Below are 46,221 nucleotides of genomic sequence, written 5' to 3'. Positions count from 1 at the left end.
CCGCTAATCCCTTCAAAGTTTCCGATTCACACGGTCTATACCTTTTGGTTAATCCAGGCGGTTCACGTCTCTGGTATCTCAAATATCGTATCAATGGCAAAGAGTCTCGCCTCAGTTTAGGCACTTATCCCGATGTATCGCTGACCGATGCCCGGCAACAGCGCGACGGCATCCGCAAACTGCTGGCTCTAAATATCAACCCGGCGCAGCAACGAGCCGCTGAAAAGGCAGCGCGTTCACCAGCAAAGAGTTTCAAGACCGTTGCGCTGAGTTGGCATAAAAGCAACAGAACCTGGTCGGAGAACCATGCCGCTCGCCTGCTTGCCAGCCTGAACAATCATGTTTTTCCGGCGATCGGTAATCAGCCGATAACGGAACTGAAAACCCGACACTTCACTGCCCTGCTGAAAGGTATTGAGGGAAAAGGCCCGCTGGAGGTGGCGTAAGCATACCGGTTTTAGTCCCACACACATTTTGAGATTCCCGGGTTTTCCACCATTAACCGGTACTCTTCCGGCGTCAGGTTATTCAAGGATGCATGGGGACGCTCGTTGTTATATTCATACAGCCAGCGCGCCGTGATTTCCCTTGCTTCATTAAGTGTCCTAAACAGATAAAAACCCGTCCGATAAAATGTGAGAAAAAATCCTGCTTAAAGGCCTTGTCCATTATTGCGGAAGTGGCTCACCTTTATTTTCCGGTAAAAAATCGGAGCAGTATTTAGCATATGCATCCTTATGGGGTATTACCGTAGGAACGATCACCATCTCCATAGGAGGTAGCTTTAGAGTGTCAATAAAAATATTATATATTTAACAACCACCTATTTATTGAATATCACTAATAAATTGCAATTATAACTCCAAGGTTAATTTTTTATTTTGTCGCCATTAAGAGTATTTTTTTCGCATCCTCAAGAAGATCAGGTATTGATTGATAACTTGCATGTATTAAATGTATAGAATCATTAATTGTTGACACACCTATATTCTGCTCACCTTTGGTGCCAATTAATATATTTGGCCCCCATATTGATTCTATTTTCAACTCACCCAAGTTTTTCGTGAATGGAAGCACGCCAAGGTTTGATATCATCAAATCAGGAGCACATATTTCGCGATCGAAATATATCATTTTTTCTAAACCATGGTTGTTCATGTAAGGTTCAAGCAAGTCAACCAAAGCAGTCATGCCAGACTTTTCTCGATAATAGCTTAAGTCGTCTGTTATCGATCTGGATATATCCCAGAACATATCTGGTTCAGCTGTATGGTAGCTATAGGTTGGAAATAATGCTAAAAAGCAGAGACCATAATCCAGTCGGGAATATTTTCTAGCATCAATTGGAGTACAAATCCTTACTGGCCTTTCATCCCACCCGGGGGACTTATATAAAGAGCAAGCAACGGCGGCAGATAATGCCCCGTGAACCGTTGTCCTTTCCTGTTTTGCTCGCTTTCTTATCAGGGTTGAAAACTCGGGCGAAAGACGTTCACGAGTAATTTTTAGTTTTGCTAAACTCCGCTCAGTATAGGGTACAGGCTTACTGGTAAAAGATGGTTTTTTTATATCTCCAATAGGGTCTATGTTTGGAGAGCATAAATCTTCAATTGAGGGGAGTAACGTTAAGTCTGGTTGTGCATTTCCTGCCAGGCGCTGTAATACGTCATAAATGAAATAGGCTAAAGACCTCCCATCCGCAATGGCATGATGAGACGTCAAGATGATTACGCAACGTTCTTCACTGTAAAGAAGGGCAGCCTTCAACAAAGCCGTATCACTTATATTGAGTGGAGTGAAAAACTCTCTTTGAATCTCTTCTTCAATAAATGATGTTTTATTTAAACGTGAAACTCGTAATGGAATCTCAACAGTGTGGTTATGGAAAAAATACAGCCGACCATCATTGCTAGTATCTACGTACGCATTTATTAATGGATGTCTTGACTGAACATCTTTTAGAGCTTTTGACCAACCGTCTATCGTGGTACAGCCGGACACTTCTGCTGTAACACTGAAATTTTTGGGGCTTACAGCATCGATCTGCCAAGCCCAACTTTCAAGAGCGCCTAGTGCCCTTATAACGGTTTTTTTCTTCATCTTGGCTAAAAATCCTGTTTGTCATTTTCATTTAATAATGAATACCGCAGCCTTTATATAATTTACAGAGGTTATATTTACGACTGTTTTATAAAAGGCATACTTAATCTATAGTCGATGAAATAACCTGGATCAATCCCTTCTTGGTTGAAATTTTCGGCGGCGCCTCCAATTAGTAGAACATGTATTTATCGATAAAAGCGCCAATGACTTTTTCATGAAGCTCGACGGAGCGCGAAAAGCAGATGGTTCTGCAAGCCAACCGTTTGACTCGGGTTCTCAGTAGGAGTGCCAGTAATTCGCGGCAGGTTTCATCGGTTCGCGGACCAAAAGTGTAAGCCAGTACAACGCCGATCTTAGTGTTGTATGCGTACCATAGCCAGTGCTGGCGGGCTTTACTGCCGATAAAACTCTATTGCTCATCGAGTTCGCAGATAAGTGCCACGTCAGCATGAGCGACCGGCGAGGTGGTCAAATTTGGGGTCAAGTTGGTTCGATGACGAAGTGGCCCCCAACTGTTTCTTAACGACTCAAAAATCCGCAACTTAAAATCATCCGCTAAACCCTTCAAAGTTTCCGATTCTCACGGCCTGTACTTTTTGGTCAACCTCGGCGGTTCACCTCTGCTATTTCACATTGCCTACAATCGGTTACGCCGGGTTACACTCTTCAGTCGTTCCCGGCAGATAATACTTTCCACCGGGCGCAGGCTGCGTGCCGCCGGGGCAGCCATTCATTCCTGGTTTGCCATCTTTGCCGGGCAAACCCGCGCCGCCGTTCTGATTGCCGGAAGCATGGCTCTGTTGATCGACGCCAGCCCCGTTTTTATGGCCAGCCACGCCCTGCCCCGCAGCCAGCATCAAACAACAACCGGCCAAGACCAAATGGGCTAACGCCGCGCCTGTTCTCATAACCGTTTTCTCCTTCGTTTCGCGACTCGCGATCGGTCGCTTAACCTGATGAAATTTTTACATTTACGCCTATGTTTTCATACGCTTTTTATCGCTGCGAGTCAAAATTGCGGCGCGCCAGGCGCTCATTTCCGTGTTTTCCCGCCGGCGCTTACGCGCGCGGCTTATCGTGGGAGGGGAATTCGGCTACGGAGGAAATTGATGCGCGGCTCAGGCCGACGCTCGTTCGGACAGGTATTTATGGCGGCTGAATGCGGGAAGCCGGCCGCCCGGGGAAGCGGCCTTTGCTCTATTTAGCCAGCACCGTCTGGACGGCGGTCGCCAATTCGTTAATTTCGAATTTCGCCACATAGGCATCCGCCCCCACCTTGCGAACGTGATCTTCGTTGGCGCTGCCGGAGAGCGAGGAGTGGATAATCACGGGGATATTTTTCAGGAAATCGTCGTGCTTGATATTCCGCGTCAGGGTAAAGCCATCCATCTCGGGCATTTCCAGGTCGGTGAGCACAAAGGCGATTTTATCCGCAATCGGCCGGCCTTCAGCCTGAGCCTCTTGCGCCATCGCCTTTATTTTTTTCCACGCTTCCAGCCCGGTTACATGCATCATCGCCGGGATGGACATCATATTCAGCCCCTGTTCGAGCAGCGAACGCGCGACTTTGGAGTCTTCGGCGACAATGGCGACCGCGCCCGGCCTTATGGGAAATCGCTTCGTTTCCATATTATCGATATGCACATCGCGATCCACGGGGATGATGTCATGCAAAATCTGCTCGACATCCAGAACCAAAGCCAGGCGGTTGCTATCTTTATCATTATCCAGGCGCGCGATGCTGGTGATATGGCGGCTGCTGACGCCCGCTTCGGCGGTCAGCACCTGTCCCCAGTCAAGACGAACGATATCGTCGACGGATTCGACGGCGAATGCCTGGGTGCTGCGCGCATATTCCGTCACCAGCAGAATATTAAGGCCGGTGGCGGGAACGCAGCCGGCGACGGCGGGAAGATCGATGACCGGAATGATCTGTCCGCGGATATTCACCATCCCAAGCATAGGAGAAGACATGCCCGCCGCCTTGGTTAACGCCGGCATAGGCACGATCTCACGCAGTTTGAACACATTGATGCCGAACAGCTCGGATTTTTCTTCATGCAACGTGTTTCCCAAGCGGAACAATAATAATTCAAACTTGTTAGCCGACGTGAGATTTGTTCTTTCATCAATTTCTTTTTGGAAATTATCCATGCTTGCCTCAATACGAATAATAATGATGGGCCTAAACAACATTTATGATGCGCGCGAATAAGGCCCAACATCGCCTTTTCACACTGTGCGCGATTAACTGCGCGCGTTAAATCACTCTTGCTGACGCCTCACTTTCAGAGAGAGAAAATAGCGGTTTCACTTTACCTATTTTCGTCATCATGGATTTAAAGTTTAGTGAAATATCGTGTAGAGAAGATTAATTGGCATAGAGCTGATGGATAATCGCGCAATAGCCGTCCGCCGCACGCGTAAGCTGTTCGATTTCAATATACTCGTCAATCACATGGGCCAGGTTCTCGCGCGACGGGCCGAATCCGATCGTCGCAATCTCCGCCTCTCCGGCGTAGTGACTGCCGTTGGTGCAAAACGAATAGGTCGACACCTTCGGCGGGCGCCCCATTTGCGTCAGCGCGGTCAGCGCAGCTGCGACCAACGGCTCCTGTCGGTCCGTTATCCAGCCGGGAAAGAAACGTTTACCCGCGATGATATTATTGGTGTAACAGGTTTCCTGCCCCTCAGCGTACGAAACCCGTGCCTGAAACTGCGGATCTTCGGCGCCAAGCCTTGCTATCAATGCACGTAACGGCGCGAGTACGCTCTCTTCCGTTTCACCCACCAGTAAACGGCGGTCAGCCGTCGCCCGGCAATAATCGGGGACGACCGACGCGCCGGGATAAGGCGAAGACTTGATGTCGGTGATTTCCAGAATCCCCTTCCCTAATACCGGGTGTTCCGGCACGACCAGGTCTGATAAACGGTTAATCAGTTTGCTCATGTGGTACACCGCGTTAATCCCTTTATGGGGATTGGCCGAATGCGCCGGCTTGCCGAAAGTTTCGAAAACAATCTCCGCCCGCCCGCGCTGCCCGACGTTGATATTCAACTCTGACGCCTCGCCGATAATCACCTGGTCGGGACGGTAGCGCGCGCTTATCGCCCGTGCCGCAACCCCTTCGAAACACTCTTCATGTACCACGCAGGCGACATAAATCGCGCCGCGAAAATTCCGCTGATGATCCTCGGCGAAGAAACCGACTGCGGCGATCATGGCGGCGACGGCCCCTTTCATATCCGAGGTGCCGCGGCCGTAGATTTTCCCGTCGCGGATCGCCGCGCCCCACGGCGCCTGCGCCCATTGGCTTTCATCCACCGGCACCGTATCGATATGTCCGTCAAGCAGCAGCACTTTCCCCGGCTGGTTGCCGATGATACCGCCAATGATATTGCCGAAATCATCAACGTGAATCTCATCAAACTGGAAGTGCTCCATGATGCGGCGGACCTCATCAACCACCGACGATTCCTGGCCGGAATAGCTCTTTTGCCGAACCAAAGACTGGCAATATTCAATAACTTGCCGATGACGTTTCTCTGTTAACATGGCTGGTATTCCCCGAAATAAATATATTGACTCTTTTTGCGGCGACTCGTCTGGCGAGCGCTTATTACGCCGCGTTTATGCACTTAATCCCGCAAAGCTGGGCTCTTTGCCGCCCCAGACCACATCGAGATAATGTTGCGGATCGGTATCGCCTTCTGTGCTGATAAGCAGAACTCTGGCGCTATCGTTCAACGCTAGCTGTTCGCGCAGTTCGGCAAGCTCGGGCGAACGCATAATTAACGCCAGCGCTCCTGCGGTGACCGCGCCGGATTCGCCGGAAATGACCTGGCGATCGCCGGACAGCGGATGCCCGAGCATACGCATACCGTGCGCCGCGACGTAGTCGGGACAGGAGAGGAAGCTGTGGGAGTAGTCGCGCAGCATGCCCCATCCCAGTTGATTGGCCTCGCCGCAGGCCAGTCCCGCCATGATAGTTTGCAGTTTTCCATCCACTACCACCGCGCTGCCGGATTGCCCTTTGGCCGAACGGCGCAGGCAATCCGCCTGGTCGGATTCCACCACGATCACGCGCGGAGCCTGCGCGCCCCAAATTTCGCTAAAAACGCCCTGCACCATGCCGGCAAAAGCGCCGACGCCGGCCTGGACAAAAACGTGCGTCGGCAGGTTCTGCCGTAGCCGATCGCAGGCTTCCAGCAACAGCGTACTGTAGCCCTGCATAATCCAGCGCGGCACATCCTCGTAGCCTTCCCAGGCGGTATCCTGCAACACCACCCAGCCGCCTTCGGCAGCGCGTTGCGCCGTCATTCTTACCGCTTCGTCATAGTTCATATCGACGATAGACGCCTCGGCCCCTTCGCGGCGAATAGCCGCCAGCCGTTGCTCAGACGATCCCCTCGGCATGTAGATCACCGCTTTTTGTCCGAGCTGGCGCGCCATCCATGCCACGCCGCGGCCGTGGTTACCGTCCGTGGTGGTGGCAAAAGTAACGGGAGGAATGCGCCGTTTCACCTCATCGCTCACCATCACCGGGAATGGCAGCGTGCTCAGCGGCTGGCCCAGTGCGCCGGCGACATATTTCGCCATGGCGAAGGAGGCGCCCAGCACCTTGAATGCATTCAGGCCGAAACGCCATGATTCATCCTTAACAAAGATCGATCCCAATCCCAGGTGAGCCGCCAACCGCGTCAATTCCACCAGCGGCGTTTCCTGATAACCGGGAATAGTGTGATGGAACTGGCGCGCCTCTTCCAGCGCCTCTCGTCGGAAATCGGCGGTGCTGGCGGTGGGATGACGGGAAAAATCCGTATCATTAATAAAATACTGCATAGAGTTGCTCATAACGCGGTATAAGTCCGTAATCAATGTAGTGAAAACAGCCAGCGAGCGATGGCGGAGAATTCCCGCCGGCAAGATGCGCTGACTGAGAGAAAATTCGGTTAATCGGCGTGTCGATAAACTCGGCGCAGGAAATTTTTGGTGCGCTCCTGCTGCGGCGCGCTAAATAGCTGCTCCGGTCGGCCCTGTTCCACAACAACGCCATGATCCATAAATAGCACCCGATCCCCTACTTCGCGGGCAAAAGCCATTTCATGGGTGACCACCAGCATGGTCATCCCCTCATCGGCCAGCCCCTTCATCACCGACAACACTTCATCGACCAGCTCCGGGTCGAGCGCGGAAGTCGGCTCATCAAACAGCATAATTCTGGGGTTCATCGCCAGCGATCGGGCAATCGCGGCGCGCTGTTGCTGCCCGCCGGAAAGCTCGCGCGGATAGCTTTCGGTTTTTTGCCGCAACCCGACCCGTTCCAATAACTGAAGCGCCAGAGTCCGGACCTGGTCGCGCGGCATTTTTTTGACAATCATCGGTGCGGCCATCACGTTTTCCAGCACCGTTTTATGCGGGAACAGGTTAAAACGCTGAAAAACCATGCCTACGTTCATCCGCAGATAGCGGAGATCGGATTTATCATGCACTTCGTTGCTATCGAAAATAATATTCCCGCTCTGAATGGTTTCCAGATGGTTGATGCAGCGCAACACCGTGCTCTTGCCGGAGCCGCTCGGGCCGATAATCACCACCTTTTCGCCGGGCTTGACCATCAGATGAAAGTTTTTTAATACCTCAACCTCGCCGAAGCGTTTACAGACATTGTGCATTTCAAGGATATAGCCGCTCATGATCTCGCCATCCTTTTTTCCAGCCAGGCTGCAATCAGCATGAAAAACGTATTCATGATGAGATAAAGCGCGGCAACCGTGGTGTAAACTTCAAACGATCGGAACGTTGCCGAGTTAATCCGGTCAGCGACATGAAACAGTTCGGCGATCGTGACCAGCGAAACAATGGATGAATTTTTCAACGTCATAATGAACTGGTTCACCAACGCGGGAACACAGAACTTGATGGCCTGCGGGGCAATGATATGGAACATGGACTGCCCTCCGTTCATCCCCAATGACGCCGCTGCTTCCGCCTGCCCCTTATCCACCGACTGTATGCCGCCACGGATAATTTCCGTAATGTAGGCGCCGGCATTAATTCCCAGCCCGAGAATGCCGGCTTCCATACTTCCCATCGGCAAGCCGATGGTCGCCAAACCAAAATACAGAATAAATAACTGCACCAGGAATGGCGTACCGCGCACGACCCAAACATAGAGAAATGCAGGCCAGCGCAATAGCGGATTACGAGATAAACGGCAAAGCGCACCGACAACACCTGATGCCATTCCCAGCAGGAGCGCGCAGGCTGATACCTGAAGCGTCACCACGCAACCATCCAACAGCAGTGGCAACTTACTCAGAACCACACCATAGTTAAGATCGATGCTCATCATTTAAACCGCCTTATGATTACTTACCGATGATCCATTTGTTGTACAGCGCGTCCAGCTCGTTGCTTGCCCGCATTTCATTGATGACGCTATTCACCAGTGAAACCAACTGAGTATCGCCTTTCTTGATCGCAATCCCCAGAGAGGCCTCGGTAAAGGGTTTTCCGACCACTTTGACGTTATCAAAAACTTTGTTCAGCTCCATTTGATTCAGCAGATCGTTGATGCCGGCATCGATCCGTCCGGACGTTAAGTCCAGAGTCTGCGCGCTGGTGTCCTGATAGGCTTTTATGGTAAACGGCGTGGTCGCACTCAGCGTCCGGGCCACCTGCTCGCTGGTGGCTCCCGCTTTGGCGCCGACGGTTAACCCTTTCAGATCTTCCGGACGGGTAATGGCGTTATTGCTTTTCTTCACCACCAGCACCATGCCGGTTTTTAAATAGGGTTCAGAAAAATCGACCACCTTTTTACGCTCATCGTTGATATACATAGCGGCAATAACAATATCCGCATGACCGCTTTGTACCGACGGGATCAGCGAGGTAAACTGCATATCTTTCACCGTCAGCTTAACCCCTAATTTCTCTGCGATTTTTTTGGCGATATCAATGTCATAACCCACCATCTGATTATTATCGTCATAATATTCAAACGGACGATAATTCCCAGTGGCGACAATCAACTCGCCGCGCGCTTTTATTTTACTGATGCTGGAATCATCAGCCTGCGCTACCGTACACACGCCGACGCTCAACAATATGCTCATAGCAAAAAAACATTTTTTCAAAAATATATTCATGATTTACCTCGTCAGTAAAAAACAATAAAGCCCCTGGTGCTGGAAAAATTCAGCAGATATCTATTTAATAAAATAATTTTATAGCAATGCATTTAATTAATTATCATTTAGCCGCGATCGATTCGGCATTGGCCATTGGCATCAAGCGTCTCTCCTTTATATTGGGTAATAGGACCATAAGCAGCGGGCTGCCGGTGAACATCAAAATTAAAGGTCGTCTTTTTATATTTTTGGCAAAAATCCAAATCACAATGCGCAATCGCCACTTCATCACCTTTAGTAATACAGGATGCGACAATTTCTCCCGAAGGCGCGACAATGCAGCTCCCGCCGATCTGTTCGATCCCTTCCTCACAACCGGCTTTGGCTACCCCCACAACCCAGGTGCCATTCTGGTAGGCTCCCGCCTGTAGAGAGAGCTGATTATGAAATAGCGATAAATCATCGTGTTCCGGCGCGGGCGCGTTGTGTACCGGGGTGTTATAACCAATAAGCACCATCTCCACGCCCTGCAATCCCATCACCCGGTAGGTTTCGGCCCAGCGCCGGTCATTACAGATCGCCATGCCGAAAATACCGTCAAACGCCGAATAAACGTCAAAGCGATTGCCCGGTTCGAAATAGCGTTTCTCCAGATGCTGGAACGCCCGCCAGGGCTCATTTTCACGGTGTCCGGGCAAATGAACCTTGTGATACTTGCCAATAATCCGGCCGCGCTTATCCACCAGGATAGCGGTGTTGTAATGTTTAACCTGCCCGTCTTCGAACGCTAATTCCGCATAGCCAAGATAAAAACCGATTCCCATCGACTTGGCCAAATCAAATAGCGGCTGCGTAGCCAGGTTCGGCATGGCGGTTTCAAACCACTCATCAATAATATTCTGCTCTTCAATATACCAACGGGGAAAAAACGTGGTTAACGCCAGTTCGGGATAAACAATAATATCCGCGCCCAGGCTTTTCGCCTCGCGCATCATTTTCATCAGACGCGCGACAACATCTTCTCTGCTGTCTGTTCTATTAACCGGCCCTAATTGACCCATAGCCACATTGACATAGCGGGGCATAATTTACTCTCCTGTATTTCAAACCTGCTCATCATTATTAATAAATAAATCACCGGTCATTTGATGTATTCTTTCGATTTCCTGCATTCTTTCGCGCGCTTTTTGCGGATGCTGTAATACCAGTTCGCCCGCAATAAAATTAATCATACTGACGCCGACCGAATAAGAATCGAAAATAGTTCGGCTGGTGGTATGACAGGCCAATACCACGTCCACCTGCGCATTAAGCGAGGAGATCAATCTTTCGCATAAACAGATAATTTTGATGTTTCTGCTTCTGGCGACCTTAACGATTTTATCCAGCATGTTGACGCGTCTGGGGAAATCCACCACCAGCATGACATCGTCTTCGTGCAGATCGGCCAGATTATCGACAAAGCGCCCGGCGCTGTCGTTGACCAAACGAGCGTCATGGCAGATGTTGGAAAAGATCGACAGCGCATAATAAGCCGAGATATAGCTGTTCCTGAATCCGGTGATCCAGATCCGGCGAGCGCCGCCCAACAGTTCCACCGCATTGGCCAGGTTATCGGCGAACACGCTGTCCAACGCGCTATCGAAGTTTTTCTTATCCGTTTCCACGTGCGCTAGCAGACGTTCGTAAGTATTCTCCACGCCCGGCGCCGTATTCTCAAGGTGGGTAAGCGGCGATTTACCGGTGATCATCGCGGGTCGGAACGTGCTGCGAAAATGGTTAAAATCGGTAAAGCCAAGATGGCGAAAACAGCGTGCCGCCGTCGATTTCGACACCTCCGCCAGCGTAGCCAACTCGGTTGCGCTATAGCTGGCGAGGTTATGCTGATAGCGCAGCAGCACCTTAACGAATTTTTTCTCAGCCGGGGAAAGCGTCGGATGAATCTGGCGGATCAAATCCTGTAGTTCGCCGATGGCTTCCAGCGCATTGTTATCCACATAGCTGGACGGGGTCGTTAGCTTTTTTGGCACCGTTGTTTCCTATAGAATCATGTCATGAAACACATGAACCATAAAAAGCAATTAGCGGGCCACATCAAAAAAATAGAATTCAATATATTGATAAATAAATTCTTTTATTTTTTATGTGAATAAATTGGCCGGTATTCACCCGCGCATTGCCCTACAATAATGCAGCGGTCGCACCATCAGGAAGCACAAAAATCCATGACGCCATAATGGAGAGTGACACGCAGGGACGTGTCACCCCCGCCGCTGACGCGGGGATGACAGGCGGATAGCCACGGAGATGACGGAATGGATTACAGCGTATGCTCGGTGCGGGCGATGATATCGTCCTGCGTATCGGGCGACAGCGCGGTGAAAAACGCCGAGTATCCCGCGACGCGCACCACCAGGTCGCGGTATTGATCCGGATGTTTTTTCGCCTCGATCAGCGTCTCACGCGAAACGATATTGTACTGAATATGCCAGCCTTTATGCGCTTCGAAGAAGGTGCGCAGCAGCGCCATCAGCTTACGGCGATCGTTGAGGTTATCCAGCGTCGACGGGTTGAGTTTCTGATTCAGCAGCACGCCGCCCAGAATGGCGCCGGTGGGTAATTTGCCGACGGAGCTGATAACCGCCGTCGGCCCCAGGTGGTCGGTGCCGGACGCCGGGCTCGCCCCTTCGGCCAGCGGCGCGCGGGCCTTGCGCCCGTCCGGCGTCGCCATGGTCGCGGCGCCGAACGGCACGTTGGCGGAGATCGACGACGTGCCCGCATAGTAGTCGCCGCCGATCGGCCCGCGGCCGTAGCGCGGATTGTGATAACGCCGTAGCTCATCGATATAGGTTTGGTAGGCGCGCACCAGCAGCTCATCCACGCTATCATCGTCATTGCCGTATTTCGGCGCCTGATTCATCAACCGCTGGCGCAGCTGCTCATTGGTCACGCCGGCAAAGTCGCTCGCCAGCGCCTGCGCCAGCTGCTGCTGCGTGATAATTCCCTGTTCAAAGAGCAGTTTTTTCACCGCGGCCAGGCTGTTGCCCAGGTTGGCGATGCCCACCTGCAGGCCGGAAACCCAATCATATATCGCGCCCCCCTGCTTAATGCTTTTCGCCCGTTCGATGCAGTCATCCACCAGCGCCGAGCACAGAATATCGTGCGCATTCTCTTCGAGAACCGTATCGACCACATACTCGATCTCGATCGATTTACGCGTGTAATAGCGAATTTGCCGGTCCCACGCGCGCATCACCTGCTCAAAGTTCTCGAAGCCGCCCTGCGACAGACGCTGCAGCTGCGGCAGGAAAACCTTGCCGCTGGTGGCGTCGCATCCGCCTTCAAGCGCCGCCAGCATCACGCGCGCGAAGTTGATGAAGCTCATGCCGGTGCAGCGGTAGCCCCACTTGCCGCCGACCGCGGTTTCGATACAGCCGATCGCGGCGTATTGATAGGCGTCTTGCGCCTCAACGCCCAGACGGATGAAGGCGGGAATCACGATCTCATCGTTGTTGAAAGCCGGCATGCCGAAACCGCAGCGGATCACCTGCACGCAGGCGTCGAGGAAATCGTCGCTGATGCCGGCATGATAACGCACGCTCAGGTTGGGCTGGGTTGAGCGCAGGCGGCCGCAGGACTCCAGAATGGCGTAGGAGAGCGGATTAACCGCATCCACCGGCCGGCCGTCGATCAGGTTTTGCCCGCCGATGGTGACGTTTTGATAAAGCGGGCTGCCGGCGGAGGCTTTCGAGTGCGACCCGGAGCGGATCTTATTGACCTCCAGCAGCTTGAGCCAGCAGCTCTGCAACATCTCAATGGCGCTCTCCCGCGTCAGCGTCTGCTGCAGCTCCACATCGCGGCGGTAATAGGGATACAGATATTGATCCATCCGCCCGAAGGAAACCGAGTGGCCGTTGGATTCAATCTGCAGCGCCAGCTGAATGAAATAGCACAGCTGAAGCGCCTGATAGAAGGTTTGCGGCGGCCGATGCGCAATCAGAACGCAGTTTTCCGCGATCTGCCGCAGCTCCGCGCGCCGCGCGTCGCGCGTTTCCGCCGCGGCCATCTCTCTTGCCAGTTCGGCGTAGCGGGCGATATGCCGGCTTAACGCCGCCAAAACGATATCGATGGCTTTCAGAAACTGTTCGCCGTGCAAATCATCCAGCACCGTCAGATTGATGCGCGAACGGCGCTCGGCCACTTTCGCGCGCAAGCCGTCCAGGCCGTTTTCCAGCAGCAGCGGAAAATTCACCGCCAGATGCGCGTCGCCGGAGGTCATATTGCCTTCCGCTTTGATGATGCCGCTCGCCAGCAGCGCCTTCTGTTCGTCGGTAAACATGCCGTAACAGCGGTCCTGCACCGTCTGCCCGCGCCACCACGGGCAAACCTGATGCAGCACGCGCTTGTTCTCTTCGCTGACCGAAAACCCCGCGCCGGGGCGGTCGGCCAGGTCGTCGATTTCCTTTTCAATCCAGCCGACGGTATATTCCGGGAAAATCGGCGCGGCGCGCACTTCGCCGGCCTGATTGCCGATAATCAGCTCATCATGTTTGATCCAGATGGTGCGGTTGGCCAGATGGTCGGCCAGCGCCAGCGCCCGGCGCACCGGGATCGGCTTGTCCATATTTTGCTGATAGGCGCGGGTATAGTCCCGAGCGCGCTCCGTGCATACCGGTGGTTTCACAATATGAATCAACGCATTTTTATGCGCCTTGATACGCTCGCTCAACGTGGTCAGATTCAGGGTGGTCATGGTTCTATCCTCTTAAGGTGACTTTCAGCCCTTTTGCCTGCGCATAATGCTCTGCAAAAGCCAGTAATTCGGGATCGTTCAACGGCTTATCCGCGGCGAGATAAGCCTGGTTCAGCAGCACGTACTTATTCATGCCCAGCGTGTGGTAGGGCAGGAAATGAATATCGGCGGCGTTGAGTTCGTCGGCGGCAAAATCAGTAATCGCCCTGACCGCGGCTTTATCGGCATTGAAGTTCGGAATCAGCGGCACGCGAATAACCAGCTGTTTTCCGGCGCGCGCCACTCTCCGCAGATTGTTCATCACGCGCCGGGCCGAGCCATCCGTCCAAGCGCGGAACGTCCGTTCATCCACATGTTTGAGATCGGCCAGGAAGAGATCGATATCGGGCAGCGACGGTTCAATATAGGACCAGGGCACGTGCAGGCAGGTTTCCACCGCGGTATGGATGCCCTCGCCGCGGCTGCGCCGCAGCAAAGCATGGGCGACATCCGGCTGCATAAAGGGTTCGCCGCCGGACAAGGTGACGCCGCCGCCGCTGCGCTGATAAAACGGCATATCGCGCCGTACGGCCGCCATGATGTTATCCACATCGGCCTCCTCGCCGCAAACCGTCAGCGCCTGCGTCGGGCAGCAGGTTTGCAGGCGGTCGAAATCCGCCTCGGTCAGCCGTTCGCGGAAAATAACCCTCCCTGCCGGGGCGTCTGCCATCACGCCCGGCGCCGCGCGCCGGCAAAGGTCGCAGCCGGCCATACAGAGACGGGCGTCAAACAGCAGCTCTCTCTTGCGGGAACGGCTTTCCGGATTCTGGCACCAGCGGCAGCCCAGCGAACAGCCTTTCAGAAATACCACGGTTCTGATGCCCGGGCCGTCATGGGTGGAGTAGCGCTGTATATTGAAAATCATCGCATCAATCCGCTATATTCTTCATATGAAGATTAAATACATTTCGAAAGAAAGTTATTTTGATTTTTATCAACAGTAAACCCGGTTTGTGATCTTATACTTGGCAAAATTAGCGATAACTCACACTTTCTGAGGATAAACCGATGGAACTCTATCTCGACACCGCCGACCTTACCGCCGTAAAACGTCTGGCGCGCATCTTCCCGCTGGCCGGCGTCACGACCAATCCGAGTATCATCGCCAGCGGCGGTAAACCCGTCGCCGACGTGTTGTTGGCGCTGCGTGAAATATTGGGCGGCGAGGGGCGGCTGTTCGCCCAGGTGATGGCGCAGACGGCGCAAGGCATGGTGACAGACGCCAAAAAGCTGCATGCCGTCACCGGCAATGTCGTGGTGAAAGTGCCGGTCACGGCGGAAGGTCTGGCGGCGATCAAGATATTGAAAACGGAAGGTATTCCGACATTAGGCACGGCGGTGTACGGCGCCGGTCAGGGGCTGTTGTCCGCGCTGGCGGGGGCGGAGTACGTGGCGCCTTACGTCAATCGGATGGACGTTCAGGGCGGCGACGGCATTCAGAGCGTAACCGATCTGCAAAAGCTGCTGACGCTGCATGCGCCGCACGCCAAAGTGCTGGCGGCCAGCTTTAAAACCGCGCGTCAGGTACTGGCGTGCCTGCTGGCCGGGTGCGAGTCGGTCACGCTGCCGGTGGACGTGGCGGAACAGTTTATCTCCGCGCCGGCGGTCAAAGCCGCGGTGGAAAAATTTGAGCAAGACTGGAGGCGGGCGTTCAATTCAACGTCATTATAACACGGTATGATGCCGGCCCGATAACCGCCAACCCCATGTTTTTACTTAAGAGATTCTGAGGTTGGCGAGGAAACGCATTCATAAGTAGAGATTTTCGAACTTCGTCAGCTATCTGGTATAGTGCCCTTTAATTCTTTCGATTTTTTCTGTTTGGCTATGATGAACGCACGGCAACAAAATATTATTCAGCTGGTTAACCAGCGCAAAAGCGTCAGCGTCAGCGAGCTGGCGCAGATATCCGGGGTATCGGAAGTCACTATCCGTCAGGACCTCAACGCGCTGGAGCGCAGTAGCTACCTCAGGCGGGCGCACGGCTATGCGGTTGCGATAGAAAGCGATGACGTCGACGCCCGCATGCAAACCAACTTTCAATTGAAAAAATCGCTGGCCGACTACGCCGCGACGCTGATCGACGACGGCGACTGCGTTTTTATTGAAGGGGGCAGCACCAACGCCCTATTGGCGCGCTACGTCGCCGAGAGCAAAAATGTCACCATCATTACCGTCAGTCACTATATCGCCCACCTGCTGAAAAATACCGACTGCGACGTCATTACCCTCGGCGGCCTTTATCAGAAAAACAGCCAGTCGGTGGTCGGGCCGCTAACCCGCAGCGGCGTCCAGCAGGTACATTTTCACAAGGCGTTTATCGGTATCGACGGCTACCATCCCGAGACGGGCTTTACCGGCCGCAACATGATGCGCTGCGACGTCATCGACGCGGTGCTAGGCAAAGGCGTCGAGACGATGGTGCTGACCGACGCAAGCAAATTCGGCCTGATACAGCCCTACCCGATTTCCAACGACCATCAGGTCAGCCGGGTGATCACCGACACCGGCCTGGCGCGGGAATATCAGGAGCAAATGGCGGCGCTGGGCATCAAACTTGATCTGGTCGCGGAGTAGGCGTCACCCCACGACGCCTTTAATTTCCAGAGAGGGTGAGCGAGGGTCTATGTTCCCCCGCCCCCGCCGCTTGCGGCGTTACAGCCCAAGCAACTTGTCCAGCATTACGTTCAGCGAGATCCAGAACGTATAGCCATTCTCCGGCTTAACGTTGGAATAGGCGTACTGCCAGTTGCTGTTATTCCAGACGCGGCTGCCGGTCATCTGCAAATTCACCTCCGGCGTCAGCATGATGGAAGCGTCAATGCTCAGTTGATACTCGTTGCGCGGCACCCGCCAGCCGGTTCCTCCCAGCGAGTCGAACATATCCTGTAAGTAGAGCTCTCCCCCTTCCGTCATCCTGGCCCAGCGGAAGGTCAGCCCATAGCTGTCGTGAGGTCGACTCTGCCAGGGACCGGACCAGATTAGCCCGACGTCCGCCAGCGTGGACGCCCCGGTATAGGCATTCGATTGCAGGGTCTGCGTTACGCTGCCGTGCAGGCTGACGGCGCTGGGGGAAGGATTCTGCGGATCGGCCCCGCCGTCGCGCCGCCACAGGGCTTTTCTGGCGGTAAGATAAACGCCGGATACGCCATCGCGGGTGCGCGCCGCGGAACCGGCGTCGTACACTTTGGACGTTCCATTTTCCGTATAGTAAATGTCGTCGTATTCCAGGAAGTTGTGAAACGCCATGACCTCCCAGTTGAAGGGATAGGGTTCCTGCCGCCAGTTGACGCGCCGCGCCACATTGGCGACCAGCAGAGTGTTGCCCGAATCATAGTCATCGTCCCATCTTTCCCAGCCGTTGGTAAAGGGAAACGCCTGATAGGTACGCCAGACGCCGATATTGGACTCCAGCGCCGGCGTAAAGCGGTAGCCGACGCGCGCGCCCCAACCGGCATAGGGCGCCGGCCCGAATACCGCCGTTTTATTCAGGATGGTGTTCACGCAGGACGACTGTACGTTACAGTTGGTGAAACCGAAGAACTGGCCGGGGTTGCTTTTACCCAACTCGATCGACAGCCGGTCGTCCAACAGCTTCTGTTCATAGGTGAAACGCAGCAGATGGGCGGTCTTGGGAATATAGGGCGGCGGGTCGCCGGCCAGCATGCCGCCGGCTTTATTGCCGTATTCCAGATTGTGGGAAAAGGGTACCCACAGTTGCATGAAGTGAACGTTGCCGCCGGGAATCAGCCCCATCCGATCCAGATCGAAATCCGCGCCGGCGAAAAACATCGTATAGGTTTGATGCTCGTCCGTGGTGGTTCCGGCGCTGGGGTTTCCCAACCAAAGTTGGGAGGCGAACAGATGTGGCGTAATACCGTGCTCCGCCAGCCATGCGCCGGCATCGGACAGAGGACGGTCCGAGGATTCCGCCGCGGTGGCCGCCATCGAGCCGCCCGCGAACAGGATAATTCCGGATACGACAACCCCGGCGGAGATCATTCTCGCCCATATATTGTGGTGTGTTATTTTCATTGTGCCATCCAATAGAGGTCAATAAGATGGAAACTGCCGGTCATTAAATAAAATAATAAAGACAGCGCTAATTATTAGCGCCTATCCCAATAGGGAATACTCATATTATTCCCTACCATACGGCCGTTGTTTTAGCTGTCCGCCGGCGCGGGCATGACGACCTCTTTTGCGATAGACGATTAATTTCCATACCTTAAATAATTCGAGTTGCAGGACAAAAACGCCAAAAGCGTTTTTGCACAGCGCGTGCGCTGACCCCGAAGGGGTGAGGCCATCAGGCCAAATGACGCGGCAATCAAAAGAATCCCGTTGAGCTTACTCAAGTAAGCGATCCAGGTCATTGAATGCAGCCAACGCCCGTGCAACTTGAAAGATGACTGGTATAATTAGCCTTTTATTATCTCTGCGTTACTCGCCTTATTTGTGAAGAGAGTATGGGGAAATGGTCGCCGGATAAATAACTATTTATCACCTTCCCGGCCGAGATAATTATTCCCGCGCAGTTTTCATCTTTGGTGGTAATTAATGCGGCACGTTTTTCGGTGCCGCGTAATAATTAAAACAGCCTTAATTATTTCTTCAGAATAACCTGCGCGGCATGTTCGCCGGCAATACGCCCGGAATTCAGCGCGAAGCCGTTCGCCAATCCCTGATAGGGCGGATAGCCCGGCACGCTGTAGAAACCGGCGGCATTATTCCCGACCGCATACAGACCGGGAATAGGCCGCAAATTCACATCCGTCACCTGCAAATCGGAATTCACCCGCACGCCGCCCAGGGAACTGAGGCTGACGACCACCGCTTTAAAGGCGTAGAAAGGCCCTTTTTCAATGCCGTACGCCAGATAGTCCGCCTTCTTGCCGAAATCTTTATCCTGTTTGGCCTTAACATGCCCGTTATAGCGCTCGACGGTGGCTTTCAGCCGCTCAGGCGCGATGCCCATCTGAGACGCCAGTTCGGCAATGTCTTTGCCTTTGAATATGGTATCGCTCTTGCCGCCTTTGACGCCCGCGTCCGCCAATGCGACGAAGTCGCCGGGTTTAGGCGGGTTGGCCGGCCCGGCGCCCGACAGCGGGAAAGGCATGGCGTTTTTGGTGAAAGATTTCAGCGTCGGGGTATCGACGACGATGTAATAGTTGCCGCCGACGGAATAAGCAACGTTGGCCCAGAACGCGGTGTCGTAGATATGGCCTTCGTCGGCGAAACGTTCGCCCGCGACATCCACCCACAGCAGCGGCGACTTCAGCAGCCAGATTAACGGGCTGTCGCCCTTGGCCTGTTCGCCGCCGCCGTGATGCGCCTCTTCCGAAGGCTCGATGCCGACCAACTGCGCGGCATGAATCAAGGCGGATTGCATATCCCACTTCGCGCCGCCGGCCGCCCAGGCCATTTTCAGCCCTTCGCCCATGTTGGGCCACGCCAGCGGGAAAATATTCGACGTCAGCATCGCTTCATCCAGCATCTGCTTATTCGCGCCGAATCCGCCGCTGGCCAGAATAACCGCCCTGGCGTGCACGGTGAGTTTGCCGCCATCCGCTTTTTCCGCGATCAGCCCCGTCACGTTGCCCTTATCGTCCTGGAGCAGTGATTTGCCGGTGGTTGCGGTCATCACTTTCCCGCCCAGCTTGGCGAATTCCGCATATAGCGTTTTATACGCCGCTTCGCCGCCGTTTTTGATGCGGTGGTACACATCCGATTTTATCGGATCGTCAAGATGCGCCTGCTGTACCGAGCTCTGCTTGGCGTCGCGCGTTGTCGCTATGATCTCCAGCTCGACGCCATGCCCGATCATCCAATCCACCGTCGAGGCCGATTTATCGACGATCTTTTTCGTCAGCGGCCCGTTGGACAGATATTGGTTATATTCCAACAAACGCTGCGTCAGCTCGGCGGCGGTGTATTTCATCCCTTTCGCCTTTTGCAGCGACGACTCCACCGCGGTAAAGCCGCTGGCCATCCGGCCCGCGCCGCCCAGTACCGGCATCTTCTCGACCACCAGCACCTTGGCCCCTTTTTCCGCCGCCGCCAGCGCCGCGGCGGTGCCGGACACGCCGCCGCCCACGACCACCACGTCGACGCGCATCTCCTCGTCCTGGCCCTGTTTCGCCGCCTTGCCCTGGTAGCGCGCGACGTCCGCTCCCGCCTTAAGCAGCGCGGCGGAGACCGCCCTCTTCACCGCATTGCTGGTCATGGTGGCGCCGGTCATGCCGTCCACCGCCAGGCTCTGATTATCGACGATCGCCTTGCCGACCTGGGGACCGGCCACGCCGCCGAGCTCGGGCGTTTCCTGGCTGGAATCGACTTCAATGTCTTTAATCACGCCGGCGGCATCAACCGTGACTTTCACACCGACCATACCCTCATTGCCTTTTTCCGTGGCGCTGTATTGGCCGGCGGTAATCTTTCCGTTCGGCGTATCCGCATAAGAAAAACCGGTCATGCTGCATGCCAGCAAGAGTATGGCCGACCGCCATTGCCATGTGCTTCTTCTCTTTTTCATTTTCATATCTGCACCTTTGTATGTGATATTTTTATCAATGCTCCATGTCGCATTTGATTTTTTATCTTTTGGCACCAAAACAACCACATTTAATTTTTAATATCAGTGACATACACGACAAAAAGCTTTCCCCCGAGCGTATTTATATGCGTTTGGTGACCAACCCATTCATGAGTTCGAGATACCCGGGGCGATCACAGCCGCTCCACAATCATCGCCACCCCCTGCCCGCCGCCGACGCAGAGCGTCGCCAGCCCCAGCGTTTTATCCCTGTTCGCCAATGTATGTAACAGCGTGACCAGAATCCGGGCGCCGGATGCGCCAATCGGATGCCCCAGCGCGATCGCGCCGCCGTTAACATTGGTCTTCTCCATATCGAGTTTTAGCTCTCGGCCCACGGCGACAAACTGCGCGGCAAAGGCCTCGTTGGCTTCGACCAGATCCAGATCGCCGACCGTTAACCCCGCCCGGCTCAGCGCCTGCCGGGTCGCCGGCACCGGCCCGAGCCCCATCAGCGCGGGATCGATGCCGCTGACGGCATAGCTGAGAATACGCGCCAGCGGCTTAACGCCCCGGCGCTGCGCCTGCGCCTCGCTCATCACCGCCAGCACCGCCGCGCCGTCGTTAATCCCCGAGGCATTGCCCGCCGTCACCGAACCGTCGGCGGCGAACGCCGGCGCCAGTTTGGCCAAACTCTGCGCCGAGGCGTCGGCGCGCAGATGCTCGTCAACCGCAAACAGAGCGTCGCCCTTTCTACCTTTCAACAGGACGGGGAGAATTTCCTGCCGAAAGGCGCCATGCTCAATCGCCGCCGCCGCCCGCCGCTGGGAGAGCAACGCCGCTTCATCCTGTTCCTGACGGCTGATATGACAGCGCCTGGCGACGTTTTCCGCCGTGATGCCCATGTGATAACGGTTGATAGCGCAGAACAGGCCGTCGTTAACCATGCTGTCGGTTATCGTCTGGTCGCCCATCCGGCAGCCCCAGCGCGCCTGATTCAGCAGATAGGGCGCCGCCGACATATTCTCCATGCCGCCGGCCAGCACCACATTGGCGTTGCCGGCGGCGATGCTCTGCGCGGCGAAAATAACGCTCTGCAGACCGGAGCCGCAGACCATATTGACGCTGGTCGCCGGCGTGGTATCCGGCAGGCCGGCCCGCAGCAGCGCCTGACGGGCGGGGTTCTGCCCCAGCCCCGCCTGCAGCACATTGCCGAAAATCACCTCGTCGACCTCCGTCGGCTCCAGCCCCGCCCGGCGTACCGCCGCCTCCATAACCAACGCGCCCAGCTGCGGCGCGCTGAAACTGCTCAGGCTGCCACCGAATTTGCCGATGGCCGTACGCACCGCGCCGACAATAACCAGTGATGTCATAATCGCCTCTTATCTCAATAGCTCTAACCAGGCGCTACCCGCGCCGTTTTCCGGCAGGCGCGCCCGCGTCCACCGGCGTCACATCGGTCAGCCAAATCAGCGCCAGCGCGATGCCGCCGACGCCCGCCAGCAAAAGGTAAGCGCCCGTATACCCCCCCAAATAGGCCAGACCGAAAGCCAGAATGGAGAAGGCGAAGCAGCGCACCACCGATTGGATCGGGTGTACGATGCCGATGGCGCGCACATAAAGGCGGCGGGGAAATTTGGTGGCGATCAGCGAAGTGCTTAAATTGGTGGCGCCCGGCAGGGCAATGCCGATCATCAGCAGGGAGATCCACAGCATCACGCTATGATCAGCAAACAGGTTGATGACGACGGCCGTCATCCACCAGCCGGTATAGACCAGCAGCGCCCGTTTCACCCCGATGCGATGATTCACCCAGCCCCAGCCGTATGCCCCCGCCGTGCCGAACAGCGCCGAGGCGGTCATGTAAAAAATGGCGGTGTTCAGCTCATAGCCCATCGCCATCAGCCGGGGAACGATCTGGCTGACCACCCCCACCAGCATGATGTAGATAGCGCCGGTGGCGAACCCCATAAACCAGACGTCGCGCATGCGCAGCAGCTGCCGGATGCCGAGCGGGCAAACATAGCTATGGTGATCGCGGACCCGCTCGCCCAATTCCGCGGCGGAAATCGGCTCGTTATCGGGAGCCAGGCCGACGTCCTCGGGCTTATTGGCGACGAACAGCGACACCAATACCGCCATGATAAACATCATGATCGCAATGCCCCAGAAGCCGTGCCGAATGCCGAACCAGACGAACAGCGCCGCCAGCGCGGGAACGAAAAATGCGCTGGAAAACGTCTGCCCCACCGTACACCACCCTAACGCCAGCCCGGATTTGCGCACGAACCAGTTGGCCATAATGGCGGTGCCGCCCACGTAGGCGAAACCGGTGCCGAAAAAACAGACGCCGGCGAACAGCAGCGTGAACCCGGTCAGGGAGCCGCAATACCCCAGCAGGCCGAAACACAGCCCGCAGGCGGTAAGGCAAAACACGATATTGAACTTCGCGCCCTTTTTCTCGCACAGCCAGGCGCATGCCGGACCGGCGGGAATCGACGCCCAGGAGGCCGGCGTCGCCAGCGCCAGCAGCGCGCTGTACTCCAGACCGTAGGTGCGCGACAACGCCGGCAGAATCACGTTCAGCCCGTGGGTGACCGCGCCGGCGGCAAGCCAGAACATCACCGCCTGAAAGACGATGACCGTCCAGCCGCGCGCGCCAAATCCATGATTATCGGTGGTGGTGAGAGACATATGACCTCTGATATAACCGCTGGTGGTATCGCTTAACGCCATGTTATTTTTTTGCTCCGCCATAGCCCTGTTCTCCCGCGGCCGTCCGTTAGGCCGGCATCGTCGTCAGCCGATCGGCGACGATCAGCCGGGGCTCGACCTGGCGTTGAATATCTTCAGGCGTCAATCCCTCCAGCAGCTCGACCAGCGCCAGCCCGTCGCGCGTCACGTCAATCACGCACTGCTCGGTCACGATATGGTCCACGCAGCCTTTACCAGTTAGCGGATAACCGCATGATTTGACGATCTTCGGCTCGCCGTTTTTGGTGCAAAGCTCCATGGTGATAATCACCTTGCGGGCGCCGTTGACCAGATCCATCGCCCCGCCCATGCCGAATACCCGGCCGGGCTGCGCCCAGTTGGCCAAATCGCCGTTTTCCGCCACCTGCAGCGCGCCCAGCACCGTCGCCGCCAGCTTGCCGCTGCGCACCAGGGCGAAAGATTCGGCGCTGTCGAAGGCGCAGGCGCCGGGCGCCGGCGCAAATCGCAGCGCGGTGGCGTTGGAAAAGCCCTCCACCGCCAGCAGTCCGTCGACCAGCGGTCCCATGCCGACCAGACCGTTTTCGGTGTGGAACATCACGCCCGGCGGCGCATAGTCGCTGCACAGGCTGGGGATGCCGATACCGAGATTGATGACGTCGCCGGACGAAAAGTACTGCGCGGCCCGTCTGGCGATTCTGTCGCGTACGTTCATAGCCGTTCTCCTTGCATCGTCAGGATCTTGTCCACATAGGCGCCGGGGGTGATGATGCTATCGATGCCCAGCTCATCCACATCCACCAGCATATCGGCGTCCGCCAGCGTCAGGCGGGAGGCCTTGGCCACCAGCGGATTAAAGTTACGCATGGTGCCGCGATAGGTGAGATTGCCCAGCGGATCGGCGGTGCGGGCGCGCACCAGGCCGATATCCGCCCGCAGCGCGGTTTCCAGCAGATAGCGCTCGCCGCCGACCATCACCGACTGCTTTCCCTCCTCCACCAGGGTGCCGATGCCGGTTTGGGTCAGCACGCCGCCCAGTCCGGAGCCGCCGCAGCGCATCCTCTCGGCCAGACTGCCCTGCGGCACCAGCTCCAGTTCGATTTTTCCGGCGGCGACCAGCGCCACCGTTTCGGTATTGCGCCCGATATGCGATGCGATCAGTTTGTCCACCAGGCCGTGATGAATCAGACGGCCGATGGTGAGATCCGCATCGCCGGAGTCGTTGGCAATCAGGGTGAAGTGGCGCGCGCCGCTGTCGATCACGCACTGAATCAGACGGTTAGGCACGCCATGATTGGCGAAACCGCCGCACATTAAGGTTTGCCCGTCCTGAAACAGGCCGATAATTTCATCTTTTGAAGCGAATTTTTCCGCCATCGTTACCCCCTCGTCAGCAGGACGGCGACGCCCTGACCGCCGCCGACGCAAAAAGTAATGACGGCGTTGTTCAGGCGGCGGCGCCGCATGTCATAAACGGCTTTGGTCGCCAGAATGGCGCCGCTTCCGGCCAGCGGATGGCCCAGCGCGATCGCCCCGCCGTTCGGGTTGACCCGCTGCGGATCCATGCCGATATCGCGGATACAGGCCAGCGACTGGGCGGCAAAAGCCTCGTTCAGCTCCCACAGCTCGACGTCCTCGACCGTCAGGCCGGTTTGTCGCAGCAACCTGCGCACGGCAGGCACCGGCCCCAGCCCCATCACGTTGGGATCGACGCCGGCGGCGGCGTAGCCGCGAAATGTCGCCAGGATCTCCAGCCCGCGGGCCTGCGCCAGCGAACGCTCCATCACCACCAGCGCGCCCGCGCCGTCGCTCATCGGCGAGCTATTGCCGGCGGTGACGATGCCCTCGTCGCAAAAGCAGGGACGCAGCGCGGAGAGCGCCTCCAGCGAACAGTCGGAACGTACCGACTCATCGCGCTGAATCACCATCTCCCGCCCTTTCCTGTCCGGCAGCGCCACCGGCGTCACCTGTTCGTCAAACGCCCCTTGCCGCCAGGCGGCGGCGGCCAAAAGATGACTGCGCAGCGAAAATTCATCCAGCTCCCGGCGGGTGAGCTCATAGCGCCGGGCGATGTTTTCCGCCGTTATTCCCATGGAAGGATTGCCCAGCCGGTCCGGCGAGGTGTGAATATCGACAAAGCGCGGCGGCTGTACCGAATAGGCGATTTCCGTTTTCTCCAGCGACCAGGTGCGTCGGGAGTCGCTCTCCACGCCCCCCACGACGACGGTCTCGGCAAACCCCGCCATAATCTGAATCGCGCCGTAGGCCAGCGCGTTTAGCGAAGCGGCGCACTGCCGGTCGAGCGTAATCCCCGGCACCGTGACCGGCAGATCCGCCTCCAACGCCACCATCCGCCCCATATTGTTGATTTCGTTGTTCATTAAGTTGGCAAAGATGACATCATCAATGCTTTCGGGAGCGATCCCGGCCCGGCGCACCGCCTCTTTCACCGCCAGCGCGCCCAGCTTATGCGCCGGCACCGGGGCTAAAACGCCGCGGCAACGGCCGATCGGCGTGCGAACCGCCGCAACAATCACTGCTTCTTTCATAATCATTTCCCGATGTCGCTGCATAAAGGGATAACTACAGAGGAGAGATCCCGAGCATTTTCCTGGCGGCGGCCGGCGTGGCGACCTGCTTGCCGAACAGGCGAACGGCCTGCGCGGCGCGCTCGACCAGCTGTGGATTGGTGGCTTTGACCCCTTTGCTGAAATAGACGTTGTCCTCCAGCCCGACCCGCACATGCCCGCCCAGCGCCAGCGTGGCGAACAGGATCGGCAGGTGGTGCCTGCCGATGCCGAAGGCCGACCAGGTGGCGTCCGCGGGAATATGCGATACCAGATAGTTGAGGTTCTCCACCGTGGCGGGCATGCCGCCCGGCACGCCGAGGCAGAATTGATAATGCAGCGGCGCGCGCAGCCTGCCCTGTTCAACGAAATAGCCGGCCACGCCCAGCATGCCGCTATCGAAAATCTCCACTTCCGGTTTGATCGCCCGCTCGGTCAGGATTTCACCCAGCTCGCCGAGGAACCGCGGCGAGTTGACGAACACGCCGCCGGGCATCCAGTTAAAGGAGCCGGCGTCCCAGGAGGCCATTTCAATGCCGTCCAGCCGGGAAACGTGCTCCATCCGCTGCGCATCGCTGGCGCGATGGTCGCCGGAGGTGGTGCAGTTGACGATCACATCGCAGTCAGCGTAGCCGCGCAGCAGACGGAGGGTTTCTGCGAACCTGCCGCAATCCATCGTGCCGAGCCCGCGTTCGTCGCGCATATGAAGATGGACGATGGCGGCGCCCTGTTGCCAGCAGCGATAGGCGTCGGCGGCGATCTCCTCCGGCGTCAGCGGAATAGATTCATTGATCTCTTTTGGCGTCACCGCGCCGGTCAGCGCGGCGGAGATAATAACGTCGTTTCCTGTGTTCATGGATTTCCCCGATCACCATTTTTATTATTTATAATCAATACGTTAAGTATTTAGACCCGTCATACTGCCAGCTGTCTGCGCGTTGGCTTTGTTACTCGCCCCTGCGGGGCGAGTAATATCTGACTTTGTCAACAGCCGGCGGGCGCTTACTTGATTTCGTCCTCCTCCTGGCCGCCCCCGATGCGCGGGCGAATGATCTTGCCTCGCTTCTCGGCGGCCTTGACCAGTTCGGCCTCTTCGTGCGCCCAGTTCCAGTAGTTGACTTCGTGGGGGGAGTGTTCGGTGGCGGTGACGAACATTTCCGTCGCGAAAGCGTTGCGCAGTTCGTTGGCGATATCTTCCTTCCAGGCTTTACGCAGTTGCTGGGTGGTGATGCGGCGCGTCACGCGGGTGCCGGTGCGCATAATCAGCTCGGCGATCTCCCAGGCGCGGTCGTAAGCCGCCTCCGTATCAGGACAGATTTCATTCACCATGCCGAGGGAGAGCGCCTTGCGGGCGGTAATGATTTCACCGGTCAGTTCGGCGTAGGCATAGCGTTTACGCCCCATCAATTCGCGCCACGCGATTTGGATGCCGTCGCCGGGCACCATGTTGACGCGGAAATGCATCTCGGTGGTCCAGGCGTCTTCGGTACACAGAGTGATGTCGCTGAAAAGCACCAGATCGGTATGGAAGGCGGCGCCGTTCCATACGCCGATGGTCGGCACCTCGACGTCAAAGACCTGGCCTTCGATATCGTTGGTTCCGTCGTAGTACTGATACTCATACATCTTCCACGCTTCGTCGGGCGCCGAGTTGAACTCGGTGGCCGGAAGCCAGTTGCCGTTTTCATCCAGCCGGCCGATCCCGCGCATAAAGTCCTTGCCGGTGCCGCCAAGAATGATGATTTCGTTATCCGGATCCCGGCCGGCCCAATCGAAGAAGTAGTGCAGCGCCTGATGCGCGGGCGCGCCCCACTGCAGGCTATCGCCGTTGGTATGCAGGCGGGCTTCGAGAATGCCGTTCTTGCGCTTCATGGTGAAGCAATGTTTTAGTTTTTCCGAATATTCTTCGAAAGGCATATGGGGAATCGTTCCCAATTCCTTATGCGACATTTCTTTACGTTTTCCGGCATCGGACTCATAATTGGCTTTAATCACCATCTTCAACTCCTTTACGGCTCTATTTAATTAACTGGAATGAGTGGAAGTAACGTCGACTTAAGTGATGTAACTCACATTTCACCGCTGGTATTTCCCGCTAATAAAAACCTAACATCGCGCCGATGACGGTAGAAATTCTTTTTATTTCCCCGGTTATGCATTTTCAACATAGCCATTTTAAAAAGCAGATATTTTTATTTTTTAATGTTTAAAAACAAAATATTACCAAATATTAAAAACGAATTTAAAATATCAAATCAGAAATACATGCGCATTGACATGGCGTTAATGCGACAGATATCACACTTAACATTTCCTTAAGTAAAAAGCTATTTTTAGACAGAAAAAAAACAGAACGAAGGATATATTCAGACGAGTTTTGACATGGGTAATTATTCAGGAAACCAGCGTCCTTTCATTTAAAAAAAATTTAAATTCATTTAAAAAAAGAGAAATACAAGGATTGGCGTTTTTATTATCCCACACCAGTTCCAAATTAAACCAATAATCCTTTTCGATCACATCCAGCAATACGCCGTTGGCGCCGAGCAAGTAACCGCGGTGCTTCGGCATCAGTAAGGCGACCCGCTCTCTGAACTCCAGATTAAAACAGCAGGTTTTCAGATTGGGATACTCCTTATCCAGATGGTAATCAATGTTATAGCAATCGAAAAATCGGGTGCTGTACTCCTCGGACAGACAAAACTCGCGCGGATCGACGCGAATAATCGGCCACTTACTGACCTCTCTCAGCGAGACGCGCCCCCGTCCGGCCAGCGGATGATTTTTGTTTACCGCCACGCACAGCGCGTCGGTCTGAAACGTCAGGGAGTTAAACTTTTTGTTTTCCAGAAAATTAGGCCGCAGCAGCAGCCCCAGATCGCACACATGCTGCTCTAGAAACAGCAGGGACTCGTCCAATTCGCTGTCGCGGCACTCCACCGTAATATCCGGATGGCTGCGCTGAAACCGGGTCAATAGCTTCACCAGAACATGCTGGATGGCTTCGCCCAGGAAGGTGATAGTCAGCCGGCGCCGGCTTTTCCCGGTAAAGGCGTTAACGGCGGAGAGCGAGCTCTCATACTGCTGAATAACTTTGCGGGCCTCCACCGATAACAGTTTTCCCGCCGAGGTCAACTCCACGCTGTGCGTATCGCGTCGCAGCAATTCAGCGCCGAACTGCTCTTCCAGCGCTTTCATGTGACGGCTTAAAACCGGCTGGGTTATGTTCATCTTCTGCGCGGCCCGGCTAAAGTTAAGCAGTTCGGACAACTGAATAAATTCGTATAACAGCTGTATTTTCATCGCACGTGGCTTCCACCCGAAGCGTGACCAGGCTAACAGGATGACACTATAGCCAAATCGCCGCGCATGAACTGTGAAAGCAATCAAAATGCACCTATCGCCGCTCGCCCGCTCCTGATTTAAGCCGATCGCCGTTGACGCTGTTCTCCCCTATCTCGCCATGCAGCGCGCTAATCAGATTATCCACCGCGCGCGCGGCCATGTTATAGCGCGTCTCATGGGTCGCCGAGCCGATATGCGGTAACGCCACCACGTTCGACAGCGTCAGCAGCTCAGAGTCGGCGGGCAGCGGCTCCACGTCAAAAACATCCAGCCCGGCGCCGCGAATCACGCCGTTTTTTAACGCCGCTATCAGCGCCGGCTGATCGACGATGCGCCCGCGGGCGCCGTTAATCAAAATGGCGCCCGGCTTCATCCGGCGTAAGCGCTCGGCGTTGATCAGATGGTGCGTCCGCTCGCTATAGGGCAGCGTGATCGCCACAAAGTCCGACTCGGCCAGCAGCGTCTCCAGTTCGCAGCGCCGGGCGCCCAGCGTTTGCTCCACCTGAAGATTGGGCCGATCGTTCCAGTATAATACCCGCATGGCGAACCCGGCGGCGGCGCGGCGGGCCAGCGCCGAACCGATGCGCCCCATGCCCAGAATGCCGATGGTTTTGTGATGAACGTCGGTGCCGTAATATTCGCTGCCGATGCTGCGCGTCCAGCGGCCTGATTTGACCAGCTCCCCCATCTCCTGCGCCCGGCGGGCGGTCATCAGGATCAGGGTGAATACCGTGTCGGCCGTCGTTTCCGTCAGCACCGTCGGCGTATGCATCAGCACGATGCCGCGCCGGGTCAGATCCTCGACGTCAAACTGATCGTAACCCACGGAGATGGTGCTGATCGCCCGCAGGCGCGGAGCCTGGTCGAGCAACGCGCCGCGAACCGGCACGCTGGCGCCGATCATGCCCCTGGCGTCGCCCAGCGCGCGAATAACCTCGGGCTGATTGGCGGCGTTGATGCCGTCAAAGAAGCGCACCGTAAAGCGATCCGCCAGGCGCTGATGCAGGTCTTGCGGGATTTTTTTATACAATACAATTGGTTGTTTCATATGTAACCTCTTGTGAGGGAAGGCGCTTACGCCGCCGCCATCGCCGGTTTCTGCGCGTCGGCCGGTTTGACAATGATATTGTCATCCGCCGAATTCATTGGTCAGGCATCCGTGCCGGAATGTAGGGTCCAGAGATAGAGGCGGTGATACAAAAACAGAGGTGTTGCCGGTTCGTTATTCGCCCAGCTGCGCGCGCGTCGGCAGCCCTTCGCTATCGCCAATCGCCTGTACCGCCAGCGCGCCGATGCGGTTGCCGCGCGCCACGGCTTGCGCCAGGGTTTTCCCTTCCAGCAGCGCGCTGATCGCGCCGACCGCGAAGCCGTCCCCGGCCCCCACGGTGTCGACGACATGCTCTACGCGCACGGCGGCGACGTGCCGCCGCTCTCCGTAGCGGGTTTTAAACCAGGCGCCGTCCGCGCCCAGTTTGATAATGACGGCGCTCACCCCGCGCGCGAGATAGAAATCGGCGATCTCCTCCGGCGTCTGTTTTCCGGTTAGAATCTGCCCCTCTTTCAGTCCGGGAAGCACCCAGTCGGCCAGAAACGCCAGCTCATTCAGCTTTTCGCGCATCACCCGCTGATTCGGCCACAGCACCGGGCGCAGATTGGGATCGAACGACAGGCTCTTGCCCATGGCGCGCATCTCCCGCGCCGCGTGGTTGGCTAACGCCAGCGAGCTGTCGGAGATGGCGGCCGCGACGCCGCTGAGGTGCAAATGGCGGGCGCGCATAAAATAGTCGCGGTCAAAATCGCTCACCGCCAGATGGCTGGCCGCTGAGCCGCGGCGAAAATACTCCACGATGGGATCGGTTCCATTTTCAGCCCGCGATTTAAGCTGAAAGCCGGTAGGGAAACGCGCGTCGGTAGTGACGCACTGACGGTCGATCCCCTCTTTTTCCAGCGTATCCAGAGTAAAACGCCCGAAGGAGTCGTTTCCTACCCGGCTGACCCAGCCCACGTTGAGCCCCAGGCGCGACAGGCCAATGGAGACATTCAGCTCCGCGCCGGCGATACGTTTGGTGAAATGACCGGCCTGGCGTAGCTCGCCGGGTTCATCGGCGACGAACATGGCCATGGCTTCGCCGTAGGTAATCACATCCAGTGGAAGCGTGGCGCTCATCTTCAATCCTCCCTCAGTAAATCAACATAATGCCGGGTGACCGCCGTCAGATCCCGGCCGGTCAGCGGAAACTCAATGCCGCGCATCGCGCGTTCCGGCAACAAAGAAATCAGGGCGCGCCAGCCGCCGTCGCTGCTGTCCAGATCGACCGCATGCCACCGGTGATGACGCCGCTGCGCCGCTTTGACGTGAATGTAGCGCACATGTTCGGCCAGCCGGACGGCGGCCTGCCGCGCGTCTTCATCCACCCAGTGCCAGTTCGCCATATCGAAAGTCATACCGACGGGAGAGCCGCTCCGTCCGACGGCGCTGAAGAACGCCTGCAGCGGCGCTAAAACGCCGTACTCTTTCGTCTGATCGTTTTCCACCACCACCTGTAGCGGCAGGCCGTCGACGCAGGCGTTCAGCGCGCGTAGGTCATCCCCCGCGCGGTAATTTCCCAGGGAGAATTTGACCGCCCGCGCTTTCAGCGCCACGGCTTCCGCCAGACGCGTTTCCAGCGCGGGGTTCAGCGCGCCATCCTCGGAGTACAGCCCTTCCGGCACGGAATAAACGGCAAAGAGTCGATGCCGCATGATGCCTGCGGCCAGCGCCGGCAAGGCCTGTAATTCCTGCTCCGTCAGCAGCTCGCGCCGTATTTCCACGCCGTCGGCGCCCGACTCGGCGATAATCGGCAGCAGCGCCGCCTGGCCGCCCAGCCGCTCTACGACATCGCGGCCATAGGCCGCCGTCACCACCACGATTTCTCTTTTCATATCCGCTCCAGCGAGGGTCGACACATTGCCTTCTGTTTTCCTGTGGCTATAGTAAATGGGAATCGGTTCCATTAAAAATATCGCCGCGAACAGAATGTGAATAAAATCACAGCAATATTTAATTTTGTATTATTTTTCAATAAGATAATTAAATATTGCGCTTCCCGCCCCGCGGGTTTTCCCTGTCGGTTAACGCCACGGCGGGAATCCAGGTTTTGCCGCGACCCGGCGTAAATGTAACCAAGAGGCCGAACTCGGTGCGGCTGACGGGAGTGAAGCCCGTACGGATACTTGATCAAAAGTCGCGATAAATGCCGGCCCGCCGGCGTGAAACGCGGAGCGGTTGTGATAGGCTGTAAAAATGTCATATCCAGAGGATATCGTGGTGAGAAGTAAGGGAAACCGTACAACAATCAGCGACGTAGCCAAAGCGGCCCTGACGGGGAAAACCAGCGTGTCGCGCTATCTGAATGGCGAGCAGCATCTCTTATCGGACGATCTTAAACGACGCATCGAAAATGCCATCCGCCAGCTGAATTACAGCCCCAGCCAGATGGCGCGCGGCCTCAAAAAGGGACAAACCCGGCTGATCGGCATCATCATCGCGGACATCACCAATCCTTACTCCGTCGATGTGCTGCGCGGCGTGGAGGACGCCTGCCAAAAGCACGGCTTTACCCTGCTGATGTGCAACACCAATAACGAGGTGGATCAGGAGCGGCATTATCTGCAATTGTTCAGCAGCTACAGCGTCGAGGGCATCGTGGTAAACGCGGTGGGAATGCGCGAGGACGCCTTCGCCAGGCTGCAGCACTCTTCGTTGCCGATGGTGCTGATCGACCGCAAAATTCCCGGATTATCGTGCGATATGGTCGGACTGGATAACCCGGCGGCGACCGCCGAAGCGACCGCGCACCTGATCGAACAGGGATTCGAGGCGTTTTTATTCCTTAGCGAGCCATTGGGACTGGTCAACACCCGTCAGGAGCGTTTGGCGGCCTTTCAGCAGATTATGCGCAGCAATCCGTCGTTAGTGGCCTGCCATAACGACGTGCCGTTAAACGACAGGGAGCGGCTGGATAATATTCTGCATACCTTTTGTCAGAACCACCGCGGGATGCGCAAAGCGGTGATTTCAGCCAACGGCGCCCTGACGCTGCAAATCGCCCGCGCAATGCGCCGACTGCGCCTTAACTGGGGAAATGATATCGGCTTTCTGGGCTTTGATGATATGGAGTGGGCGGAAGTCGCCGGCATCACCACGCTCAAACAGCCGACCTACCAGATCGGCCGCGCGGCGCTTGAGCAGCTGCTGTCACGCATCCGCGGCGACAGCGGCCCCATCGTGGAAAAAACCTTTCCCGGCACGCTGGTGATCCGCAGTTCCAGCGCCGGCTGAAGCGCCGCGCCTAAGCCCGCAGCCGCATGCGCAGCGTCGCCGAGGGTTTCTCATTAAATAGGCGCTGGTAATCGTTGGCGAACTGGCTCAGATGCCAGAACCCCCACTGCATGGCGGCGTCCTTCACCGTATCGCAGCGGGAAAGCGGGCTGATAAGCTCGCGGCGCACCGCGTTGAGGCGGATCATCTTCAGCCAGGCGTTCGGCCCGACGCCCAAAACCTCGCAGAAGGCATTCTGCAAAGTTCGGCGGCTGACAAACAGCTCCCGGCACAAATCGGGAACCGTCACCGGCTCCGACGTCCGGCTAAGCGCATACTCCCGCGCGCGGGAGACCAGGCGCCGGTAGCCCGTCCGCCGCTCGGTCGCGCGCGAAGGCGGCGGGCAGGCGCTCTCCAACAGCGCGATCATCGCCGTCAACAGATTATCATTCAGCACCTTGCCGACGCCGCGCATCCCCTGCGGATCCCGGCGGGCATGGCGAAGCGCCTGATAGATGAAAGCGCATAAGGCCGCTTTCCTGTCGGGATCCACCGCCAGCGCCGCGGGCTCGCGCAACAGTTGAAAGAAGCGCGCCTGCTCCGCCAGCATGCCGGTATGCTTCAATAGCGCGTCATAGGAGATCACCACCCCCAGGATGGCGTATTCGTTCGGCGTACTCAGCTCGAACTCCCGGCCGCCCGGGCTTAGCGCGACGCAGCCTTGGTCGATGGGCTGCGCGCCGATGGCGCCTATCTCGCCGCGCGCGACGGGGATCCCCAGCCAAAACGCCTGCGGCCACACCATGCAGGATTGCCGCAGCGCCAGATTGGTGTATTCGTGGCAGAATTGCACGCCGTCGAACAGCAGTTCCGTCAGCTCGCCGCGAAAATGCCCGGGACGAACCTGATCGTAAAGCTGCTGCCAGGCGGTAATGGCGCAGGACTGCGCATAGACATCCTGCGTATGGCGCTGATGTACATGTTCATCCTCGGTGCGCGACGCCGATTTCGGCCCGGAGGAGTAATTCATGGCATCCAGAGTATGCAAGCTGGGGCGTTGGTTCGTCATGGTACGCTCCTCGACAATTACCGTAACGGTAGCCGCAATATCGCCGATCGTCGCGATCCGGCGCCTAGAAACCTATGGGGTCAACTCTATATCACCTGCGGGCGCATTAACGTGACGCCGACGATACCTTGCGCCGTCGGCGCCGCCCTATCTCCTCCTTAATTCCGGTCGCGGCGCCCCGCCGTCTTAGGCCGCCGTTTCAACCACGCTGCCGCATCATATGATACGGAACATATCCACCATCACGCAGCGGCGCCGGCGGACAAAGGTGCTGGCCGAGGTCACGCCTTCTCCGGTGGGCGTCGATATGGTCATCGAGGTGCAGCCTTCGCCCCCCAGACCCAGGCCGGCGATGCAGGGGCCGTTTTTCACGAAGATGCTGGTATTCATGACGCTGGCCATATGGTGCATATTGTTCACATTGGTGGAGTGTATCGCGGCGGTATGCTGGCATCCGCCCTCCAGCTTCACCGCCAGATCGATCGCTTCCTTCACGTTCCTGGCGCGCACCACCGGCAATACCGGCATCATCATTTCGGTAACGGCGAACGGATGCGCGGCGTCGGTTTCCGCCAGCAGCAGACGCGTTTGTTCGCCGACTTCGCGTCCGATGCTCGCGGCGATTTTCGCCGCGTCGCGGCCGACCCACTGGCGGTTGACCACCCCTTTGCCGTTTGCGCCGATATTCGACAGCAGCTTCGGCAACAGCTGCCCGACTTCGTCATCGCTCAGCAGCACCGCCTGATAACGCTGCATTTCCGCCAGCAGCGCATCCGCGACGCTTTCAACCACGATCAGCACTTTTTCATCGGCGCAGATAATGTTGTTGTCGAAAGAGGCGCCGCGCACGATAGCGCGCGCCGCCCGGGCGAGGTCCGCCGTTTCATCCACCACCACCGGCGGATTGCCCGCGCCCGCGGCGATAAGGCGTTTGTCGGTATGCTTACGCGCCGTTTCCACCACCGCCTCGCCGCCGGTCACCACCAGCAGGCCGATGCCGGGATACTTAAACAGCCGCTGCGCGGTTTCGATATCGGGGTTCGCCACGCTGACCAGCAGGTTAGCCGGCCCGCCCGCCGCCACGATGGCCCGGTTCAGCAGACTGATGGCGTGCAGGGAGACTTTTTTCGCCGACGGATGCGGGGCGAATACCACGCTATTGCCGGAGGCGATCATACTGATGGCGTTGTTGATTACCGTCGCCGCCGGGTTGGTGGAGGGCGTTACCGACGCGACCACGCCCCAGGGGGCGTTCTCAATCAGGGTCAATCCATTGTCGCCCGTCAACACTTCCGCCTTCAGACACTCCAGCCCCGGCGTGCCGCGCGCCTGCGACACGTTTTTGGTATATTTATCGATGACCCGTCCCATGCCGGTTTCGGCGACGGCCATCTCCGCCAGCACCTGCGCATAGCGTTCTCCCGCCTGGCGCATCGCATCAATAACCCGTTGACGCAGGGCCATGCTGTTGAGCATTTTCTGCGCCATCGTCGCGGCGTAGACCGCATCGTCCAGCGAGTCGAACACGCCGGCTTGCGGTATCTGCATGACCTTTTCCATCGATAGCTGTTCCATACTCGCTTCCCCTCTTGATTATGCCGTTTGCCACGGCGTCGCCTCACTGTCCTGACATGATTCTGTCAACAATTCGCCAAAGGAAATAACAAATTTCGGCAAGGGGAATAAAAGGTTGAAGCGGATCACTTAAATAGCGGGGCCGGCGGTCGAACGCGGAGGGAAACCCTGTTGGAAGGGGCAATCGGCGCGATCGCCCGGTAGAGGTAAAAGAGTCATCATCGGTGGTAGAACGCCGCCCGGCGCCGAATCACCCTCGTGATATCAACTGCGCCAGCACCGCTTCCGTTTCGCTGAGCAGTTGGCCGGCGTCGTCTTCCGAAAAGACCAGCGGCGGACGAATTTTCAGCACGTTGGCGGAGTAACCGGTGGCCGATATCAACACTCGGCGCTCGCGCAGCCCGTTGACAATCGCCGTCGCCAACGGCGCATCCGGGGTCTTGCGCTCCGGATCGCTGACCATTTCGACGCCGATATACAGTCCGGCGCCGCGCACATCGCCAATCTGCGGATAACGCTGGGCAATGTCGCGCAGGCCAGCGCGTAAAAATTCTCCGACCCGCTGGGCGTTTTCCTGCAACTTCTCGTCGCGAATCACATCAAAGGTCGCCTGCGCGGCGGCGATAGCCACCGAGTTGCCGCCAAAGGTGTTGAAATAGCGCTGGTCGCTGCCGAAACGCTCGACGGCTTCATGGGTGACGGCCACCGCGGCCACCGGGTAGCCATTGCCCATCGGTTTCCCCATGGTAATGATATCCGGATCGATACCGTGGCGCTGAAAGCCCCACAGCGTATCGCCGGTACGGGCGAACCCGGACTGAACTTCGTCGGCGATAAACAACCCGCCGGCCGCGCGCACCACTTCCGCGACCGGCGCCAGCAGGTCGGTGGGGTCGGTATAAATGCCGTCGGACGAAAACACCGAGTCGGCGATAAATGCCGCCAGGCCTTCTCCGTAGCGCTGTAATTCGGCGATCTGCGCGGCGACCTGTTCCGCCATGCGCCGCCCCATTTCCGCGCGGGACAGACGATACGCGTCCGGCGCCGGCACGCGGCGCACCCATTGGCCGAGCGGCGAATGCCCCCCCAGCGACGGCGAAATACCGGAAGTCAAGAATGAATTGCCGTGGTAGGCCTCGGAGGTAATGATCACCCCTTGCCGGCCGGTGTAGTGGCGGGCGATACGCAACGCCAGATCGTTGGCCTCCGAACCGGTGCAGGTAAACATCATATGGCCCTGTGCCGATATTCTGCCGCCGAACGTCGGCAGCAGCTGTTCGGCATAATCCAGAATGCCGTCCTGAATATAGCGGGTATGGGTGCAGAGTTTGCGCATCTGGTCATTAATGGCATCGGCCACCCGGGGGTGGGCATGTCCGACCGATACCACATTGTTGTAAGCGTCGAGATATTCATTGCCGTGGCGATCGTACAGGCGCACGCCCCGCCCCCGGCTCACCTCCACCGGCTGTTGATAGAAGAGCCGATAGGCCGGGCCAAGCAGGCGAATGCGCCGTTCAACGGCGGCGCGGTCGGCCGGTTCAAGATGGTCAAGATTATCGGGATTAAAGGCATTGACCATCTTGCCGCGGCTTGTATGGGAATCAGTCATGGTGTTCTCCTGACAACGGAATCATCGACATAAATGTTTGCGAAAGTTCGTCGCTGGATCGGGCCAGCAGCCAGGCCAGCTGTCCCCAGCCCGGCTCGGTATTACGCAAAATATAGCGGGCGTTGTCCGGGAAACGCCGCGCGCGCCATAGCGTAATCAGCGCCCGGGCAATCACGCGCCCCATCACCAGATGAGGCAGTAAAGCCAGTTCCTCACGGCTGAGCGGCGCCCGGCGCAGGTAGCCGCGCAGCAGATCGCGCCCCTGCGCGAACAGATCGTCCGGCGAGTTGACGGCGGCGTCTCGCGGCAATTGATTCAGCAACGCGGTGGCGACATCGACGGCGACCGCGGTGTAGACCGTATCGCCGAAATCGATGATGCCGGTAACGAAATCGCGGCGGCAGGGATCGACGATAATATTCGACTGGCTAAAATCATTGTGCAATACCTGACAAGGCAGCGATTGAATACGCTCGGACAGAGGCAGAAAACGCGCCATTGCGCGCTTAAGAAGCTGTTGTTGTTCTTTATTTTCAACCGACGCCAGCAGCGGTCGCAGATTGGCGAGATTTTTCACATCCCAAAACAGAATACGATGCGCGGCGGGATGCTCGAATCGCGCCATCGCCAGCCGCAGGCGGGCCAGCACCTCCCCCACCTGTTCCCGCAGCCGGGGAGAAGATTCGACGCTGTCCAACGGCGTCCCTTCCAGATAGGTCAGCAAGCGAACATAGCGCTGTTGACCCGCGGCGTCGGTGATGCGCGCCATCGTGTTGCCCTGAATATCGGCTACCGGCGCGGGCACCGGTAAAGCCGCGTCCCTTTGCCGCAAAAAATTCAGCAGCGCTCCCTGCAAATCGATCTCCTCCGCCGGCTCGGCGGGATTGGCGACCTTGAGAATATATTGCCGCCGGCGATCGCTATCCGTCAGCCTAAACGTATCATCCTTTTCGGTATCCAGACGCCGCACCTGCCCCTCAATGCCGTAGTGAGATCGGGCAAGCCGTGATGCTTCGTCATCGCTCATGCTGATAAATCCGGTAGTCAAGCCGCTGTCGTCCACCGCGATATCGATATTGTCCGTATGTCTCGCCATATTGACTCGATCCCCCGTTAACCCCGATATTGTCGATTGTCGACAATTGTACGACACAAAGCAAGCGTAGAGTCGACAATCGCCAATCGGCACCTATATAATTCGCCCATTACTGATTCCTGAGCGCCCCTAGCCGTTAATGATGAAACGTTCCCGCTTAAAGCCACTGACGAAAAATTCAATCGAGGCGCAGACCACCGACAGTCTGCGCAGCTACATTCTTTCCGGTGCGGTCAAACCCGGCGATCGCCTCACCGAAACCGCGCTGGCCGAACAACTCGGCGTAGGCCGCGCCACCGTAAGGAGCGCGTTTCAGCGTCTGTCCGGGGAAGGCATTTTAGTGCAGATCCCCTATACCGGTTGGGAAGTCACCTCGCTCTCGATCAAAGACGTGTGGGAGCTGTGGACGCTGCGCGGCAGTCTTGAGGGGCTGGCGGCGCGTCTGGCGGCGGAACACCCAGACCCGGAACAGCGCCAAGCCATCGAGCGCGCCTATCAACGTCTGGAAGACGACTGCGCGGCGGGCGACATGGGCGACATCAGCGAAAGCGATATGAACTTGCACCACACCATCGTCAAGGCCGCCAATCACCAACGGCTGGATCATCAGTACACGCTGGTGGAGCAGCAGGTGCGTTTGTACATTATGACCAGCAATGTCTATACCGCCGATGGCCCTTCCGATATCTTTTCCCAGCACACGCCGATGGTCGAAGCGCTGCTGGCCGGCGACGGGCCTCGCGCCTCGCAGGAAGCTTGGCTGCATAACGAAACCGAAGGGAAAAAGCTGTCGGACTGGCTGCAACAGCAAAGGATGCGGGACGCCGTCATCAACTGACGCCCCGCGATGCCTATCGGTCGGAAACGTCGGCCAGCGGCAAACGCGGGCCGCGAGCCTCAATATCCGCCCCCGCCGCCAGACACAGATCTTCGCGAAAACGCCCGGAGACGATCTGAATGCCCAGCGGCGTCCGGTCGGGCAGATAACCGGTACACAGGCTTAGCGCGGGCAGGCCGGTGACCGGCAGTCCGATCATCGGCAGCTGCGAGCGCCACACGTGCCGATAGGCCGCCTCGCCCTGCAAATCCAGATTATTGGCGAAGGGCAGCGCAGCGCTCACCGGCAGCAGCACCACCGGGTATTGTTGCAGGAATGCGCCCCATTCGCGGGCGATGCCCAAGCGACGCGACAGCGCCTGCGAAAAATCCGCGATGCCGATTTGCTCGGCAAGCGCTTTCTGCCCGGCCAGCGCGGCGATGGCGCCGGGATCGCCTTCCCGCTCCGCCGCGGCAACCATGCCGGCATAACCATCTCCCATCCACAGCGTAATCTGAATCGCCACCGCTTCTTCCAGCGAGACCAGTTCATCCACTTCGTCGACGATCCAGCCCGCGTCGCGCAGTTTATCCGCCGATTCCAGCAGCGACCGACAGATCTCCGGCGCGGTATCGATGCCGTCGGGGCGCAGACAAACCGCGGCGCGACGCGGCATGACCGGTCCGTTTAGCGGCGCAGGCACCCACCAGGGATCATCGACGCTGCCGACCGACATGGCGCCCAGCGCCAGGGACAGGTCCGCCACGCTGCGGGCGATAGGCCCGGAGACCGCCATTATTTGTCCGCCGATGGTGCGCTCGGCGCCGGACGCGTTATACGCGGCAATGCGGCCAAACGAAGGACGCAGACCGTGAACGCCGCAGGCATAGGCCGGGTAACGGATCGAACCGGCGATATCGGTGCCGTGTCCGATAGCGGCGATCCCCGCCGCCACCGATGCCGCCGCCCCGCCGGACGAGCCGCCCGGCGTCAGCGCGGCGTTGCGTGGATTAAAGGTGGCGCCGTGCTGTTGGTTATCGGTGAACCAGCGGTAGCTGAACGCCGGCGTATTGGTGCGCCCGATGCTCAGCGCGCCGGCCGACAGCAGGCTGGAAACCACCGGATTATTGCGCGTGGCGATCAGATTTTTCTGCGCTTTCAAACCATTAGTGTTGGCATAGCCCGTCTGATCCACATTGACCTTGATGGTGACCGGAACCCCGGCCAGGGGGCCGACCGGCTCGCCCGCCGCCAGCTTTCGATCCACTTCTCGCGCTTGCGCCAGCGTATCCTCCGGACGGTAATCCACCACCGCGTTAATGGCGGGATTCACCGCTTCCAGACGTTGCAGACAGGCTTGCGCAACATCCCGGGCGCTGATGTCGCGCAGTTGAATCAAACTGGCGATTTCGTTGGCCGACAGTCGCCACAGTTCGGATGTCGTTTTCATACAGGTTTCCTTGTTTCATTGGAAAAACGCGAACATCAGCAGGATGCGGCATGCGCGCCTGCCGGACAGAAATTCTGGAAGTCCCAATCCCGCCCCGGCGCGGCGTCAATCAGCGCGCGCGTATAGCTGTGGCTGGGATGGCTCAGTACCGTAACCGCATCGCCGGCCTCGACGATCTCGCCTTTTTTCATCACCACGATGGAGTGGCAGATTTGCGCCGCGACCCGGAGATCGTGAGTAATGAACAGGATGGCGACGCCGGTGCGCCGGCGGATCGCCTCCAGCAGTTCCAAGACCTGCGCCTGTACCGAAACATCCAGCGCCGATACCGCCTCATCCGCCACCAGCACGTCCGGCTCCATCACCACCGCGCGCGCAATACATAGACGCTGGCGCTGCCCGCCGGAAAACTGATGCGGATAGCGCGACATAACGTCTGCCGACAGCCCCACCATCTCCAACGCGTTGGCGGCGGTATCCAGCGCCTGCCGACGCGGCGTGCCGAAGTTGATCAGCCCCTCAATCAGCGAGTCGCCCACCGTGCGACGCGGATTCAGCGAGCGGTAAGGATCCTGAAAGATAAACTGTATCCGCCGCCGCAGTCGGCGCATCTCCCCCGCCCGGTGTTTCACCAGATCGTCATTTCCCAGCATAATGCTGCCGCTGGTCGGTTCCTGTAACCGCACCAGACAGCGCGCCACCGAGGACTTTCCCGAACCGGACTCGCCCACCACCCCCAGCACTTCGCCGCGGCGAATACGGAAGCTAACGTTGTTGGCGGCCACCACTCGCCGGGTCGCGCCCATGAATTTTTTCTCTTCATAAATTTTGTCCAGCCCGATGACTTCGATGGCGTCCGGCGCCGCAGGCCGGGAAACGTGGCGAGGCAGCAGGCTGGGCACCGAAGAGACCAGCATGCGGGTGTATTCCTGAACCGGGCGAACCAGAATGTCGTCGCGGCTGCCGCTTTCCACCAGCGTGCCACGATTCATCACCACAATGCGATCGGCGATTTCCGACACCACGCCGAAATCATGAGTGATAAACACCACCGCCGTTTGCTGGTTGAGCTGCAACTCTTTAATCAACGCCAGGATCTGTTTCTGCGTGGTGACATCCAGCGCGGTAGTGGGCTCGTCGCAAATCAGCACCCGGGGTTTGAGAATCAGCGCCATGGCAATCACGATACGCTGGCGCTGCCCGCCGGAGAGCTGATGCGGGTAGCTGTGGTAGATACGTTCAATATCCGGCAGGTGCACCGCCGTCAGCATCGCCATAATCTGCCGCCTGCGCTCCTGGCCGGGCAGCTGCGTGTGAATGCGCAGCACCTCATCGATCTGCTTACCCACTTTCTGCACCGGATTCAACGCGGTCATCGGCTCCTGAAACACCATGCCGACGGTGGAGGCGCGCAGCGCTCTCAGGCGGGACGGGCTGGCCTGCACCACATCCTCGCCGTCCACCAGAATACGGCCGCCCGTCACGGACAACGCTCCGGCCGGCAGCAGCCCCATAATCGCCAGCGAGGTGACGGATTTCCCCGAACCGGATTCGCCGACAATACAGACGGTCTCGCCGGCATATACCTGATAGGATACCTGCTCCACCACCGCCCGGCCCGTTGCGCCGCGGCCGGTTCTGACGGTAACCGACTGAACATCCAGCACCGGGGCGGCGCTCCGAGGCGCGTCAGAGGATTTAATTGGCTCCATGGGTTCTCCTGTTGTTGTAAAGCCTGCCGTTATAGAACAGATGCCGTCGCGCTAAACATCTGCGCGTGGTTACAGCCTTTTCGCCATCCGGGGGTCAAGCGCATCGCGTACCGCATCCCCCAGCACGTTCACGCTCAATACCGTCAGCGACACCAGAATCCCCGGGTAGAGGATCATCCCCGGCAGCATCATGAAATAGACCCGGCCATCGGCCATGATGTTGCCCCACGACGGAATCTCCGGCGGAATGCCCGCCCCGAGAAAGCTCAGAATCGCCTCGGTCAGAATCGCGGAAGCGAAGATATAGGTGCCCTGTACGATCAGCGGCGCCACCGTCGACGGCAGCATGTGCCGCCACATAATGACCGGAACCGGCGTCCCCAGAATAACCGCCGCCTCGACGTAGGATTCGTTGCGCACGCCCATGATGACGCTGCGCACCATGCGCACCACGCGCGGAATTTCAGGAATGGAAATCGCCACCAGCACGGTAAACAGACTGGCGCCGGAGAGGGAAACCAGCGCAATGGCCAGCAGAATGCCGGGAATGGCCATCACCCCGTCCATCACGCGCATGACGATGGCGTCAACCAGGCGAAAATAGCCGGCGACCACGCCGATAGCCAACCCGATAACCACGCTGATGCACACCGCTCCCAGACCGACCACCAATGATTGACGGGCGCCGAACGCCACGCGGGCGAAAATATCGCGCCCCAGCGCGTCGGTGCCCAGCCAGTGCAGCGCGGACGGCGCTTTAAGCCGCTGCGACGGATCGATATCGATCGGGTTGTAGTGGCTAATCCACGGCGCGAGCAGCGCCAGCGCCACCACCATCAGCAGCACGAAGGCGCCCATCATCACCGGCCAGGTCAGCAATCCGGCCCGAAGCTGGGCCGATATCCCGCCTGACGACTGCGCCGGCACTACCGAGGTTTCTGAACTCATGGTCATCCTCCTGTTCAGCTTAATAACGGATACGCGGATCAATCAGGGCATAGAGCAGATCGATAACCAGATTGATGACGATATACAGCACGGAGAAGATCAGAATCAGCGCCTGAATGATGGGATAGTCGCGCGCCTGTACCGACTCCAGCACCAGACGGCCCAGACCCGGAATATTGAATACCGATTCGGTAACCACCACGCCGCCGATCAGCATCGCGATACTGACGCCGATGATAGTGACGATCGGCACGGCCGCGTTGCGCAGCGCGTGATGAATCAGCACCCCGCTCTCCTTCAGCCCCTTGGCGCGCGCGGTACGGATAAAATCCTCCCCCATCACTTCGATCACGCTGGTGCGCACGATACGGGCGATCAAGGCGATATAGGCGGTGCTCAGCGCCAGCGTCGGCAGAATCAACCGCTCCAGAAACGGCCATAAGCCTTCGCTCATCGCCCGGTAACCCTGTACCGGCAGCCAGCCCAGCCAGCGGGCGAATACCAGAATCAACACGTAGCCGAAGATAAATACCGGCACGGAAAAGCCGATCACCGAACCGGCCATGATCAGGCGATCCAGCGGCTTACCCTGTCGCCAGGCCGCCATGATGCCCAGCGGGATCGCCACGATAACGGCGAGCACGATGGTGGAGAGGCACAGCGCCAGCGACGGAGCGAAACGATCGGCGATCATGGCGGATACCGGCGTGCCGGAAATCAACGATACGCCGAGATCGCCGTGCAATAGCCCGCTCACCCAAATAAGGAACTGTTGCAGCACCGGCTTGTCCAGCCCCATTGAGATACGGATCTTTTCCAACTGCTCCGGCGTCGCGCTGTCGCCGGCCAGAATCAGCGCCGGATCGCCGGATGTCAGGCGCAGCAGCAGAAAGACGATGACCGCGACGATGCACAATACAGGCAGCGTGGCCGCCAGACGTTGTAAAATAAATCGTGGCATAGTGAGTTACCTATCGTGTCGGAAACAAGCTGTCCGGCGCTGCCGCCGGACAGCGCGGGCTTAACGACCGGTTTTGGTCATATTCCAGAAAACGGGCACGGTGGTATTCACCTGATCTTTGACATTCGCACGCCGGGCAGTGACCACCGAACGCTCGCCCAGCGGAATGGCGGCGACCTCATCCAGCAAAATTTTCTGCAATGCTTCGGCGTACTGTTTTTTCTCGCTGTCGCTGGTGCTCAACGCAATTTTCAACCGCAGCGCTTCCGCGGAGGGAATATCCGGCCAGCCGAACCAGGCCTGCGGCCCGTTGGCGGCGACGGTGATCGATCCCACCGGGTCGGAGATGTCGGCGATGGTGTTGTAAGTGCTGAAAATGTTCCAGCCGCCGTTGGCGGGTTTTTCTTTTGAGGCGCGGCGCACCGTCACGGTCTGCCAGTCCATCGCCTGTAGCTGCACTTTAAAACCGGCCTGGCGCAGCGACTGAGCGAATACCGGCGGCATCGCCGCCAGCGACTGCACATCCGTGGCGTGCAGAATAACGACCGGCGTACCGTCATACCCGGCCTGCTTCAGCAGCTCCGCGGCCTTGGCCGGATTGCCTTTCACCAGCAGCTCGGAACCCTGCGTGCTGGCGTACGGCGTATCGCAGCCGAAGTAGGCCGGACAGGTGTGATAATATTTTGGATTGCCGCTTTGCGCCTGCAAAACCGCTTCCTGATCCATCGCCGCCAGCGCGGCCTGGCGTATCAGCTTGTTATCAAACGGCGGCTGGAGGAAATTGAGCCGGGCCACATTCTGCGAGCCTTGCTGCTTATATTCGGTCAGCGTGACCTCGTCATTGTTCTCCAGCATCGGCAACAGATCCATCGGTAAGTCCTCGATGAAATCCACCTCGCCGGAGAGCAGCGCATTCACCGAGGTCATGGTATCCGGCATGGAGATCCATTTAACCCGATCGACCTTCACCACCTTGCCGCCCGCCAGCCCGCTGACCGGCTCCTTGCGCGGCACATAGTCGGCGAATTTCTCAAATACCGCCTGTACGCCGGGACGGTATTCGCTGGCGACGAAGCGGAACGGGCCAGAGCCGATGGCTTCTTTGATGGGTTCGCCCGGCGGCTGGCTGGCCAGACGTTTGGGCAGCATAAACGGCGCGACGCCGCTGGATTTGGCCAGCGCCTGCAGCGCGATGGCCGTCGGCTGTTTGAATGTCATGGAGAAGCTTTTATCATCAATAACCTGCATATTGTCCAGCAGGCCGTTCATCACCTGTCCCAGTTTATCCAACTGCGCCCAGCGCTGGATGGACGCCACGCAGTCCGCGGCGGTGACCGGCTGGCCGTCATGCCATTTCAATCCGTCGCGCAGTGTGAACGTATAGGTTTTGCCGTCCGGCGATACATCCCATTTTTCCGCCATCTGCGGCTGGATTTTATTATCGGCATCAAGCGCCAGAAGCGTGTCATAAACCATGTAGGCATAGTCGCGCA

At 57.6% G+C, this 46,221-nt stretch carries 38 protein-coding genes and 3 pseudogenes (1 of these 41 running past the window's edge); 5 read left to right on the top strand and 36 right to left on the bottom strand.

What is annotated here, in order from left to right; all coding sequences use genetic code 11:
* Positions 1-443: pseudogene (locus VSX58_RS18780) on the top strand (tyrosine-type recombinase/integrase); the annotation flags it as partial.
* Between the two features lie 14 nt (positions 444-457).
* On the opposite strand, the pseudogene VSX58_RS18775 reads toward VSX58_RS18780, so the two are convergent.
* From VSX58_RS18775 to VSX58_RS18710, 14 genes and pseudogenes are all read right to left on the bottom strand, one after another.
* A pseudogene (locus tag VSX58_RS18775) lies at positions 458-631 on the bottom strand (integrase core domain-containing protein); the annotation flags it as partial.
* 245 nt (positions 632-876) lie between these two features.
* Positions 877-2,100: a condensation domain-containing protein gene (locus VSX58_RS18770; protein WP_327619427.1), complete on the bottom strand. Its 1,224-nt coding sequence runs from the start codon at positions 2,098-2,100 to the stop codon at positions 877-879.
* Positions 2,101-2,272: 172 nt separating this feature from the next.
* Positions 2,273-2,605, bottom strand: a pseudogene (locus VSX58_RS18765) (IS1 family transposase); the annotation flags it as partial.
* A 145-nt stretch (positions 2,606-2,750) separates the two neighbouring features.
* Positions 2,751-3,011 (bottom strand): hypothetical protein, encoded by a 261-nt coding sequence (locus tag VSX58_RS18760; RefSeq protein ID WP_327619426.1) that lies wholly within the window; start codon positions 3,009-3,011, stop codon positions 2,751-2,753.
* Between the two features lie 289 nt (positions 3,012-3,300).
* The gene (locus VSX58_RS18755; protein WP_327619425.1) at positions 3,301-4,257 is read right to left on the bottom strand and encodes a chemotaxis protein; all 957 of its coding nucleotides are present in this window, start codon (positions 4,255-4,257) and stop codon (positions 3,301-3,303) included.
* A gap of 217 nt (positions 4,258-4,474) precedes the next feature.
* A complete protein-coding gene (locus tag VSX58_RS18750; RefSeq protein WP_327619424.1) occupies positions 4,475-5,659 on the bottom strand; it encodes a YgeY family selenium metabolism-linked hydrolase in 1,185 nt (394 codons plus the stop codon).
* Between the two features lie 75 nt (positions 5,660-5,734).
* Entirely contained in the window at positions 5,735-6,958 is a 1,224-nt protein-coding gene (gene dpaL / locus VSX58_RS18745) for a diaminopropionate ammonia-lyase (protein ID WP_327619423.1), read from the bottom strand.
* 98 nt (positions 6,959-7,056) lie between these two features.
* Positions 7,057-7,788, bottom strand: coding sequence for an amino acid ABC transporter ATP-binding protein (locus VSX58_RS18740; RefSeq protein ID WP_327619438.1), 732 nt, complete (start codon positions 7,786-7,788; stop codon positions 7,057-7,059).
* Between the two features lie 8 nt (positions 7,789-7,796).
* Positions 7,797-8,459 (bottom strand): amino acid ABC transporter permease, encoded by a 663-nt coding sequence (locus VSX58_RS18735; RefSeq protein WP_327619422.1) that lies wholly within the window; start codon positions 8,457-8,459, stop codon positions 7,797-7,799.
* Positions 8,460-8,475: 16 nt separating this feature from the next.
* Positions 8,476-9,222 carry an ABC transporter substrate-binding protein gene (locus VSX58_RS18730; protein WP_327619421.1) on the bottom strand — a complete coding sequence of 249 codons (747 nt, stop codon included), beginning with the start codon at positions 9,220-9,222 and terminating at the stop codon, positions 8,476-8,478.
* A 140-nt stretch (positions 9,223-9,362) separates the two neighbouring features.
* Positions 9,363-10,322 (bottom strand): N-carbamoyl-D-amino-acid hydrolase, encoded by a 960-nt coding sequence (locus tag VSX58_RS18725; RefSeq protein WP_327619420.1) that lies wholly within the window; start codon positions 10,320-10,322, stop codon positions 9,363-9,365.
* A gap of 18 nt (positions 10,323-10,340) precedes the next feature.
* The gene (locus VSX58_RS18720) at positions 10,341-11,267 is read right to left on the bottom strand and encodes a MurR/RpiR family transcriptional regulator (RefSeq protein ID WP_327619419.1); all 927 of its coding nucleotides are present in this window, start codon (positions 11,265-11,267) and stop codon (positions 10,341-10,343) included.
* 290 nt (positions 11,268-11,557) lie between these two features.
* The gene (locus VSX58_RS18715; RefSeq protein WP_327619418.1) at positions 11,558-13,990 is read right to left on the bottom strand and encodes a formate C-acetyltransferase/glycerol dehydratase family glycyl radical enzyme; all 2,433 of its coding nucleotides are present in this window, start codon (positions 13,988-13,990) and stop codon (positions 11,558-11,560) included.
* Positions 13,991-13,994: 4 nt separating this feature from the next.
* Entirely contained in the window at positions 13,995-14,894 is a 900-nt protein-coding gene (locus VSX58_RS18710) for a glycyl-radical enzyme activating protein (protein ID WP_327619417.1), read from the bottom strand.
* Positions 14,895-15,037: 143 nt separating this feature from the next.
* On the opposite strand from VSX58_RS18710, the gene fsa reads away from it, so the two are divergent.
* Both fsa and VSX58_RS18700 read left to right on the top strand, forming a co-directional pair.
* On the top strand, positions 15,038-15,700 hold the full coding sequence (fsa, locus tag VSX58_RS18705) for a fructose-6-phosphate aldolase (protein ID WP_327619416.1): 663 nt from the start codon (positions 15,038-15,040) through the stop codon (positions 15,698-15,700).
* A gap of 159 nt (positions 15,701-15,859) precedes the next feature.
* On the top strand, positions 15,860-16,606 hold the full coding sequence (locus tag VSX58_RS18700) for a DeoR family transcriptional regulator (RefSeq protein ID WP_327619437.1): 747 nt from the start codon (positions 15,860-15,862) through the stop codon (positions 16,604-16,606).
* 78 nt (positions 16,607-16,684) lie between these two features.
* On the opposite strand, the gene VSX58_RS18695 is transcribed toward VSX58_RS18700, so the two are convergent.
* From VSX58_RS18695 to VSX58_RS18635, 13 genes are all read right to left on the bottom strand, one after another.
* The gene (locus VSX58_RS18695) at positions 16,685-18,064 is read right to left on the bottom strand and encodes a carbohydrate porin (protein WP_327619415.1); all 1,380 of its coding nucleotides are present in this window, start codon (positions 18,062-18,064) and stop codon (positions 16,685-16,687) included.
* A 571-nt stretch (positions 18,065-18,635) separates the two neighbouring features.
* A complete protein-coding gene (locus VSX58_RS18690; RefSeq protein ID WP_327619414.1) occupies positions 18,636-20,570 on the bottom strand; it encodes an FAD-dependent oxidoreductase in 1,935 nt (644 codons plus the stop codon).
* A 188-nt stretch (positions 20,571-20,758) separates the two neighbouring features.
* Positions 20,759-21,937: an acetyl-CoA C-acetyltransferase gene (locus VSX58_RS18685; RefSeq protein ID WP_327619413.1), complete on the bottom strand. Its 1,179-nt coding sequence runs from the start codon at positions 21,935-21,937 to the stop codon at positions 20,759-20,761.
* A 34-nt stretch (positions 21,938-21,971) separates the two neighbouring features.
* Positions 21,972-23,321 (bottom strand): MFS transporter, encoded by a 1,350-nt coding sequence (locus VSX58_RS18680; protein WP_327619412.1) that lies wholly within the window; start codon positions 23,319-23,321, stop codon positions 21,972-21,974.
* Positions 23,322-23,346: 25 nt separating this feature from the next.
* Positions 23,347-23,991, bottom strand: coding sequence for a CoA-transferase (locus tag VSX58_RS18675; protein WP_327619411.1), 645 nt, complete (start codon positions 23,989-23,991; stop codon positions 23,347-23,349).
* Positions 23,988-24,653, bottom strand: coding sequence for a 3-oxoacid CoA-transferase subunit A (locus VSX58_RS18670; protein WP_327619410.1), 666 nt, complete (start codon positions 24,651-24,653; stop codon positions 23,988-23,990). The genes VSX58_RS18675 and VSX58_RS18670 overlap by 4 nt, the downstream gene beginning before the upstream one ends.
* Before the next feature lie 2 nt (positions 24,654-24,655).
* Complete coding sequence (locus VSX58_RS18665) at positions 24,656-25,825, bottom strand: thiolase family protein (RefSeq protein WP_327619409.1); 1,170 nt, start codon at positions 25,823-25,825, stop codon at positions 24,656-24,658.
* Positions 25,826-25,859: 34 nt separating this feature from the next.
* On the bottom strand, positions 25,860-26,699 hold the full coding sequence (locus VSX58_RS18660) for a BKACE family enzyme (protein WP_327619408.1): 840 nt from the start codon (positions 26,697-26,699) through the stop codon (positions 25,860-25,862).
* Positions 26,700-26,845: 146 nt separating this feature from the next.
* Positions 26,846-27,841 carry an enoyl-CoA hydratase/isomerase family protein gene (locus VSX58_RS18655; RefSeq protein WP_327619407.1) on the bottom strand — a complete coding sequence of 332 codons (996 nt, stop codon included), beginning with the start codon at positions 27,839-27,841 and terminating at the stop codon, positions 26,846-26,848.
* A gap of 396 nt (positions 27,842-28,237) precedes the next feature.
* Positions 28,238-29,146 (bottom strand): LysR family transcriptional regulator, encoded by a 909-nt coding sequence (locus tag VSX58_RS18650; RefSeq protein WP_327619406.1) that lies wholly within the window; start codon positions 29,144-29,146, stop codon positions 28,238-28,240.
* Between the two features lie 94 nt (positions 29,147-29,240).
* Positions 29,241-30,236: an NAD(P)-dependent oxidoreductase gene (locus VSX58_RS18645; protein WP_327619405.1), complete on the bottom strand. Its 996-nt coding sequence runs from the start codon at positions 30,234-30,236 to the stop codon at positions 29,241-29,243.
* Between the two features lie 174 nt (positions 30,237-30,410).
* Positions 30,411-31,355, bottom strand: a complete 945-nt coding sequence (locus VSX58_RS18640) for a sugar kinase (RefSeq protein WP_327619404.1) — start codon at positions 31,353-31,355, stop codon at positions 30,411-30,413.
* Positions 31,356-31,357: 2 nt separating this feature from the next.
* A complete protein-coding gene (locus VSX58_RS18635) occupies positions 31,358-32,110 on the bottom strand; it encodes a sugar phosphate isomerase/epimerase family protein (protein WP_327619403.1) in 753 nt (250 codons plus the stop codon).
* Between the two features lie 361 nt (positions 32,111-32,471).
* Between VSX58_RS18635 and VSX58_RS18630 the strand changes: the two genes are divergently transcribed.
* Positions 32,472-33,509, top strand: a complete 1,038-nt coding sequence (locus VSX58_RS18630; protein ID WP_327619402.1) for a LacI family DNA-binding transcriptional regulator — start codon at positions 32,472-32,474, stop codon at positions 33,507-33,509.
* A 10-nt stretch (positions 33,510-33,519) separates the two neighbouring features.
* On the opposite strand, the gene eutR is transcribed toward VSX58_RS18630, so the two are convergent.
* From eutR to VSX58_RS18610, 4 genes are all read right to left on the bottom strand, one after another.
* On the bottom strand, positions 33,520-34,557 hold the full coding sequence (gene eutR / locus VSX58_RS18625; RefSeq protein WP_327619401.1) for an HTH-type transcriptional regulator EutR: 1,038 nt from the start codon (positions 34,555-34,557) through the stop codon (positions 33,520-33,522).
* A gap of 216 nt (positions 34,558-34,773) precedes the next feature.
* Positions 34,774-36,132 carry an aldehyde dehydrogenase family protein gene (locus VSX58_RS18620; protein ID WP_327619400.1) on the bottom strand — a complete coding sequence of 453 codons (1,359 nt, stop codon included), beginning with the start codon at positions 36,130-36,132 and terminating at the stop codon, positions 34,774-34,776.
* 250 nt (positions 36,133-36,382) lie between these two features.
* Positions 36,383-37,744, bottom strand: a complete 1,362-nt coding sequence (locus VSX58_RS18615) for an aspartate aminotransferase family protein (protein WP_327619399.1) — start codon at positions 37,742-37,744, stop codon at positions 36,383-36,385.
* A complete protein-coding gene (locus tag VSX58_RS18610) occupies positions 37,737-38,840 on the bottom strand; it encodes a phosphotransferase (RefSeq protein WP_327619398.1) in 1,104 nt (367 codons plus the stop codon). The genes VSX58_RS18615 and VSX58_RS18610 overlap by 8 nt, the downstream gene beginning before the upstream one ends.
* Positions 38,841-38,979: 139 nt before the next feature.
* Here VSX58_RS18610 and VSX58_RS18605 point away from each other — a divergent pair, with 139 nt between their 5' ends.
* The gene (locus VSX58_RS18605; protein WP_327619397.1) at positions 38,980-39,678 is read left to right on the top strand and encodes a GntR family transcriptional regulator; all 699 of its coding nucleotides are present in this window, start codon (positions 38,980-38,982) and stop codon (positions 39,676-39,678) included.
* Positions 39,679-39,691: 13 nt separating this feature from the next.
* On the opposite strand, the gene VSX58_RS18600 is transcribed toward VSX58_RS18605, so the two are convergent.
* The 5 genes from VSX58_RS18600 to VSX58_RS18580 form a co-directional block, all read right to left on the bottom strand.
* The gene (locus VSX58_RS18600; protein WP_327619396.1) at positions 39,692-41,107 is read right to left on the bottom strand and encodes an amidase family protein; all 1,416 of its coding nucleotides are present in this window, start codon (positions 41,105-41,107) and stop codon (positions 39,692-39,694) included.
* Positions 41,108-41,142: 35 nt separating this feature from the next.
* Positions 41,143-42,819, bottom strand: coding sequence for an ABC transporter ATP-binding protein (locus tag VSX58_RS18595; RefSeq protein ID WP_327619395.1), 1,677 nt, complete (start codon positions 42,817-42,819; stop codon positions 41,143-41,145).
* Between the two features lie 69 nt (positions 42,820-42,888).
* Complete coding sequence (locus tag VSX58_RS18590; RefSeq protein WP_327619394.1) at positions 42,889-43,767, bottom strand: ABC transporter permease; 879 nt, start codon at positions 43,765-43,767, stop codon at positions 42,889-42,891.
* 19 nt (positions 43,768-43,786) lie between these two features.
* Complete coding sequence (locus VSX58_RS18585; RefSeq protein WP_327619393.1) at positions 43,787-44,728, bottom strand: ABC transporter permease; 942 nt, start codon at positions 44,726-44,728, stop codon at positions 43,787-43,789.
* 60 nt (positions 44,729-44,788) lie between these two features.
* Positions 44,789-46,221, bottom strand: the 3' portion of a protein-coding gene (locus VSX58_RS18580) for an ABC transporter substrate-binding protein (RefSeq protein ID WP_327619392.1). The gene runs 160 nt beyond the window's last position; 1,433 of the gene's 1,593 nt are visible here — the last part of the coding sequence; the start codon falls outside the window, past its right edge; the stop codon is at positions 44,789-44,791.

This window comes from Brenneria populi (assembly GCF_036016195.1).
GTDB classification, from domain to species: Bacteria; Pseudomonadota; Gammaproteobacteria; order Enterobacterales; family Enterobacteriaceae; genus Brenneria; species Brenneria populi.
This window is presented reverse-complemented; position numbering and strand designations above follow the sequence as displayed.

Excerpts from the sequence above, each read along its gene's own strand:
- VSX58_RS18770 (WP_327619427.1), bottom strand. The coding sequence starts at position 2,100 with ATGAAGAAAAAAACCGTTATAAGGGCACTAGGCGCTCTTGAAAGTTGG.
- VSX58_RS18760 (WP_327619426.1), bottom strand. The coding sequence starts at position 3,011 with ATGAGAACAGGCGCGGCGTTAGCCCATTTGGTCTTGGCCGGTTGTTGT.
- VSX58_RS18755 (WP_327619425.1), bottom strand. The coding sequence starts at position 4,257 with ATGGATAATTTCCAAAAAGAAATTGATGAAAGAACAAATCTCACGTCG.
- VSX58_RS18750 (WP_327619424.1), bottom strand. The coding sequence starts at position 5,659 with ATGTTAACAGAGAAACGTCATCGGCAAGTTATTGAATATTGCCAGTCT.
- dpaL (WP_327619423.1), bottom strand. The coding sequence starts at position 6,958 with ATGAGCAACTCTATGCAGTATTTTATTAATGATACGGATTTTTCCCGT.
- VSX58_RS18735 (WP_327619422.1), bottom strand. The coding sequence starts at position 8,459 with ATGATGAGCATCGATCTTAACTATGGTGTGGTTCTGAGTAAGTTGCCA.
- VSX58_RS18730 (WP_327619421.1), bottom strand. The coding sequence starts at position 9,222 with ATGAGCATATTGTTGAGCGTCGGCGTGTGTACGGTAGCGCAGGCTGAT.
- VSX58_RS18725 (WP_327619420.1), bottom strand. The coding sequence starts at position 10,322 with ATGCCCCGCTATGTCAATGTGGCTATGGGTCAATTAGGGCCGGTTAAT.
- VSX58_RS18715 (WP_327619418.1), bottom strand. The coding sequence starts at position 13,990 with ATGACCACCCTGAATCTGACCACGTTGAGCGAGCGTATCAAGGCGCAT.
- VSX58_RS18710 (WP_327619417.1), bottom strand. The coding sequence starts at position 14,894 with ATGATTTTCAATATACAGCGCTACTCCACCCATGACGGCCCGGGCATC.
- fsa (WP_327619416.1), top strand. The coding sequence starts at position 15,038 with ATGGAACTCTATCTCGACACCGCCGACCTTACCGCCGTAAAACGTCTG.
- VSX58_RS18700 (WP_327619437.1), top strand. The coding sequence starts at position 15,860 with ATGAACGCACGGCAACAAAATATTATTCAGCTGGTTAACCAGCGCAAA.
- VSX58_RS18695 (WP_327619415.1), bottom strand. The coding sequence starts at position 18,064 with ATGAAAATAACACACCACAATATATGGGCGAGAATGATCTCCGCCGGG.
- VSX58_RS18690 (WP_327619414.1), bottom strand. The coding sequence starts at position 20,570 with ATGAAAATGAAAAAGAGAAGAAGCACATGGCAATGGCGGTCGGCCATA.
- VSX58_RS18685 (WP_327619413.1), bottom strand. The coding sequence starts at position 21,937 with ATGACATCACTGGTTATTGTCGGCGCGGTGCGTACGGCCATCGGCAAA.
- VSX58_RS18680 (WP_327619412.1), bottom strand. The coding sequence starts at position 23,321 with ATGGCGGAGCAAAAAAATAACATGGCGTTAAGCGATACCACCAGCGGT.
- VSX58_RS18675 (WP_327619411.1), bottom strand. The coding sequence starts at position 23,991 with ATGAACGTACGCGACAGAATCGCCAGACGGGCCGCGCAGTACTTTTCG.
- VSX58_RS18670 (WP_327619410.1), bottom strand. The coding sequence starts at position 24,653 with ATGGCGGAAAAATTCGCTTCAAAAGATGAAATTATCGGCCTGTTTCAG.
- VSX58_RS18665 (WP_327619409.1), bottom strand. The coding sequence starts at position 25,825 with ATGAAAGAAGCAGTGATTGTTGCGGCGGTTCGCACGCCGATCGGCCGT.
- VSX58_RS18660 (WP_327619408.1), bottom strand. The coding sequence starts at position 26,699 with ATGAACACAGGAAACGACGTTATTATCTCCGCCGCGCTGACCGGCGCG.
- VSX58_RS18655 (WP_327619407.1), bottom strand. The coding sequence starts at position 27,841 with ATGGTGATTAAAGCCAATTATGAGTCCGATGCCGGAAAACGTAAAGAA.
- VSX58_RS18650 (WP_327619406.1), bottom strand. The coding sequence starts at position 29,146 with ATGAAAATACAGCTGTTATACGAATTTATTCAGTTGTCCGAACTGCTT.
- VSX58_RS18645 (WP_327619405.1), bottom strand. The coding sequence starts at position 30,236 with ATGAAACAACCAATTGTATTGTATAAAAAAATCCCGCAAGACCTGCAT.
- VSX58_RS18640 (WP_327619404.1), bottom strand. The coding sequence starts at position 31,355 with ATGAGCGCCACGCTTCCACTGGATGTGATTACCTACGGCGAAGCCATG.
- VSX58_RS18635 (WP_327619403.1), bottom strand. The coding sequence starts at position 32,110 with ATGAAAAGAGAAATCGTGGTGGTGACGGCGGCCTATGGCCGCGATGTC.
- VSX58_RS18630 (WP_327619402.1), top strand. The coding sequence starts at position 32,472 with ATGTCATATCCAGAGGATATCGTGGTGAGAAGTAAGGGAAACCGTACA.
- eutR (WP_327619401.1), bottom strand. The coding sequence starts at position 34,557 with ATGACGAACCAACGCCCCAGCTTGCATACTCTGGATGCCATGAATTAC.
- VSX58_RS18620 (WP_327619400.1), bottom strand. The coding sequence starts at position 36,132 with ATGGAACAGCTATCGATGGAAAAGGTCATGCAGATACCGCAAGCCGGC.
- VSX58_RS18615 (WP_327619399.1), bottom strand. The coding sequence starts at position 37,744 with ATGACTGATTCCCATACAAGCCGCGGCAAGATGGTCAATGCCTTTAAT.
- VSX58_RS18610 (WP_327619398.1), bottom strand. The coding sequence starts at position 38,840 with ATGGCGAGACATACGGACAATATCGATATCGCGGTGGACGACAGCGGC.
- VSX58_RS18605 (WP_327619397.1), top strand. The coding sequence starts at position 38,980 with ATGATGAAACGTTCCCGCTTAAAGCCACTGACGAAAAATTCAATCGAG.
- VSX58_RS18600 (WP_327619396.1), bottom strand. The coding sequence starts at position 41,107 with ATGAAAACGACATCCGAACTGTGGCGACTGTCGGCCAACGAAATCGCC.
- VSX58_RS18595 (WP_327619395.1), bottom strand. The coding sequence starts at position 42,819 with ATGGAGCCAATTAAATCCTCTGACGCGCCTCGGAGCGCCGCCCCGGTG.
- VSX58_RS18590 (WP_327619394.1), bottom strand. The coding sequence starts at position 43,767 with ATGAGTTCAGAAACCTCGGTAGTGCCGGCGCAGTCGTCAGGCGGGATA.
- VSX58_RS18585 (WP_327619393.1), bottom strand. The coding sequence starts at position 44,728 with ATGCCACGATTTATTTTACAACGTCTGGCGGCCACGCTGCCTGTATTG.